The organism is uncultured Dokdonia sp. (assembly GCF_937910895.1).
Lineage (GTDB): Bacteria > Bacteroidota > Bacteroidia > Flavobacteriales > Flavobacteriaceae > Dokdonia.
Genome location: NZ_CALEMI010000091.1, coordinates 1 through 57,671, shown reverse-complemented (window position 1 = coordinate 57,671; position 57,671 = coordinate 1). Strand labels below are relative to the sequence as shown.

Sequence of the window (57,671 nt, the reverse complement as noted above, 5' to 3'; positions counted from 1 at the left end):
CGAATTGAAGGATTGAAGTTTATTTCTAGAGGGGGACCGAAAGATAAAAACATTACCTTTAATACATTATTAAAACAATTTAAAAGGATTGAAAATAAGAAGATTATTGTTAGTGTTAGGGGGGAAGATATTGGAGCACACGCTGTGGTTGTTGATAAAATAGAAGATAATCGTATATTTTTAAGAGATCCTTTGCCTTTAAACCAAGGTTCATCATATAGTATAACCATAGATGAATTTGAAAAAGTCTTTAATAAAAAGTTTTTGATAATAAATCCATAATATAATGACAGAAATAGAAAGAATACAGCAAAATATAAATGGAGAAATACCAGAAGAAGATTATGATATTTTAAAAATTATAGATATTCCTAATCCTGAAAAAGAACTAGAAACTTTTAAACAAACGATAGCTACAATAATTCAGAATATTAATCTTCATGAAGAAGATAGTAAATGGGAAAATCTCTTACCCGAACCTTTGATTAGGTTTACTAATCAACTAGTTGAATATGACTATTATAAGGATGAATTAATAAGTCATATTACTTCTATGGTTTATGATGTGAAAAAAGTCAGAGAATGGGAATGGTATAGTTCTAAACTACATAGTAGTGGTTTTGATGTGATTATGAAAGGTGTTTTTAGAGGTATTTTCACTTCCATAATTCATCACCAAGGTATTCGCCATGAAAGTATTATCATTCGTCGAAAAGATAAAGAATATCCAATAATCCGCTCTGGTATAGATGTTTTAAGATATCGTAACTGGAATCCTGAAACTCTAGTTTTAAGTAAAGGAGAATATGCAGGGAAGTATGGGTTAAGGTAGTATGTTTTTAAATCAAATTTGAAATAATAGATTTTTTCAATTAGTATAAAGATGAAGCCATCGTAATTTACGGTGGTTTTATGTTTGTAGGATGTTACTAGATATTAGCTACAGACAGAGCAGGATTAGATATTAATGAGCTTACAGTTGAAATGAAAATAGAAACAACCTATGAACCGTGTATTGTTTGTAAACGAGAGATTCTATTAAGACAACAGTTATTAGGGAATAATACAACCATAGAAGTTCAAAATCCTATATTACCTAATGGGGAAGGAGTTAAAAATAACAAACAACTAAAAACATTTTTAAATAATTAAATGGAAATAGAATATTTAAACTTGATGCTTCGATATCCTATTTTACAGGATGTAGAAAATGTTCCTGTTAAGGAAGAGGATATTATAAAATTAGAAACTAAAATTGATAAGGTTTTCCCAAAAGTGTATAAAGAATTTTTATCTATTGCTGGTGAAAATGCTAATGTAATTGCTTTTCTAAATCACGGTTTTTATGACTCTGTAAGAGACGATATTTACTACCTTGAAGAACAACAAGAAGTTGTTAAAGAAACTCTTAAAGAAGAAGGGTGTAGTGTTGGAGAAAATTTTTGGGTGATAGCAGATTTAGATGGAGGAGAACAATTTCATTTTTTTTATTTTAATGATCCTGATGCAGAAGATCCACAAAATCCACCTGTATATGGTAGCTATATAGGATATCCTCTTGGTAATAAGCATACGATAACAAAATTAGCAAATACTTTTCAAGAATATATTGAAAAAAAGATTAAAGGATATGCGGACTTAAATCAGGATAATTTTAGCTAATAGTGAGTACATATTTAAGCATATTATCATCAGAATACATTAAAAAAAAGAATCTTATTGAAATTTTAAAGCACTCTACAAAAAAAATTAAAGCTAAGGTTTTTGATCGTCAAACTATGTATGAAGATGGGACTTTAGAAACTAGCCTTGGAAGAAATGATTTAAGTTTTGTAATAACTTTAGATTCTAAAGAATTATATGATACTACAGAAAATGACTACAAAGAGTATAATTTTTACAAGAATCTAGGAACGAAGTATGGTTCTACTATCACAATAATAGTAGGGCAAATAGAAGATAGTATATTACTTAATGACTTTTTAAAATCTCTTTTTGAAGATAACCCTGAATTACTTTTTTTAAATGATGAAGTAGATGGTGACCCTTATGTGTTTTCAGCTTCACAAATTATTACTGCTGTAAATAATGCTTCTAAAATTCCTTTTCATGCTAATGATTGGATGTGGGAACCTCCTGTTGAGGAAGGTATTGTTTGATTTTTTTAGAAAATCCAATGTTACGTGATATGGAAGAAGATGCTGTATTAGCAGCAGATAGAGCAGGACTAGATATTAATGAGCTACCTATTGATATCTGTAAACGAGAGATTCTATTAAGACAACAATTAGTAGGGGGTAATACAACCATAGAAGTTCAAAATCCTATATTACCTAATGGGGAAGGAGTTAAAAATAACAAACAACTAAAAACATTTTTAAATAATTAAATGGAAATAGAATATTTAAACTTGATGCTTCGATATCCTATTTTACAGGATGTAGAAAATGTTCCTGTTAAGGAAGAGGATATTATAAAATTAGAAACTAAAATTGATAAGGTTTTCCCAAAAGTGTATAAAGAATTTTTATCTATTGCTGGTGAAAATGCTAATGTAATTGCTTTTCTAAATCACGGTTTTTATGACCCTGTAAGAGACGATATTTACTATGTCGAAGAACAACAAGAATACACCAAAAATAAGCTTAAAAAATATGGTGTATCTATTGGGGGAGATTTTTGGGTAATTGCAGATTTAGACGGCGGCGGACAGTTTGATTTCTTTTATTTTAATGATGCAGATGCAGAAGATCCAGAAAACCCACCTGTATATGCAAGTTATCCTGATTTGATAGAAGATAATGATCCTGATTTTCCATTAAAAAAGAAACTAGCAAATACATTCCAAGAATATATTGAAGAAAAAATCAAGGGATATGCTAATTTGAAATAATAGATTTTTTCAATTAGTATAAAGATGAAGCCATCGTATTTTACGGTGGTTTTATCTTTGTAGAATGTTACTCGATATTAGCAGCAGATAGAGCAGAATTAAACATCAAAGAACTTACAGTTGAGATGAGAATTGAGACAACGTATGAGCCTTGTATTATCTGTAAACAAGAGATTATGTTAAGGCAACAACTATTAGGTAATAATACGACTATAGAAGTTGAAAACCCTATATTTCCTAATGGGAAAGGGGTAGAAGGCGCTGAAGATTTTATTTTATTTTCAAAACAGTAAGACTAATATTATGATTATAGAATATTTAAGTTTGATTAAAAAGTATCCTAATTTAAGAGATAGAAAAAATGAAGGTGTTCCTGTATCTATCATAGAAAATTATGAAAAAGAGAATAATATTTTTTTTCCAAAGGCATATAAAGAGTTTCTTTTTCTTGCAGGTTCGAGGAGTAATATTTTATCAGGAATTAACGGGGGGGATTTCTAGGTTATAAACACAAACAACAAGAAACAGTTAAAGAAACTCTAAAGGACTATGGAATCAGTGTTGGAGAAAATTTTTGGGTGATTGCAGATTTAGATGGAGGTGGACAGTTTGATTTCTTTTATTTTAATGATCCAGATGCAGAAGATCCAGAAAATCCTCCTGTATATGCAAGTTATCCCGATTATATAGAAGATAATATTGATTATCTACCATTAAAAAAGAAACTGGCTAATACATTTCAAGAGTATAAAGAAGAAAAAATCAAGGCGTATGCTAATTTGAAATAGTATAGTTTTAAATTAAAAATAAATAAGACTATTGCAAAATACGATGCTAACGTATAGTAGATCAATTGATCATATAAAGCATCTAAATCTATCAAATTATAATGGTTTTAGATGCTTTTTGTTTTTCGCGAAAGCGTATTAAGAAACACTATCATCAGATACGAATTACTCCTCAATCTCCTGTAATATTTTTTCAGAATTCCTTAAGACACTTTTGTAACAACGCATCACTACCCACATAAGCAAACCAAAAAAGATAAGCATAAAAGGTACTGCAATTCCTAGTTTCGGATCTAAGGTTTCAAATAAGTCTTTACCATTAAATAATTTGGCAGACAAGGGCACAGTAAGTAACATAAATACAAAGCTCATTCCTATGTTTAATTTTTGAAAATTGACAAAGTTTTTCTTTCCTTTCGCATAGGTCTTCATGGTTTCTTTATAACTCATAGACGTTACATTGACACGCTTCATTGCCTGGATTGTTTTTAAAGATAGGATAGGGAGAATCGCTAGGATGAGCATACATAAAATCCCTGATACTTGTAATGGAATGGTATCTAATTCTCTAAAATTTGCTAGTATGGCGACCAGTGCTACATAGCAGATGACACCACCTATTTTTTCTGCATTAAATATTTTATTCCACTGTGAAGTATATTTTTGTTGTGTCATTTTGAGTATAATTTCGTCGGTTAATTGTTTTTGTTTTTCGAGTTCCTGGCTCATTTGTGACCAGGCAGCTTGCATTTCTTCTAGTTCCATGTGTCTATTATTTTACCAGTTGTGTTCTTAGTTGTTCTTTAATACGAGAGATGCGCGTCGCTACTTTACTTCTAGAAAATCCAGTAATGGCGGCAATCTCTTCATATTTTTTACCTTCTAATAAAAGAAGAATAATCCCCTTATTAACATCAGACAGTTGGCGGATTTGCACATACATTTCCACGAGTCGTTCTTCCAGAATCGGGTCATCAGGTTCGTATGTAAGATGCAGATTGTCTATCGTCACAGACGTACCTTTTCGTTTTTCTTTTCTTAAAAATGTAAAAGCGGTATTGAGTGCTACGCGATACATCCACGTACTTGCTTTAGATTCTCCTCTAAAACTGTCAAACCCTTTCCATAATTGAAAAACGATATCTTGATACAAGTCTTTTTGATCTTCTCCCGTATCACAATACACCCGCGAAATCTTAAAAATGATCCCTTCGTTTTCTTTGATGAGTTGTGTAAAAGCTTCTTCTTTGCGCATTGAAGATGATGATTATAACCTATTAGTAAGATATCTATTTAAAAAGTCGCAAAAAAGTTTACTTTTTTTTCAGAGGGTGGTTTTTGAGTCATTGTATTCTTTCGCTTAAAGCGAAAAAAAAGATCAGCGTTAGGAAAGAAGTTGAGAAGTTGAGAAGGTTAGATAGGTTAAAAAAGGTCAAAAGAAGATATTGAAGAATAAGTAAATAAAAAAGTTGAGTGGTTTTCGCTTTCGCGAAAATGATAAAAAACAATTCCCTTCTAGGTGGTAGCGCTAGGGAAATGAAAGACACTAGTATTTAAAAAATAGAGTATTACTCTAAAATAGCGTGTTACGCTATTTCTTATTAGAAATTCTTATGTAACGAGAATACGTACGATCTCATTTCATAAATAGATACCTATCTTTACACCCTAAATAACTTCTTTTAAAATACATGGATTACTTTCTTATTATTACCATTTTAGTAGGGCTTTCGGCGGCATTTGGATACATCAATGTGCGGTTTTTAAAATTACCCAACACCATTGGATTGATGCTGATTACCATTGTATTTACCCTAGCGGTTTTTGCACTGAGTTATTTTGATGCCACCTTACTAAACGCCGAACGTTACATTATTAAACAGATTGATTTTAGAACCGTACTGCTGGATATTATGCTGAGTTTTCTCTTATTTGCAGGTGCATTACACACCAATTTTGAGCAACTCAAGATACAACGCTGGCCCGTCTTCGTGTTTTCGACCTTTGGGGTGTTGGTGTCGACGTTTTTAGTAGGAACGGTCATGTATTATCTATTGCCTTTGCTGGGATTACAAGTAGCCTATATCTACTGTTTGTTGTTTGGAGCATTGATTTCACCTACAGATCCGATAGCAGTTTTAGGGATTTTAAAACAAGCAGGAGCGCCCAAAAAATTAGAAACCAAAATTGTTGGAGAATCCCTGTTTAATGACGGCGTAGGTGTGGTTGTTTTTCTCACTATTTTTCAGATTGCCTCTTTTGGAACTGACACTATAGAAGTAGTAGATATTTTCAAGTTATTTGGGCAAGAAGTCATCGGAGGGATTGTATTAGGAGGAGTGATTGGTTGGATTGTGTATCGCCTTATGAAATCTATAGATGACTATGATATAGAAGTCATCATCACACTAGCAGGAGTGATGGTAGGAACCGCCGTAGCGCATCAATTTCATGTCTCAGCACCACTCGCTATGGTTACTGCTGGTTTAATTGTAGGAAATGATACCGTACGAGGTTCTTCTATGTCTGAGATCACAGAAAATTACGTAGATAAATTTTGGGAGCTGATTGATATTTTACTCAACACCTTACTCTTTGTGTTGATTGGTATGGAAATGCTCGTACTCGCCATAGAAGGAAAGTATATTATGGCTGGATTATTAGCCATTCCTATTGTTTTGGCTTGTCGTTATGCATCGCTATTAGGGCCTATAGCTTTCTTTAAAAAACGATTAAATTTTGTGCCTAAAACCAACCTTATTATGACATGGGGAGGATTGCGAGGAGGCATTTCTATAGCACTTGCCTTAGGACTTTCTGATGAGATGCATAGAGATTTATTTTTGGTCATTACGTATGTGATTGTGGTCTTTTCGATACTTGTACAAGGACTCACTGTTGGAGGATTGATCAAACGGGTCCAAAAGAAGGGGTTGGAGTAGATCTTCCAAAATAGTATTTTTGCGAAATGGAACCAGACAATTTTACCAACGAGTTTTTTGGCATCGGGATTCAAAATGGGAAAACTCCAGAAAACTTAGGCGTCCTATGGCGTACCGCACAAAATCTAGGGGCTAGTTTTATATTTACCATCGGAAATCGGTATGCAAAACAAGCTAGTGATACGCATCATGCCGTGAAAGCGATGCCGTATTTTCATTACGAAACCTTTACAGATTTTTATACCCATCTTCCAAAAGGAGCACGATTGGTGGGTATTGAGATGCACGAGACTTCTGAGGCTTTAGAAACCTTTGAACACCCACGACGTTGTGTGTATTTATTAGGCGCCGAAGATCACGGACTCTCTAAAGAAGCTATTGAGAAATCCCATTTTCTAGTACAATTTCCTTCCAAAATGAGCTTGAATGTCGCTGTAGCCGGCAGTATTGTACTCTATGATAGGACCCGAGCCAAACAACGGAGTTAGGTTTTGTGCGCTTTCGCGAAAGCGTACTCCGTATTATTGCCATGTAAATAGAATCACAAATCACAAAAAAACAAATCCCAAACATCAAAACTTTTCAATTCTCGTATTTCCAACTTCCAGAACCCACAAATTCTAAAAAAATCTTTCCACTTCCTACTTCCAGCACTCCACATCTAATCTCATACTTTTTCTACTTTCCACCTCGTAATTCGCACCTCCAACTTCGTGCCTTTTCCCACTTTGTACCTCCAAACTCGTGGCTCATATCTTCTCAACATCCTACATTTTCGTTTTTAGAAATCAAAATTTAGAATTTAGAAAGTTTACCTTTGCAAGAAACAATGATCTATGTCTCATAAAGCTGGTTTTGTAAATATTATAGGAAACCCCAATGTCGGAAAGAGTACGCTTATGAATGCGTTTGTAGGAGAGCGATTATCTATCATCACTTCAAAAGCGCAAACCACTCGCCACCGTATCCTCGGTATTGTAAACGGAGAAGATTTTCAGGTGGTCTTAAGTGATACGCCAGGAATCATTAAACCTGCATACCAGTTACAAGCCTCCATGATGGACTTTGTAAAAAGCGCTTTTGAGGATGCAGATGTGTTATTATACTTGGTCGAACTAGGCGAAAAAGAACTCAAAGACGAAGCCTTTTTTAATAAAATTCGCGCCGCAAAAATTCCTGTATTATTATTAATTAATAAGATTGATAAAGGGAATGAAGAACTCTTAGGAGCATCTTTAAAACTATGGTCAGAAAAGGTACCCAATGCAGAGGTGTTTGCAATTTCGGCATTAGAAAATTTTGGAGTAGGAGAAGTGTTTAAACGCATCATAGAGTTATTACCAGAATCTCCAGCTTTTTATCCAAAAGACCAATTGACGGATAAGCCAGAACGTTTTTTTGTAAATGAGATCATTCGTGAGAAAATCTTAATTCACTATAAAAAAGAAATCCCATATTCGGTAGAGATTGATACCGAAGAATTCTTTGAAGAAGAAACCATCATCAGAATGCGTGCTGTGATTATGGTAGAACGTGAGAGTCAGAAAGGAATTATTATTGGTCATAAAGGAACTGCTTTAAAACGTGTAGGTGTAGAGGCTCGTAAGGATTTAGAGAAATTCTTCGGAAAACAAGTACACATCGAACTCTACGTAAAAGTCAATAAAAATTGGCGTAGTAATGAGAAACAACTCCGACGTTTCGGCTATAATCAGAAGTAGGTTTGAAGTACGAAATGAATCGAAAACTTAAAAATAGCGAACTCGACCGAAAGTCTGTTACTGAGTTTAAGGACTCAAAAAAAACGCCCCTTATTATCATTCTAGATAACATTAGAAGTTTGAATAATATAGGGTCTGTTTTTCGTACTGCCGATGCTTTTTTAGTTCAAAAAATTTACTTGTGTGGCATCACTGCACAACCTCCGCATCGGGAGATTCAGAAGACAGCCTTGGGCGCGACTGATGCTGTGGTTTGGGAATATGTAGAGGATACGGTCACGCTTTCGCGAAAGCTAAAAAAAGAGGGTGTTTATTTGTGCGCTATTGAACAAGCAGAAGATGCTGTGATGCTCAACGATTTTATTCCCGAAAAAGGAAAAAAGTATGCGGTAGTTTTTGGCAACGAAGTAAAAGGAGTACAACAAGAAGTTGTTTCTGAAAGTGATACCGTGATTGAAATTCCACAATTTGGCACCAAACATTCCTTAAACATCTCTGTCTCCTGTGGGGTTGTTGTATGGGACTTGTTTACAAAGATGAGTTTGTAAGAAGGGTGAAGTGGTGGTTGTTCTTTTTGTTTTGTAATTTTTTTTACAAAAGAAAAAGAATTTTCCGTTCCAACTTTATAGGACTTATTTTCTAAGATGAGTTTACAAGAAGGGTGAAGTGGTGGTTGTTTAAAATATTTTGTATTTTTTTGATAAAATATTTTAAACTTTCCGTTCTAATTTTTCAAAGACTTGTTTTCAAAGATGAGTTTGTTAAATTTTGTTAGTAGTTCTTCTTTTTGTTTTTATAAAACTGTGAAAAACTGGTGATAACTCGTATAAAATTGCGTTTGTAAAAGTCAATCAAAGATTTACCTTGCAGTATGGCAAAAAGCATAGCAAAAAAGGTGACTCCTTTAATGAAACAATACAATACCATCAAGGTCAAATATCCTGATGCGTTATTGCTTTTTAGAGTAGGAGATTTTTATGAAACCTTTGGAGATGATGCCATAAAAGCAGCAGGTATTTTGCATATTACTTTGACCCATCGTAATAATGGAGGCGATAAAACCGAATTAGCTGGCTTCCCTCATCATTCGCTGAATACCTATTTGCCTAAATTGGTAAAAGCAGGATGTCGTGTAGCAATTTGTGATCAGTTGGAAGATCCCAAAATGACAAAAACGATTGTAAAACGGGGTGTGACTGAGTTGGTGACACCAGGTGTGGCACTTAATGATGAAGTGCTTTCAGCCAAGCGTAATAATTTTTTGGGTGCCGTTCATATTGGAAAACGTACGTTAGGGGTTTCCTTTTTGGACGTTTCGACGGGAGAGTACCTTACCGCACAAGGAGACGAAGCCTATATAGATAAGCTTTTACAAAATTTCGCGCCAAGCGAACTCTTAATTTCAAAAAAACAAAAGACTGCTTTTTCTAATGCATTCGGTTCTGATTTTCATACGTTTTTTATGGAAGATTGGGTGTTTAAAACCGACTATGCATTTGAGTCGCTGAATAAGCATTTTAAGACCAATACGCTTAAAGGTTTTGGCGTAGATCATTTAGAAGAAGGGATCATTGCTTCAGGTGTTATTTTACATTATTTAGGAGAAACACAGCACCATAAACTCGCGCACATCACGCGTATCAATCGGATTGCTGAAGATGAGTACGTGTGGATGGATCGGTTTACGATTCGTAATTTAGAGTTGTATCATTCCGCTTTCGCGAAAGCGATCACCCTCATAGACGTGATTGATAAAACTACCTCTCCTATGGGAGCTCGACTTTTAAAACGATGGCTCGCCTTACCTCTTAAAAATGTAGACAAAATAAAACAGCGTCACGAAGTGGTGTCTTACTTATTAAAAGAAGAGGTGCTTTTTGAAAAGCTACGGCAGTGTATTAAACATATAGGCGATGTAGAGCGACTCATTAGTAAAGTAGCGACAGGGAAGGTGTCTCCCAGAGAAGTCATTCAACTTAAAAACTCACTAGAGGCGATGGTGCCTATAAAAAGTTTGAGTTCTAACGCAACAAATGAAGCGTTAAAAATTATAGGCGATGGAATTCATGAATGTGAATTGTTGCGTTCTAAAATTAAAGAAACCCTTAACGAAGAAGCTCCTGTAGCTATAGGAAAAGGAGGCGCTATTGCGAGAGGTTTTCATGAAGAATTAGATGGTTTACGAGATATTTCTTTTTCAGGGAAAGACTATCTAGATAAGATGGTAGAACGAGAGACGAAGCGTACAGGGATTACGTCACTTAAAATCGCATCTAACAATGTTTTTGGATATTATATAGAAGTGAGAAATACGCATAAGGATAAAGTGCCAGAGGAGTGGATCCGTAAGCAAACATTAGTGAATGCAGAGCGCTACATTACTGAAGAATTAAAAGAATACGAAGCCAAAATACTAGGTGCTGAAGAACGTATTTTAGGGATAGAACAACAACTATTTTCAGAACTCGTCCAATGGATGATGCAGTTTATCCCTCAAGTACAGCATAACGCAAATCTGGTTGCACAGTTAGATGTCTTATGCTCTTTTGCGCAATTGGCAAAGGATAATCACTATGTACGTCCTGTGGTAGATGACTCACAAGCGCTTTCTATAAAAGAAGGACGTCACCCTGTGATTGAAAAGCAGTTACCACTCGGAGAAAGCTATATTGCTAATGATGTCTATCTGGATAGAGAGGCTCAGCAAATGATTATGATTACGGGGCCTAATATGTCAGGTAAGAGTGCAATTTTAAGACAAACAGCGCTTATTGTACTGTTAGCACAAATGGGAAGTTTTGTTCCTGCTGCCGAGGCGCATATTGGAATGGTGGATAAAATCTTTACCCGTGTCGGCGCAAGTGATAATATCTCTATGGGGGAGAGTACTTTTATGGTGGAGATGAATGAGACAGCGAGTATTTTGAATAATATCTCCGATCGTAGTCTGGTATTGCTGGATGAGATAGGACGTGGTACGAGTACGTATGATGGAATTTCTATTGCGTGGGCGATCAGTGAATATTTACACGAGCATCCAGGACGTCCAAAAACCTTGTTTGCGACGCATTATCACGAACTCAATGAAATGAGTGAGACTTTTGAGCGGATAAAGAATTATAATGTTTCTGTAAAAGAATTAAAAGATAATGTACTTTTTTTACGCAAGCTAGTTCCTGGTGGAAGTGCGCATAGTTTTGGGATTCACGTAGCAAAAATGGCAGGAATGCCGCAGCAAGTAGTCAGAAGGGCAACCAAGATGATGGAAAAGCTAGAAAAATCTCACGGAAGCGAAGAACTTACAGGAAAATTAAAGGCAACTACAGAAGATGAGATGCAATTGAGTTTTTTTAATCTAGATGATCCTTTGCTGGAACAGATCAAAGAAGAAATCTTACACACAGATATTGATACACTTACCCCTGTAGAGGCACTTATGAAGCTAAACGAAATCAAGCGGATGATTGTAAAAAAGAAAGAAAGTAAGACTTCGTAATCCACTGAAAAACAAATTTTTGCTATTTATTTTTAAGATAATGCACATTAAGTCGCATATTTTTTTGAAAAAGGTTTTGCTAAATGTAGAAAAGCTGTAAATTTGCATCCGCTGTTTGAAGCAGTAACGTTCATAAAAGAACACATCATGCGAAAGTAGCTCAGGGGTAGAGCATCACCTTGCCAAGGTGGGGGTCGCGGGTTCAAATCCCGTCTTTCGCTCTACTAAATTTGATATACTGAATTAAAATATACCAATGTTTTGCTTCCGCAAGACAGCTGCTCGAGTGGTGGAATTGGTAGACACGTTGGACTTAAAATCCAATGTCCATTAGGACGTACGGGTTCAAGTCCCGTCTCGAGTACTAAACGGGACACCTTCATATTTTTTGATGGTGTCCCGTTTTTATTTCCTCCCATATTCCCCATTATTGTTGGGATTGCGCCAAAAATAGAATTTACTCTAATGGTTCGATAACGGTCATTTTTGTGATCAAATAGGATTCCGTCTGGAAACACCATATTTTGAACTCTCTTTTTTGTTTCCAAATCTCCTGAACTCCATAATACCGCTAGTTGCGAGGAATAATCTACTGCATAATCTACTGCTTTTTCAAGGTTCGATACATCTAAGCTGTTTGCTTGTAAATATTCTTGCTTTTTAATTCGCTCCTTTTCAGATTTTACTTTAAACTTCAAATACTGCTCTCTTGATATTTCATTGTAAACAAACCGCTCTTCTAATAGTTCTATTCTATTATCTAAGTCTCTTACTTGCTTTTCTATCGCTTTTGATTCTTGTAACTGCTCTTTATGGTGTTCTAAGAAGGTGTACTTCATTACCTCTTTTAATGGGGCTATATACTTTTGATCGCTCAATTGATATTGCTTTAGTATCTCTTCAAATTTCAAGTGCATTACTTTTGCACTTCTATTCTCTTTACTCCCACTTCGATTATTCTTGTAATAATACAATCCTTTTCGTTTTACGAGATACCCTGTGTAATACCCTCCACAAGAACTTGCTTTAATAAATTGTTTTAAAGGTAAATTTTCCTCATCCTTATTATACGATTGGCTTTTATCCTTGTTTCTCAAAGAATCATTTATTTTTAAAAATAACTCTTTTGAGACAAGCGCTTCGTGCTTGCCTTGTACAACTTCATTAGGAATATGTGCGCTTACTATTAAACCACAATAGAAAGGATTTCTAAAGTAATCACTTAGCTTCTTGTATTTAATAGTTAACCCTTTTCTTTCAAGTCTTTCTGCAATCTCTCTATAGCTTAAATTTTCACTAGCCCTCCACTTAAAAGCATATCGCAATAGCTTCCCTTGATCGTTTATAACGATATTCTGTTCTTTTCCTTTGCCTGGATTTAGATTTGTATATCCAAAGGGAATAGAGCCTATCCAATAGCCTTTACGAAGTTTCTCTTGCATTCCTGAAACTGACTTATCACGTCTAAGTTCATTGTCAAACTGTGAGAACATATAATAAAGGCTCTGTTGAAATGATCCAGATGCGGTTGTTGCATCTACATCTTGTGTTACAGATAGCACAACTATACCCTCTTTCATTAGCTGTTTGCTTATATAATCGCCACTTGCTCCTGTTCGTGAAAATCGATCGTAAGAATACACAATGATGTAACTAATATCCTTTTTATGTCTTTTAACGTAAGTAAGCATCTTTTGGAAGTGTTTACGCTCATCTGATTTTGCAGATTCATAAGTTCCTCCAAAGTATTCCATAACTTCAATTCCCTTATTTTTCGCATAAACTTCACAATACTTCATTTGAGTTTCTAAGGAAGCATTATTCTCAGCCTGTTCTTTAGTAGATACACGTGTATATATGACAGCTTTGCCTTGCATATTAATTTGCTTGGTTTTTGAGGACTTTGCATACTTTGCAAAAGCTGTGAACTCATTCTTTTTCATAAAATGCTATTTTTCTCTATGTAACTAACACAACAACTAATCTGCTCTAGGCTTTATATAGTCCATTCTATCGCTTTGTTTCTGTGCTTACTTTTAAAGATCACTTTTATTTCTATGTGATATGATACAAACAAAAGTGATCTAGCTACAGCTACTTACTGCTTTTTGAATGTTTTAATAATTACTAAAGCTAATTGCTTTAACGTCTCTATAATCTCCAAGGCTTGTTCGTCTGTAATATCATCGAAGCCATCGAATTTTCGTAATTCTTCAATACTAAGGGCTTTTGAAACCTCTGTATTTGCATTTTCTGTAGGCATAGAATAAGAAGATAAATTGAAGGAACATGATTTTAAACCTGTTCTTCCGTCCATACTTGCAGTGAAAGTTTTTATCCTTTCCTACATTACTTCTATTCCGTATCTAAATAATATTTTATGATCTTTTGAATATCACTATCAAAATCTAAAAGCGAAAGCATTTCTTTAATTAGAATATTTAAGGTTATACTTAAATGATGTCTCGCTATAGAATCCTTAATCATATTTGCATACTCATTTTTAGAAACAAGCCTTCCATCTCCTTGTTCTGAAACAATAAGAAAACAGTTTTGTTTATCAAACAATGTCTCAGCTATCTGTTTTTGAAATATGGATAGTGATACTGTCTTACTGTCTTGATCTTTATTTGACATATCACTATTCACTTTAGCGATAAGCAAATTATCAACACCAAAAGATCGCATTAGGACAATACAACGAATCCATACCACATCAAAGAAGTCAAATTCATTCTTTTTTCCACTAGATGCTAATTCGCGCTCTTCATTTAAAAGCCTTGTAGCTTTCCAATGATGAAGTTGTCTATTCGTGACAAATGGTAAATCAAGCGTTTTAAAGCGTTTTTGCAAACATACTTTGATAATCTGATCTAAGGATAAAGATGTCTTGTCTATCATTCTAAAATAAAGTCATACTAATTATTCAGATACGAATATAATTAAAATAAATTACATTTAAGTAATTTATTGGTAATCCAATGGAAAGTACCTATCCCGTTTTAATACTAAGACCTTCATGAAATAGTGATATGGAATCTTTACTCCAAAACTAGATCCTGTGCGATAATCAACGATAGTTATCAAATTATTGGATTTATGTCTAAGTTGACGAATATGATTTTTAATAGTTTTTACATCTTGTCCTGTCTCTTGAGCTATTTTACGAGCATGAACATAAAGCATTGGCATAGTATCTGAACCAATGTCGATTTTGGAAATGTCATTACAAAAATAAGGGTACTCATAAGTATGCCCAGTAGTTTTTTCATTTAGTAAGTTTTGATAGTTCTCAAAAAGAGTACATAGGGTTAAAAGTTTTCCTTTTCTTATTCTGTTATCAAAATCAGGATGATTTTTATTTTTCTGTTTTACAGCTTGCTTTAATTTTTGGCGATCAAAAATGTATAGCATTTGTTTTTTCTTTTTCTTCATTTTTCATTTTCTTTTTTAACAGTTTATGATTAGCACATTTTTTTAGTTTCTTTAAAAAAGGATGCACTTTCTAACCTTCTTTGTTCATAATTGATAACAAAGTTTGAATAAAGAAGTGGGAAATCCTTGGCGCGACTTTGGTAAAGTGACAAAATCGGTGTTTTCTGAATACCTAAATCATTGATTAAAAATGAATTGAAAAATTAGAGAAGTACCAAACTCCAATAAAGTGTTGTAATCACACCTTATTTTTAAAGAAATAGGCTATGGAAATTTTTGCTACTTTCTTAGGAAATTCCAACGAGAACGCACTTTTAATTGAAAATTGTGTTTCAACAAAACATCTTCTCTATTGAACACAGGTTTTCTTAAAGGTTCTTTAGGGTATCCTTAAGAAACCTGCTCTTGGAAATTTTTGCTACTTTCTTAGGAGATTCCAGAAGGAGCGTATTTTTATTGAAAATTATGTTTCAACAAAAACATCTTCTCTATTGAGTATAGATTTTCTTAGAGAATCCTTAAGAAATTTGCTTTTGGAAGTTTTTGCTACTTTCTTAGAAAATTCCAGAGGAAGCGTGTTTTTCTTGATATTACTGTTTGAAAAAATATAAACGTTGCGCTCTTTAAGAGGTACACCCTGTTTTCCTAGAGAAATAGGCTTTGGAAGTTTTTGCTACTTTCATAGGAAATTCCAGAGGGAGCGTGTTTTTATAGATATTACTATTTGAAAAAGAATAAACGTTACACTCTTTAAGGGGTATACCCTGTTTTCCTAGAGAAATAGGCTTGGAAGTTTTTGCTACTTTCATAGGAAATTGAAGTGGGAGTGTGTTTTTCTTGATATTACTGTTTGAAAAAGAATAAACGTTACATTCTTTAAGAGGTATAGCCTATTTTCCTAGAGAAATAGACTTTGGAAATTTTTGCTACTTTCATAGGAAATTGCAGTGGGAACGTGTTTTTATTGATGATACTGTTTGAAAAGGTATTAACGCTACACTTTTTAAGAGGTACACCCTGTTTTCCTAGAGAAATAGGCTTTGGAAATTTTTGCTGCTTTCTTAGGAAATTACAGTGGGAGAGGGTTTTTATTGATACTACTGTTTGAAAAGGTATCAACGCTACACTTTTTAAGAGGTATACCCTGTTTCCCTAGAGAAATAGGCTTGGAAGTTTTTGCTACTTTCTTAGGAAATTGCAGTGGGAGCGTGTTTTTCTTGATAATACCGTTTAAAAAAGTATAAACGTTGCGCTCTTTGAGAGATACACCCTGTTTTCGTAGAGAAACAGGCTTTGGAAGTTCTTGCTACTTTCTTAGGAAATTACAGAGGGATCATGTTTTTATTGATACTACTGTATGAAAAAGTATAACCGTTACACTCTTTCAGAGTTATATCCTGTTTTCCTAAAGAAATAGGCTTAGAAGTTTTTGCCACTTGCTTAGAAAATTATACACATAGAGGTTTTGTTATCAACTATCCTTTTAACCAATGCAGTTACCTATTAGAATACTTAAAATGGAAATTTTATTGGAAGTTTTTTCTACTTACTTAGATATTGAAATAAAACAGTTCATTGAAAATTTCTATTATTAAGACAATAGTGTTTCTTATTATTTGAATAAATGCTAAGTAATCCTTTGTAACATAGCGAAGCATTATTTGACTTTATAATAACTACTATAGAGTTACGATTTTTAAAACAAACAACGTTACACGTGTAACGTTGTTTGAGAGAAATTGGGATCTAATTTCTAGGGAGAAATTAAATTAAAAGGGAATCAAATATATGGAATTAAACTGTAAATAATGCTCAAAAATCTTTGACCAAAAGAACAAAAGGCAAATATATTGCTCTGCTAAATGTAGAACAAAAGCCTGTAGGGTACGTCACAATAAAGGCAAGTTAAGTGAACTCATAAAGCAAGAGCCTTCAAAAAAATCCATAAACAATATGGATTTACTTACAGCTTCTATAGGTAGTGTTGTTGGAAACACTTTTAATGAACTTACTAATTCTAAAGCAACATTTATTGCACAGAAACGTATAGAAGCTAAACAAGACCTTTTATTGGATAAAGTAGAAAACCTAGAATGGAGTCAGCTTAGTATGTCACTTGCTTTGAATAGCAACAAGAACAATCAAGATAAAGTAGCTCTTTATCCCCCTATCTTTAGACGTATCAAAGCTGAAAGAAACCCACGATTAAAAAGGCTTGTAGAGATAGAACTTAAAGAAGAATGGATTGATCGAAATTTTTATTGGGTAGCCCCTACAGTGATCGTTACTGTATTGTATGTATGCTATAAATTAATTCCCGATAGCAAGCAAAGGAAAGTAGCTTAATTCAAGGTTTTCATACGCTGAACACATACACAAACGTAGTATTTAGCTTATTTACAATAATACATTTCCTATTTAAAATTAGCTTAAAAGCGAAAAACCTCAATAATATTACGTTTTTACCGTAGTATTATTGAGGTTTTATTATTGTTTTAATTTAATCATTAACAGTATATTAGCAACCCTTATCGTTAATAATTATTTTATAACTATAAAGGGCTGTTTCATTTTATCATAAAGGAAAAGATTAAATTATTTCTGTTTAATCTAAATACCTTAAATAAGATGAAAAAAAATGTAATTATCACGCTATTCGCTATTATCGGATTGGTAGCAAGCTGTACTCCTCCAGAGAGAATTTCTGAGGAAACTGAAATTCAATTAGTAGATAAAACTGAAAATGTCAGACCAGGAAATCAAGGGCAACAAGGTGGCTAAAATATTTGCCACATCTTTAATAATCTTGTCAGGGTTAATATTATACCTTGACAAGATTTATGATTATTTCAATATAACTTTAGATAACTTACACGGCTGGTCTAATCAAGCTAATTTTATATGGTCACTAACTCAAACAATTTCCCCCATTTTAATAATGACAGGTTTGTACTTGAGACCTTATGTTGTATCGTTGTTTGTTCCAATTTTTTGTTATGTACTTCAGTTTTATTTCGTAATTAATAGTAACATAGTTTTGGATAATCCAATGACTTGGATATATGTTTCTGGAACTTCAATTTTAATCTTATTTACTATTCGATTTGTTAAAAAACAACTTGATTACCTCTCTTCTATTAACGATTTAAAGATTGAAGTTATGGAAGAGATTATAGATGCTAGTAATGAATTGCTTAAAGGGGAAAAAGATAATGGGGAAAGGGATTGATTATTATAGAAAAATTATTGAATTAAAGTTTAGGATTCAAGAATTGAAAGAACAATATAGACTAAAGCAAATTACTTTGGCTGTTTATAAGCAACAATTAGAAATAATTTTAGAAGAACTAAAAGAAAATGCTAAAAAGGTTGAAAGTGATGAATTTGCTATGTTATTAAATCAAATAATAACCAATCTAAAGATCATTTTGATAGGTCTTTGTTTGTTTTACTAAGTTCTTTAGTAGTCTCGCTTATTGCGTCCTTAGCTTTTAAATCTGCCAATATTAAATAAAGTACATTTTCTAATTCGTCAAGTTTCCCCTTTAATGTATTTTCAACTAATTGTAAAATAGATTTTACAAAGACATCATTTCTAATGTCCTTTGATGAAATATTATTTAAAGCATCTGGACTTACAATCATATTTCCTTCACCCATTATAAACCAAAAGATATTTAAGTCAGGGTATGCTTTTAAGATAGTGCTAGCATTATCCACTCCTAAACTTTTACCTCTATCCAAAAACCCTTGAGAAAGCCCTGTACGCTCATAAAAACTGTTCTTAGAATACCCTTTTTCTTTGAGATAGTGAATTAATTTTTCCTTATGATTCATAAATAATTATGACAATTATCTTTTTTATGTTGATTTTTGTCTATATTTGTAATGATTAGTGATCAAGTCTCTTAAAATAATAGGGACTTTAACACACAAATATAAACAAATCGTATTCAAAAAGTATGAATTGAAATGTTTGTGATAAACACAAGTTCTTTTTTTATAGTTCAACCTAGATTAAACAAATCATAATTGTAAATGAGTACACTTGACGCTCTTTCACTCCAAAGGTTCGGTTGGATTTTTTAGTTTTTTCGGAAAAGGGCTTGTGTTTTATTAAGGATTAAAAATCTATGATTTAAAGTAATCGTTATTGCTTTCAAAAATTCTTCCCTAAAAATTTTTATAGTCAAAAGATAGGTTTATTCCTGTGCCTAAAAGAGTGAATTGTATCCTAAACAATTGTCACTTGCTTAGTGCAAAAGGAGGTATTTGCAAATTTTAAAGGTAGTTCTCTAATTAGATCAGTCAGTTCACTCATTTTCAAAATGTTTCGTGTCTTTTGTATCTATATTTGAACATCCCTAAATTTTTAAACATCCTCTTTAATTTGAATATTAATTTAAAACCATAAATGAAAAATGATTAGAAATGTAGGATTTTGGAGAGCAAGAATATTTCTTGTTCTTACGGCAATGACACTATTTTTATGTTGCCAAAAAGATGATGAACCGTCATCACTTCAAACACAAGAAACACAAGTGTCAAACTCTCTCACATTTAAAAGCAATGTGACTACAGATGAGATTCCAGACGTGATGGATTATCTTTCTACAAAAGGAGATAGTCGAGGACACTTTACTATTAGTAAATCAAATACTAATAATCGATCTAATGAACCTGATCTCGTTATTGGAACACTACAAACAAGAGAGATTATTCAAATAACAGATCAATATGATCGTAAGAATTACACATTTTTGCTCACTTCTATTGAGAGTAATGACTCAACCGTAAAATCGATCTTTAACTTGATTATTAAAGAATCTTCAACAGGTTTTTTCTCCTACATAATGGAGTACCGTCCTGATGCAAATTGGAATCCTGACTATAGAGATCCTGAGTATTTTTTTACCTTCACAGGGGAGTCTATTTATTATAACATTGAAGGTTCTTATTTAGCAAAAGAGTCTTTGTCTGATGGAGAAGTTATAAACGCCGAAATAAAAAGTAATTGCCCAAATCCTGATAGTGACAGTGGAAATGGTGGAGGTGGAGGTGCTGACGGGGGTGACGGAGATGGAGGAGATGGAAGTAGTAATGGAAGTGGAGTAGAAATTTCAACCACCATAAATTGTGATGCACCTTGTACTCACCCAGAACATAACCCACACGCTACTCCTTGTGGACACCCTATATGTGTCTCAGAAACAGTTGTTGTTTTTAAATCAAGTGAAAGTGTCGGAAAGCACGTTCGTAATCCCTGCCTTCCAGAAGATGCTCCAGAATTTTGTCATGAACCTAATGGAGATCCTTGTGAGTGCAATCCAAATGGAGGTTGTGCTGAAGAAATTGACACAAATCCAGTAGTAGGAATAATCTATGATTTAGATCTTATTTTTAGCTTAAATGATTTTTTGGAGCCTGATCTTACTCAAGAACAAATTGATTGGATTTTTGACAATGAAGACAATCTTGAGTTTGCCGAATATGCTCTACAAATTTTAATGGCTAATCCTGATGCAAATCCCCTAATAGGAGCAGATTGCAGAAGTTTTGAATATGCACAACCACCTGGAGCACCACAAAAAGGATGTGCTGTGACAAATTTTAATCATACTTTTTATACTGCTGGGGTAAGACCCAATGGTAGTCCATATTATGGAGAGATTGATATCAATATGAATATTATATATTTTACGATGCCAACATTCTTAACAAATGGGCAGGCAGCTAATTTGACAGCAATAGCAGTAACTGAAGCAATGAAAGAAACGGATTTATATTTCTTTGAAAATCCTGATATCTCTGAATTTTCGTTGGATGATTTTTTTAGGAATAGAATGATGTTTAACTTAGCATTAGCTGGTGGTTCATTTAGTACGAACATTGAACCGTTTCCAATACCTAGCCCAGCTCCATATATAACCAGTATTTTAGGTTTAAGTAATCCTTTTGACTGCTAGAAATGAGAAATATTATCTTACTTTTAATTTTAATGTTGAGTTCGAAAAATAGTTTTATGAAGGAAATGGAGTTTGAAAAATTATTAGGTAAATCTATTTCTTTTGTAGAAAATACTATAGATAGAGACTTTGAAAATAAAATTTTTGGAAATAAAGTATTTTACATTAAAGACAATTCGATTTCTAAGTTTTATTTTGGGATGATCTATAACCATATTAGTTTGGAAACTAACGAAAATGACTTAGTTCATTCAGTAACCATCAACTTTCAAGGAATGTTAGATCGTGATTTTTATGATAACTTTAATGTTGCTTATGGAAAACCACAGCATATACAAATTATTGAAAATAGGCAACTTGAAAATGAAACATTCATAAGAGATGAAAACGGTAATATTACTCAACACTTAAAGAAGAGTACTTTTGATTTAAGAGAAGGTACTTTTGAGGAGCAACCGTTATGGATTATTTGGAGAAAAGAAGGTTTTGAGATTAAAGCATTTTTAAGACATAAAAATAATAGAAGTGAAATAACTTTCAAAAAGCTGTAATATATTTAGAAACAGGTTAGCTAGTTTTAGATAGCCTGTTTTATTATTCTAATAAATGCACAACTAGGTTGTACTATTAGTTAGATTCAAAATTGGACTTTTTCTCAAACGGAGTAATTCTATGTAAATAAATGAAAATATTAATATCATTGCTTTTTAATCAACATTTTTTCTATGATCATTTGTTAAGGAAAAATGTATCACAAAATATTAAATTAAATCTTTTCCAAACAAGTCAAAATAATTATCGGGTTATTCCAGATGTTCAAGTTAAAAGCCAAGATATAAGGAAAAAGAACGTTCTTATTAAAACTGATAATAATGGAGTAATAGAACATATAAGTTTACACTTAAGAGGATATACATTAGATGAGATAATTCAAATATACATTGAAAGATACGGGAGTCCTAATGAATGTTATTCTATGAAAACTGAGGTAGAATCCCTTAATTTAAGGGATAAAAAAAGCAATATTAGTGAAGGTTACATTAATTTGGAACCTTCACATCTTTCGGATAAACCTATTGTTTTAAAATGGATTAACGGAAAATCTGAAATAACTGTTATGAAAAACTTTCTTACAGATAAAATTACAGTAACTTTTTTATCTCTTAAATAATTACAAATATTCAAAATTAATAACCCTTCGACATCTTGTTGAAGGCTAATTCTAAAAACTTTTAATTTATATGTATTGTTAAATTCAATATAGATATATTATATAGTTTTCTTATCAAACTTTTAACACCAAGAAGTAGAACTATTTACCCATTTGATCCATAAATATTGCACCACATTTTCTTAATGGGCTTTTGGGTATAGTTCTATACTTTTTACTAAAATTATGAATACAACCATACAAATCTATGCACAACAATTAGAAGCTATAAATTATAAATCTCTTTGGCTAGGGGCTAATCTTATGGAGAAGATAGATGGTATCTCAAACCATACTGCATTCATACGCCCTATACCAGAGATTTATAGTGTAGCAGAGATTATAGGACATTTAACAGCTTTAAATATAGATGTGATCAATAAGATAAAAGAACACCTCTTAATACAACAAGTCTATCAACCTGATCATTGGCGCTCTAATGAGGAACTTAAAACCATTGGTTGGAAACAACTAAAAGAAGATTATGAAAAAAGTATTTTATCATTAATCATACTTCTCAAAGATAAAGATGATTCTTTTCTTGAAAAAACATACACAGAAGACAATCACAAAAGTAGATACCCATTTGAGTTTGCACTAGAAGGCGTTATTCATCATATTTTATATCACTTAGGGCAAATAGGTATTATCATTAAACTACTTATTAGGAAGGAGCTTCATGTATAATAATGGAGAACAATTAACAGCCCTTAATTGAGCATCAAACTGTAATTAATTAGTGCAGTTATCGAATATCACTACTGGCTACAATCAAACTTATATGTTGTATCAAAAGTTTGATAATTACGATAAAGTCTGTAGGTATTTTTCTACAGGAAGTAACTTTATACTTATTTGTAATTTTCTAATTAAGTAAAGTAATAAAAAAGGCGATGTAAGATTACACCACCTTGAATGTTTTCACAACGGAATAATCCTTATTGTGAATTGCTTTCAGTACGATAAAGATAATAAAATCTTTTTTACTACAATTACGGAAAACCACAATGTCATTTTATATATTTTCCTAATTTTAAGGAAATTATATTAAAATGAAAAGAATATTAGGATTAGATTTGGGGACAAACTCGATTGGGTGGGCTTTTGTACATTCAAATTTTGAAAAAAAGGCGGGAAGTATTGAAGGGATTGGTAGTCGAATAATTCCAATGGATCAAGGCATATTGGGGAAATTTGATGCAGGAATTTCTATATCTCAAACTGCTGAACGGACAAATTATCGAGGAACTAGAAGATTATATCAAAGGGACAATCTTCGTAGAGACAGGTTACATAGAGTCCTAAACATATTGAAATATCTACCTAAACATTATGCATCAAGTATAGATTTTGAAAAACACTTGGGACAGTTTAAAAAAGGAACAGAACCAAAACTTAACTATTTTACAAATAAACTTGACAAACATGAATTCTTGTTTAAAGATAGTTTTGAAGAAATGATTTCGGAGTTTAAAGCTAATGATCAAGGAACAAAAATTCCTTATGATTGGACTATTTATTATTTAAGAAAGAAAGCCCTTTCTAAACCTATTACAAAGGAAGAGTTGGCTTGGATACTTTTAAATTTTAATCAAAAACGTGGATATTATCAACTACGTGGAGAGGAAGAAGATATTTCTAAAGATAAAGTTGAAGAATTTTATGCTCTTAAGGTTTCAGATGTCTTAGCAACAGAAGATATAAATGCGAAAGGTACTTGGTACAATATTATTTTAGAAAATGGATGGATTTATCGTAGACAAAGTAAAGAGTCTCTTTTTGAATGGAAGGGAAAAACTAAAGAATTTATCACTACCATCACTTTAGATAAAGACGGCACAGTAAAAACAGATAAAGAAGGGAATGAGAATAGAAGTTTTAGAGCAGTTGATTCAGAAAAAGATTGGATTGCTATTAAGAAAAAAACTGAGAATGATATTTTAAACTCTCGCAAGACGGTTGGACAATACATTTATGAAAGTCTTTTACAAAACCCTACTCAGAAGATACGTGGCAGACTTGTCAAAACTATTGAACGTAAATTCTACCGTGAAGAACTCAATGCGATTCTTGAAAAACAAATTTCTTTTCACGAAGATTTACAGGACAGGGATTTGTATAAAAAATGTATTGAAGAATTATATCCCCGAAATGAAGCACATCAAAAAAATATTGCTCAACGAGATTTTAAATACCTCTTTATTGAAGATATTACTTTTTACCAACGCCCATTAAAGAGTAAGAAATCTAGTATTGCAGATTGTCCTTATGAAAGTCGCTTTTATAAAAACGAAAACAGTGAGTTTGTAAAACAACCTCTTAAAGCTATTTCAAAATCTAACCCCATTTTTCAAGAATTCAGGCTATGGCAGTTCCTTCATAATTTAAAAATCTATAAACTTGATGAAGTTGAAGATATAGATGTAACCTCCAAGTTTATTTCTAAAGATGATGATTGGATTGCACTTTTTGATTTTCTGAATGATAGACGAGAAATTGATCAAAAAGCTTTTTTAAAAAATTTTAAACTTTCAGAAAAAACTCATCGTTGGAATTACGTAATCGAAAAAAAATATCCTTGTAATGATACAAGAGGACAAATAAAATCGAAACTATCTAAGCTAGAAAATGTAGATATTGACAAGATATTAACCAATGAATTTATTAAATCACTTTGGCATATTATCTATTCAGTTACTGATAAGAATGAGTTTGAAACTGCATTGGGTACTTTTGCTACTAAGAATGATTTGGACAAGCAAAGTTTTGTAGAAAACTTCAAGAAATTCCCTCCCTTTGAAAGTAGTTATGGCGCTTATTCAGAAAAAGCCATAAAAAAAATGCTTACTGTAATGCGAATGGGTAACTATTGGGAAGAGAATTCAGTAGATGAAAAATTGAAATCTCGTATAACTTCTATTTTAGAAAGGCTAGAAACAATTAATTTTGATATTAATAAACTTGATCTTATTCAAGATGATGATATCCCGCAAAGGCTTTTAAAATCTTTCGCGAAAGCAAAAGCAAATCCATTAAGCGGTTTAAATACCTATCAAGCTTGTTACGCTATTTATAACAGACATTCTGAGGTAGGTAGTATTAAACAATGGAAACGACCTAAAGATATTACAACATATCTTGACAATTTTAAGCAACATAGTTTGCGCAACCCTATTGTAGAGCAGGTAATGTTAGAAACCTTGCGAGTAGTTCGTGATATCTGGGAGTATTATGGCACTTATACCGAAATAGATGGTAAAAAAATCTATGATGCTCTTTTTGATGAGATACACTTAGAATTAGGTCGTGAGATGAAAAATGACAAAAAAACTCGTGAGCGTATATCAAAATCCATTAATGAAAAAGAAAACACTAATGAGCGTATCAAATCACTCCTACAAGAAATAAAAAACGATTCAACTGTTAATGATGATGTACGTCCTTTTTCTCCAAGTCATCAAGAAATTTTAAAATTATATGAGGAAGGTGTTTACGATAATCCTAATGTTAATTACAATGAAGTTTCGTTTGACGAAATAGAAAAAATTAGAAGGAATACATCGCCTACTAGGTCTGAACTAACACGCTATAAACTTTGGTTAGAACAAGGCTATATTTCGCCATATACAGGAAAAACTATTCCTCTTAGTAAATTATTTTCTACGGCATATCAAATTGAACATATTATTCCGCAATCACGCTATTTTGACAATTCAATGAGTAATAAGGTAATTTGTGAAAGTGTTGTAAATGAGGAAAAAGGGAATGAAACAGCTTATGCTTTTCTAAAAAAGAGAGGTGGAGAACTTATTGAATTAGGACAAGGTAAAACAGTCACACTTTTATCTTTGGAAAATTTTGAAAACCATTGTAGACATTATTTCAGGAAAAATAAATCCAAACTCACAAAACTTTTGAGTGAGGAAATTCCAGAAGGATTTATTAACAGACAGCTTAATGATAGTCGTTATATAAGTAAACTCATCAAAGGTTTATTAAGTAATATTGTAAGAGAAGATGGCGAAAAAGAAGCCACTTCTAAAAATTTAGTACCTATTAATGGGGCTATCACATCCAAGTTAAAAAAAGACTGGGGTCTGAATGATAAATGGAACGAACTTATTGCCCCGCGTTTTATGAGATTAAACGAATTGAGTCAATCTCAGGATTTTGGATATTGGGACAAAAAAATAAATGCGTTCAGAACGCAAGTGCCTGATGAACTTTCAAAAGGTTTCAGTAAGAAGCGTATAGATCATCGCCATCATGCATTAGATGCTTTAGTCATCGCTTGTACAACCAAAGACCATATTAACTATATAACATCTTTAAATACAGAGCGGAAAAACCACTCTCTTGTTTCAAAATTAAGAACTGTAGAGAAAAAACAAATCAGAGATACTAAAAATGGCAATATAAAAACAATCTCAGTTGCCAAAACCTATCATCAACCTTGGAGTGGTTTTACAACCGACGCCAAAGAAGCCCTAGAAACAACAGTGGTCAGTTTTAAACAGAATCTTCGTATTATTAATAAGACCAACAATAAAACACAACAATGGGTTAAGAAAACCGATAAATTTAAAAAGGAATTCGTTAAACAAACTAAAGGTCAGAATTGGGCGATACGCAAGCCTTTACATAGAGAGACCGTTTCTGGAAAAGTACTCATCAAAAAGGAAAAAGGATTTGTCTCTATAAATTTGGCTATTGATACTTGGGAAATGATTATTGACAAGACTATCAAAGAAATTATTTCAAAAACGGTTAAAGATTTTCAAGAAGATTTAGTAAAAACAAAAAAACACTTTAAATCAAACCCTATTGAACAAGACGGCAAGATAGTATCTAAAATTGCTATTTATGAGAATGTTGAGGCTACAGCTACTCGTGTTCCACTATCCGAGAAGTTTACTCGAAAACAACTAGAAAGCACCACAGATTCTGGAATTCAAAGAATCCTTGAAAATCACTTAAAGAATTATATTGACGAAAAGGGAAAAGAACGTTTTGATCTAGCGTTTAACTCTGATGGAATTGATGAGATGAACAAAAATATCCAACTTCTTAATGAAGGCAAAAAACACCAACCAATAAAAAAAGTTAGAATTTATGAAGTAGGAAATAAGTTTAGTGTAGGAGAAGAAGGGGCAAAAAGCAAAAAGTATGTTGAAGCTGCAAAAGGTACTAATCTCTTTTTTGCAATTTATTGGGATGATAAAAAGCAAAAAAGAAATTATGAGACTATACCTCTTGAAAAAGTAATTGCTTGGCAAAAAGAAGAAGCTTCTTTACCCAAACAACAACGAACTGGTGTGCCAATTAATAATTTGAAAGGACAGTTTTTATTCTCGCTATCGCCTAATGACATGGTATATGTGCCAAATGAGGAAGAAAAAAATAATCCACTTTTAATTGATTTTAAAAACTTAACACCTACTCAAATCAACAATATCTATAAGATGGACAAGGCATCTGGTAAAGAGTGTTATTTCACTCGATTTGATATTGCTTCTTTAATAAGTCCTTATTCGCCTAAATCAAAGTTTGGAGAATTAGGAAGTCAAAATAAGCTTCAAACTACAATGTGCGAAAATAATTTTAAGATTGTTGACAGGTGTATTAAGCTAGAAATTGACAAACTTGGTACTATTAAAAAAGTGATTAAATGATTAAACGCACTTTATTTTTTGGAAATCCAGCTTATCTCAGCACAAAAAATGAGCAATTAGTAGTAAGCTATCCAGATGAAGCAAAAAAACAAAAGACTGTTCCAATTGAAGACTTGGGATATATTGTACTGGAAGATCCTCAAATTACTATTACTAACGGATTAATGATGAAACTTGTCCAAAACAAAACGGCTGTCATTACCTGTGATAAACAACATCTTCCATGTGCGCTACTACAACCTCTTGTAGGGCATACAGAGCAAACGGAACGAATGCGTGATCAACTTAATGCAAGTCTTCCCCTTAAAAAAAATCTTTGGCAACAAACTATAGAGGCGAAGATCGAAAATCAAGCAAATCATTTGCTTTCGCGAAAGCGTAACGCATTAAAACTAAAACGATGGGCTAAGGAGGTGAAAAGTGGTGATACAGGGAATCATGAAGCTATAGCAGCTGCATATTATTTCCAATCTCTTTTTGATGATATTAATGGCTTTAGTAGAAATCAAAAAGGTATTGCTCCTAATAATTTATTAAACTACGGGTATGCGATTTTGAGGGCTATTACAGCTAGAGCATTAGTGAGTAGTGGTATGTTACCTTCTGTAGGTATTTTCCATCGTAATAAATACAATGCATTTTGTCTTGCTGATGACATTATGGAACCTTATCGTATTTATGTTGATGCTATTGTTTATGAAATCACAGAATCTGGTAGTAATATGAGTGAACTCAATACAAATTTAAAATCTCAATTGCTGACACTACCTGCAATGGATGTATTAATAGATGGGAAATGGAGTCCACTTATGGTTGCCATGAGTCGCACTACAAACAGTTTATATGAATGTTTTTCAGGAATATCAAGACGAATATTATATCCTGAGTTTGTAATCTTAAATTAATGATTAACGAAGAACATTTTTCTCGTTTAAATCAATATCGTTCTATGTGGGTTCTCGTATTTTTTGATTTACCAACTGAGACTCGTCTTGAGCGAAAAGCAGCTAGTCGTTTCAGAAAAGATTTATTAGATGATGGATTTGGAATGTTCCAATTCAGTATTTATATGAGATTTTGTGCAAGTCGAGAAAATGCGGCAGTCCATATTAAAAGAACTCAAAATGCACTACCTAAGAAGGGGAAAGTTGGTATAATGCAAATAACCGACAAACAATTTGGAATGATTGAACTTTTCCACGGACAGAAAGAAGTTATACCTGAGCCACCCTCTCAGCAATTAGAACTTTTTTAGAATAAAAAAATCACTCCCTAATATTAAGAGTCTCATATTTATAGCCCTCATTTTTAAATCCTAGAACACCTGTTAAAAAACAGTATACCAGTCAAATAGGGCTGGTATACTGTGAATCATCTATAAAAATAGAGAACTGAAAGCAATTCACAACATTTGCAAACACAGGAAAGGAGAGACCAGAACTGTGAATCATCTATAAAAATAGAGAACTGAAAGCAATTCACAACTACATGGTCAACATATGCCTATGAAGGTGAACTGTGAATCATCTATAAAAATAGAGAACTGAAAGCAATTCACAACACTAAAACAAGTATTACAACGGTTAAATAACTGTGAATCATCTATAAAAATAGAGAACTGAAAGCAATTCACAACGAAATACGTTTGCACGTGGTCTATGGCTTACTGTGAATCATCTATAAAAATAGAGAACTGAAAGCAATTCACAACACAAGGAGCAGAGCGAGAATAAATTATTGCACTGTGAATCATCTATAAAAATAGAGAACTGAAAGCAATTCACAACAAAACGCTCCAAGTCTTTTATCGCGTCCTTACTGTGAATCATCTATAAAAATAGAGAACTGAAAGCAATTCACAACATGATAGTGAAGGTAAACACGAAGGAGGGCACTGTGAATCATCTATAAAAATAGAGAACTGAAAGCAATTCACAACAAATATGAAGTGGGTAATTTTCCATTTTTAACTGTGAATCATCTATAAAAATAGAGAACTGAAAGCAATTCACAACATAAAGTTGGCTAATACTTAGGGCTTTATTACTGTGAATCATCTATAAAAATAGAGAACTGAAAGCAATTCACAACAAACTAGCTTCTAGTACGTCACGCCCTTCGACTGTGAATCATCTATAAAAATAGAGAACTGAAAGCAATTCACAACCGTAAGCATCTCTACAATAGTCAATATGGTACTGTGAATCATCTATAAAAATAGAGAACTGAAAGCAATTCACAACGTAAGGAATAAGAATATCAAGTTTTCGTAACTGTGAATCATCTATAAAAATAGAGAACTGAAAGCAATTCACAACCAAAGTTCTGCTATTGCTTTATTTTGATTTACTGTGAATCATCTATAAAAATAGAGAACTGAAAGCAATTCACAACACAATCTCACGCAAGATAGTTTATCGCCTGACTGTGAATCATCTATAAAAATAGAGAACTGAAAGCAATTCACAACGATGTTGCTATTGAAATGTCAGAAGATGAACTGTGAATCATCTATAAAAATAGAGAACTGAAAGCAATTCACAACCTATCCCGTTATGAACAGTCCTTACCTCTAACTGTGAATCATCTATAAAAATAGAGAACTGAAAGCAATTCACAACTTGCTTCTCCTTTATAATCTTCCATCTTTTACTGTGAATCATCTATAAAAATAGAGAACTGAAAGCAATTCACAACATATTTTTCTTTTATTTGTTTCATTCGTTTACTGTGAATCATCTATAAAAATAGAGAACTGAAAGCAATTCACAACATATAAGCCCTACCGCTTCACTAACAAATCACTGTGAATCATCTATAAAAATAGAGAACTGAAAGCAATTCACAACTATTTCTATTGATTTACCAGTGTGTGTATTACTGTGAATCATCTATAAAAATAGAGAACTGAAAGCAATTCACAACACCCAGGGACAGAGGCAACCTTTTACAAAGACTGTGAATCATCTATAAAAATAGAGAACTGAAAGCAATTCACAACGTAACTCTGTAGCGCCATCGACTTGTATTTACTGTGAATCATCTATAAAAATAGAGAACTGAAAGCAATTCACAACATTTTCTATACGAAGCATCCACTTCTTAAAACTGTGAATCATCTATAAAAATAGAGAACTGAAAGCAATTCACAACTTATGTAGCCCTCCACTAAAACCCCGTGCTACTGTGAATCATCTATAAAAATAGAGAACTGAAAGCAATTCACAACTATAAGTTCTCATGGTAAAATCATCATAAAACTGTGAATCATCTATAAAAATAGAGAACTGAAAGCAATTCACAACAATATTTAAAATCTCGTATACCATGACACAACTGTGAATCATCTATAAAAATAGAGAACTGAAAGCAATTCACAACGAGTATGAGAAAACCTCTTACTATATCCCTACTGTGAATCATCTATAAAAATAGAGAACTGAAAGCAATTCACAACATAGTATTGTTATTTGATTGGGGTTATTGCACTGTGAATCATCTATAAAAATAGAGAACTGAAAGCAATTCACAACCTATTTCATAACCTGTAATTTTTTCTCCAAACTGTGAATCATCTATAAAAATAGAGAACTGAAAGCAATTCACAACTAAATCCTCCTTAACCTCATCAACCAGATCACTGTGAATCATCTATAAAAATAGAGAACTGAAAGCAATTCACAACAATATTTTACTCATATTAAACCGCTCCCATACTGTGAATCATCTATAAAAATAGAGAACTGAAAGCAATTCACAACAACCTCTTTGAGCATCTGTTGCAAACTATGACTGTGAATCATCTATAAAAATAGAGAACTGAAAGCAATTCACAACGTGTTGGGTCTTGGTCATACTGTCCTGCAAACTGTGAATCATCTATAAAAATAGAGAACTGAAAGCAATTCACAACCTTCGCGGGGTTGTTGGCGAAGAGCTTGTCACTGTGAATCATCTATAAAAATAGAGAACTGAAAGCAATTCACAACTAGGTCGCGAAATTGTGCAAAACGTCGCCGACTGTGAATCATCTATAAAAATAGAGAACTGAAAGCAATTCACAACTAAATCAAGGAATGCGACTTTTTTATTACCACTGTGAATCATCTATAAAAATAGAGAACTGAAAGCAATTCACAACAATATGTCACCGCTAGTAAATTTCATGCTAACTGTGAATCATCTATAAAAATAGAGAACTGAAAGCAATTCACAACCATCTTGCACGCAGTATGTCTTGAAGTCCTACTGTGAATCATCTATAAAAATAGAGAACTGAAAGCAATTCACAACTAAGTACGGCGGCCCCTTTGACTATGTCGTACTGTGAATCATCTATAAAAATAGAGAACTGAAAGCAATTCACAACGCCTCACTCTGAGCCCCGTGAGGGTTTATCACTGTGAATCATCTATAAAAATAGAGAACTGAAAGCAATTCACAACGTATCTCCAGCAATGTCGTTCCTCCCTGTTACTGTGAATCATCTATAAAAATAGAGAACTGAAAGCAATTCACAACACGGCGTGCATTCAGGAGTGCGGCTTACTAACTGTGAATCATCTATAAAAATAGAGAACTGAAAGCAATTCACAACGTTTACTCCTGCCGAGTCTTATGGGCGTCACTGTGAATCATCTATAAAAATAGAGAACTGAAAGCAATTCACAACAGTGCCTTAGGTGGTCCCACTTCTCAACCTACTGTGAATCATCTATAAAAATAGAGAACTGAAAGCAATTCACAACGAGATATGCCATCTATCTGGCTCTTACCTACTGTGAATCATCTATAAAAATAGAGAACTGAAAGCAATTCACAACACTACGTTGCTCTATCGAATAGTGCTTCTGACTGTGAATCATCTATAAAAATAGAGAACTGAAAGCAATTCACAACTGGCATTGCTAAAGGATGCCGAGAAGCACGACTGTGAATCATCTATAAAAATAGAGAACTGAAAGCAATTCACAACAAAGCTGCCTCTATTGTTTTTTTATTGGGAACTGTGAATCATCTATAAAAATAGAGAACTGAAAGCAATTCACAACGTACATTGCTTAAGGCTTTTATATGTTTGTACTGTGAATCATCTATAAAAATAGAGAACTGAAAGCAATTCACAACTGGATCTCTTTAATATTATTAATCACAATAACTGTGAATCATCTATAAAAATAGAGAACTGAAAGCAATTCACAACAATAACTCCTAAATCATTAATATCTGATTCACTGTGAATCATCTATAAAAATAGAGAACTGAAAGCAATTCACAACTACTATAGTAGTGTCCTTATAGTTAATTTTACTGTGAATCATCTATAAAAATAGAGAACTGAAAGCAATTCACAACGGTAAGTTTATCTATCATTTTGGCAAGGGAACTGTGAATCATCTATAAAAATAGAGAACTGAAAGCAATTCACAACCCTAAGCCAGGGAGCGCCTTTTTCTTGATACTGTGAATCATCTATAAAAATAGAGAACTGAAAGCAATTCACAACAATCAATTTTTTGAAGCAACAACATAAAACACTGTGAATCATCTATAAAAATAGAGAACTGAAAGCAATTCACAACTTCATCGTGAATAGTCAAAAAGAGATCAATACTGTGAATCATCTATAAAAATAGAGAACTGAAAGCAATTCACAACTACAAATGTCTGATTTCCGTAACCATCTATACTGTGAATCATCTATAAAAATAGAGAACTGAAAGCAATTCACAACTAAGATTTCTAGATCCTCCTTGCTGTAATTACTGTGAATCATCTATAAAAATAGAGAACTGAAAGCAATTCACAACCGGTTCCACCAGTTCCATTGTTTATCTTGGACTGTGAATCATCTATAAAAATAGAGAACTGAAAGCAATTCACAACGAAAACCCACAAGAAGGAGATATTGCAATTACTGTGAATCATCTATAAAAATAGAGAACTGAAAGCAATTCACAACAAAGACTGGTCAACACTTAAGTCGTTACTGACTGTGAATCATCTATAAAAATAGAGAACTGAAAGCAATTCACAACGCAAGCATAAGGATAAGCCAGTAACCAGCGACTGTGAATCATCTATAAAAATAGAGAACTGAAAGCAATTCACAACACGCAGTAGCATCTGCTTTTTTCTGCGCTAACTGTGAATCATCTATAAAAATAGAGAACTGAAAGCAATTCACAACGGTAATTGTTTCTGTTTGCTCAATTAATTACTGTGAATCATCTATAAAAATAGAGAACTGAAAGCAATTCACAACCAGTAAGCTCATCTCTTTGTGCAGCACTTAACTGTGAATCATCTATAAAAATAGAGAACTGAAAGCAATTCACAACAGACCCTTCTCTACAACAATGTCATAAATAACTGTGAATCATCTATAAAAATAGAGAACTGAAAGCAATTCACAACAAGTATGAAAGGTAAGAAGTATACAGAGGACTGTGAATCATCTATAAAAATAGAGAACTGAAAGCAATTCACAACTAGATCCTACAGATATATCATTAAACTGAAACTGTGAATCATCTATAAAAATAGAGAACTGAAAGCAATTCACAACTTAAACAATTTGGGAACACGGGTGAAAACGACTGTGAATCATCTATAAAAATAGAGAACTGAAAGCAATTCACAACCTCGTAGAGGCAATCCCATAAATAGAAGAGACTGTGAATCATCTATAAAAATAGAGAACTGAAAGCAATTCACAACTAGTCTTTCGTCAGATAAGTATTTTTCTTTACTGTGAATCATCTATAAAAATAGAGAACTGAAAGCAATTCACAACTACAAATACCTCACTACTTGCTTTTATATTACTGTGAATCATCTATAAAAATAGAGAACTGAAAGCAATTCACAACACTATTACTTCTGGTTTATAGCTATCTCCTACTGTGAATCATCTATAAAAATAGAGAACTGAAAGCAATTCACAACGTGATGTTGGTTGGGAAGCACCAGAAACATACTGTGAATCATCTATAAAAATAGAGAACTGAAAGCAAATTACAATAATTTCTAAATACTAGTTATAATCAAACTTATATCTTGCAGTAAAAAGTTCGATAATTGACCCGTTTGGGGTACAAAAGGCTTCTTGTTTTACAAGGAGCCTTTTTGCATTTACATCAAGATTGGAATCTCAGATTAATACCATTCTAATACTTTCTTTTTAATTCCGCTTTCGCGAAAGCGTATAAAAAATCTTTACTTATACACAATAGGTAAACTTTATAATTGGGTGTATTTTTCAAGGAAGAATATCACACCTTCTGTAGGTATTTATAGCATTTATTTATTTTGTGATCAAAGATCATAAATGAGAACAACTTTTTCTACACTTCTAACGTATATCTAGAATATCAAAACAAGTCAGATGCACAAAAACAAGGGTTTTTGACTTGAATGCCGTATTAGAATTATGGGAAAGCCGTAAATAAATTACGGATATAATAACTAGCTTTAATACGTGTTAGAACCCCTAAAATTCTTCACTTAAGAACACATTATATTTTCTCACTAAATTGAATTGTTATGGAACATTCTTATGTTATTATTGACAGCAATCCAGACACCGTATATGCTATACAGCTTGCCATGGAAAATTTTAATAATTTTATCTGTATTGGGATTTCTCCTAGTGAACAAGAAGGTCTTGATATTATTTTAGAAAGAAATCCTTCTTTAGTATTTCTTAATATAGAGCTTGAGCATAGTAATTCTGGTATCACAGGATATTATATGTTGGATGCACTTCAAAAATACGTAGACATCTTGCCACAATTTATAGCATTGTCAACTACAGCTAAGTATGCTATAGAGGGAATACGTTATAGTATATTAGATTATATTATGACGCCCATAGATAAAAATGTATTACGCCGTACGCTATTTCGTTTTAGAAAATTAACATTTAACAAGCCAGAAGATATTAATGATACGCTCTGTTTAAAATCCTATGGTGACTATAAGTTTGTAAATACCAATGAGGTGCTTTTTTTAAAAGCAGATAATAATACGACAGATTTTGTAAGAGTCAATGGTTCGACGGTAAGTGCTTTTAAAACATTAAAATTCTTTCAGGATTCACTTCCAGAACATTTTATAAGAATACATAATAGCTACATTGTAAATAGTCATTATATATCAAGAATTCATTTTGGAAAATCACAATGTACCATGGAGCATAGCGATGTTGCTGTTCCTTTTTCAAAATCGTATAGAGAAAATGTAGAGATGATACGTGACAATTTTTATAAGCGAAGCTTAGTCATTGCTTAGGGGAGTTCGTGTTTGTTTAGTTTGAGATATAGTATTAATAAAAACGTATTTAACCAAACTACCTGAAGAATATACGTTTTTAAGCGAGTTGTTTGTAGGAGAATACTCTTTTGGAAGCCTGAACTTAATAAGACCATAAACACCTCATATTTTAAACTGTTCAATGTACGTGTATATGACACCCATCTACATCTATCTGTGGTATAAGCACTATTTAGGTGGTAAATAACAATTTTAACATATGACTTCTTGCTATTTTTACACCGTTATAACAAAGCAATGAGCGTTGCAAATTTTTTACAATATCATTAAGAGTACATATAAATTAGGGGTATGTGATTTTATGATGCTATAGATTGTAATTACTAATGTCCCAAATCCCTATGACATATTAATTTTTAACCATTTAACCATTTAACCAAGTATGCTATTGTGTATACTTGAAAATAAACTACTAAAACACACCCACTAATGAGAACATACATACAAACCATTGTTATATTGCTAATTACCGCTTTATTTTTTTCTTGTGAATCAGATCCAATATTAGAAGATTTTGAGACGGCTAATAACACCCTAAATATAGAAAACATTGAAATAGAAGACGTTGAGTCGACTTCTAATAATAGAACAGAAGAAACAAGTGTGGACGATGAAGATATCCCAGATCCAGATAAAGTAGATGATGAAGATATTCCAGACTTAGATAGAGTAGACGATGAAGATATTCCTGATTTAGATAAAAAAGTAGATGATGAAGATATCCCAGATTTAGGTATAAAAGTAGATGATGAAGATATTCCTGATGGTAATTAATATGGAATCAATATATTTATTAAATTTAAAAAATATTTTTTTAAAAAAAGCCTTATTTTCTTTATGAGAGTAAGGTTTTTCTTTTTTTATTCACTGAATTTTTATTAGTCTAATTTAATTTAATTTTTATTGTTTAAAATAAGTTTATATTTCTGATATTTAGCATAATGAAAAATAGTGTTTCTTTATTACTCCTAATGTGTTTTTTATCATTTTTGTCTTGTGATGATCAATTTTCTGAATCAAGTATAGGTGAAAGTGACATAAATCTTTTTGAGAAGTATCAAAGCCTTGTCGAGAATACGTCCATAGAAAAATCAGGTCGGCTTAAATATGTCGATAGCATGATTGATTACACAAAAGATTTACCAAGAGACACTTTGACGAGAAAGTATTTGTTGGATATAGCTTCTTCATATCGAAGTTTGGGGTTAGAGGATTCTACTTATAGTTTTTATCATAAAGCTCTAAAACTAAGTACGCAAATTAATGACTCTATAGGATTAGCAACATCTAATTATACTTTAGGAGTGTATCATTTAAGAAAAGATGCTTTAGATAGTGCCTATACCTATTTTTATGCTTCTGAAAAACTCTATGACCAAATAAAAGATATTAAGCAAGAGGCGAATTCTGCCTTAACAATGGCTATCACACAAAACAGAGTAAAAGATTATGTAGGTGCTCAAGAGAGTTCCATAAAAGCAATTAGACTTTTTGAAAAAACTGATGAAATTAGATATTTAGCTTCTTCATATAATACGTTAGGAAGTGTTTCAAGATCTTTAGGGGAATATGAAAGTTCTATAGAATATTATAAAAAAGTATATGAATATCGTAAAAGCCTTGAGAAGGAAGAAACCCTTGAAAAAGAAGATGATAGGATTCTAAACAGTAGCACGTTAAATAATTTAGGAATGGTGTATATGGATATGGGAGATTATCCAGAAGCTATCTTAAATTTCAAAAAAGGACTTGCGTATGATAGCCTTGAGATAAAAAAGCCTAAATCATATATCCGTTTAATAGATAATCTTGCCTATGCAGAATATAAAAACGGGAATATGACATCTTTTCCTGATTTATTATTGAAAGCTTTGAATAAAAGTAGGGAAGTAAAAGATAGAATTGTGATGGCTTCTAGCGGGATGCATTTGTCAGAAATATACTTAGCAGAGGGAAATAAGGAATTAGCTAAATATTATGCCAAAAATGCCTATGCTACTGCAAAAGAAACTACTTATAATGAGGGGGTACTAGGGTCCCTAGGGTTATTAATGAAAGTATCAGACCCTAGTGAAGGTATTACCTATGGCCAAGAGTATATACGTATCAGTGATAGTTTACAAATGGAAGAAAGAGCCTTTCAAAACAAGTTTGCTCGTATTCGTTTTGAAACAGATAAGCTGGTAGTAGCAAAAAATAAAGCAACTCAAACCTCCTAACGTTTACTTGTTATATTTACTATTTGTGCAATCTTATTTTTAATAGGCTATATCGTGTTACAACGTAGAAATAATAGAAAAGAATTAGAGTACCAAGAAGGACAACAAAAATCTAATGAAGAGATTTTTAACCTCATGCTTGCTCAACAAGGAAAACTGGAAGAAGGAAAGCATCTGGCAAAACAGCGAATCTCCGAAGAGCTACACGATGGAATTTTAAGTAGGCTTTTTGGGCTGAGATTAAGTTTAGATAGCCTGAATAATAAACATGGTAAAGATGTAGAAAAACTACGTTCTAGTTATATAGACCAACTTAAAGATTTAGGAAAAGAGATACGGAAAATTTCTCATGATCTTAACAATGAAAATTTCACACAAGGATCTTTATATCCAGATGTACTTAGAAAATTATTAAAAGATCAATTAGAACCACAGCAGGTAACCTATGAGTTTTTGTATGACCAAGAGATTAACTGGGATTTAATCTCAAACTCCAAAAAAGTACACGTTTATCGTATTATTCAAGAATGCCTCATGAATATTAATAAACATGCCAATGCAAAACACATTACCGTCACTTTTAAAAGTAAGGATGCTAGTGTACAACTTACTATAGAAGATGATGGTATTGGAATGGATGCTACAAAAGCAAAATCAGGTATTGGTATGAAAAATATAAAGTCTAGAGTAGCGCAAATAGCAGGATCTTACAAAATAATTAGTAAAATTAACTTAGGAACCCAAATCCAAATTCTATTTAATTAAAAAATTTAGTATCTTGTTGTCACTAAATAAATGTTAGCAAAACACTTTCCCTATAAAGTTTAAAATTAGCAACTTACGATATTTAGTATTCTATAAAATAATCGTAAACTATGAAAAAAAAACTTAAAGTCTTAATGGTAGATGATCATCCTATGATCTTAGAGGGATACAAAAATACATTATCAGATTTTTGTGAAGAGAACTACAAACTAGAAATAGAGACAGCATCCGACTGTGATGAAGCCATCTCTCTTATTGATAGAACCCCCAAATCAAAGCCATACGATCTTGCTATGATAGATGTACAATTACCTATCGCAACAAATGATGTAGGCATAACGTCTGGTGAAGGAATTGCCCAATATCTCAGGAAAAAATTCTCAAGAGCAAAAGTAATTATTCTTACCATGCATAATGAGAGTACTAGAATCCATAATATATTAGAAAAGGTAAATCCCCAAGGATTATTAATTAAAACAGATATCTCTTTTTCAGAACTTAATCATGCATTTGAGCAAGTATTAAGTCAGAAAATATATTATAGTAGTACCGTAAATGATCACTTGCGTAAAATGGTAACCAATGATGTCTCTGTAGATCAAATTAACCTTCAGATTTTGTACCACCTCTCTAGGGGGGTACGTACCAAAAATCTGACAAATCATATTAATCTTTCTCTAAGCGCCATCGAAAAGCGTAAAAATCAATTAAAAGAAAAATTACACGTAAAATCAGAAAGTGATGAGCGCTTAATTGAAGAAGCCCGTTTAAGAGGTCTTATTTAGAAAATATCGCATTCATACTCTTTACTCAGTACTTATTTGAGTAATTTCTAAAAAAACACATCCAGTATATTATTTCAAAATAATATACTGGATGTGTTTTTTATATAATATATAAAGACATCTACTTACTTCATAATAAAATCTTTATATATACGCTTTCGCGAAAGCAAAAACAGATGAAATATAATTCTTACAAATGAGCAGAAAAATCACCTAAGATGTCCAAACTAGAAGACGTAATTATCCAAAATGGCTATAAACAGCTTAATTTACGGTAAACCCGTAAAATTTTTGCCAGCATACCCGAAGAAATATTCAGAACTGCTTCTTAAATTAGATAACAGATAAGGAGAAGTATATTATACTTTGCTAAGTACATAAAATACACATTTTTCAATCTACTAGTAATTAGTATACGTTGTATGATTGAAAATTACAATCGTTGGTTTTGAGTGTTCAAGTAGCTTATTTAATGTATTGTAATAGATTAAGAGAGTTTAGGGGCTTGTCGTCTATACAATCATTAAAAAAAACCAATCTTCCCCCAGCTTTAAAATAGCCCTCGACTTGAGGGCTATTTAAAGCTTTTTTCATATCCAAAATATTGAATAAGAATTATTTAGGGATCAAATGCAAAAGTTGTGGGATTTTCCCATAGACTCACTACAAGGCTATTCCAAAATATAAAAATCAGTAATCTATTTTTTATAAATCACACCATTCTTCATGACAAAAGAAACAGCTGTCATAACAGAAATATCTTCAATAGGATTTCCATCTACAGCAATAATATCGGCTAGATATCCTTCTTTTAGTTCTCCTAGCTGTCCTTTCATATCAAGAACTTTTGCATTTGTTATAGTAGCAGATTGAATAGAAAACATTTCAGACCATCCTGTTTCTACCATATAGATAAACTCTTTAGCATTTTCTCCGTGAGGAAACACACCTGCATCAGTTCCAAAAGCAATATTGACACCTTCTTCTGCGACCATTTTCATGGTTTGGCGTATGCCAGCATCTACTTTCATAATTTTAGGAATAATAATAGCAGGATAATATCCAGGAATATCCGCTTGTTGTCTTACATAACGACCCGCAGATAAAGTGGGAACTAGATAGGTGTCGTATTGTTTCATAAGAGCAGCGGTCTCTTTATCCATTAAGGAGCCGTGCTCAATGGTAGTAACACCACCCTTTATAGCACGTTGCATTCCTTCTATTCCGTGGGCGTGAGCAGCAACACTCATCCCATATTCTTTAGCTGTTTTTACAATCTCATTAATCTCTTCTTGAGTAAATTGAGGATTTACTCCATTTTTGCTAACGCTCAAGACACCTCCTGTAGCTGTGATTTTAATTAAATCTGCTCCGTTTTTATAACGCTGGCGAACTGCTTTACGAGCATCTGCGGGGCTATTAATGACCCCATCAGCTGGTCCCGGATCTCCCATGAGGTCTTTTTTGTATCCGTTGGTAGGATCGGCGTGACCTCCTGTTGTACCTATGGCTTTTTCAGCAGTAAAAATACGAGGACCATCAATCGTTCCTTTATTAATAGCATTACGTAAGGAAACGTTTACACCACTCCCTCCTAAGTCACGTACGGTTGTAAATCCAGCCATTAGGGTGCGCTCTGCGATCTCTGAAGAGGTAAAAGCAACATCTGCCTCATTTTTTGTAAAAGGTTCAATATATCGCGTCGGACTTGTTTCTCCTTCAATATGAACATGCATATCTATAAGACCAGGCATGACTGTTTTTGAAGTGAGGTCAACAACTATCTGATTTTTTTTAGGTGATGTATACCCCTTATCAATCGATACAATTTTATTTCCTTGTACAACAATCGTACGTTCCGTAACAACTGTACCCTTTTCTGTATCTATCAATTTACCACAATGTAAAAGAGTAGTTTCTTGTGCAAAAGAAGTGACCCCTACAAAAAGGATACACAGCAGTAAAATGATTTTTTTCATGGGTTGGTTTTTAGGAATGAGACTTTAGTTTAAAAAAGTGTATTGTGGTTACTTATTTACAAAATCAATAATCGTCGTCGTAATAAATTCGATTTGTTCATCATCAAGTTCTGTATGCATAGGAAGTGAGATCACACCTTGTACCAATTGGTTGGTTACTGTAAAATCAGCTTCATGGTAACGGTCGTCCAAATATGCTTTTTGTTTATGTAATGGGATAGGATAATATACACCACAAGGAATTTGTTTCTCTTGTAAGTGCGCTACAAGAGCATCACGATCTGCATCTATTATACGCAACGTATATTGATGAAATACGTGACAATCACAACTGTCACAAATCATAGGAGTAATAATTTTTTCCTGATTTATAAATGCAGCAGTGTATTTGCGAGCGGCTTCCCTACGTGCTGTATTATAATCGTCCAAGTGAGGTAATTTTGCACGCAAAACAGTAGCCTGTATAGAATCCAATCTACTATTTACACCCACAACATCGTGATGATATCGTACATACATCCCGTGATTTACAATTCCTCTTATAGTGTGAGCAAGATCATCATCATTGGTAAAGATAGCACCTCCATCTCCATAACACCCTAAATTCTTAGAAGGAAAAAATGAGGTCGTACCCACGTGACCTATCCCACCTGTTTTTAGTTTTTTGCCATCTCGTCCTGTGTATGTAGATCCAATACCTTGTGCGTTGTCTTCTATCACATATAGATTATGCTCTTTAGCAAGATTCATAATCGCATCCATATTTGCTACCATTCCAAAAAGATGCACAGGAACAATAGCTTTTGTTTTAGGAGTAATTGCCTTTTTAACGGCTTCAATGTCTATGTTAAAATTGGTAGGATGTACATCAACAAGCACAGGAGTAAGACGTAATAAAGCAATCACTTCTACTGTAGCAGCAAATGTAAAATCTGCTGTGATCACTTCATCTCCAGGTTCTAAACCGAGTCCCATCATGGCAATTTGTAACGCATCGGTTCCATTGGCACAAGGAATCACGTGCTTTACGCCTAAATATTCTTCTAGTTCTTTTTGAAATGCGTGTACTTCAGGACCATTTATAAAAGCAGTAGATTCAATAACTTCTTGTACAGACGCGTCAACGCGTTCCTTTATTTTTTGATATTGACCCTTGAGGTCAACCATTTGGATCTTTTTCATAGATGCATAAGAGTTTTTACTCTTTATAGAGATAAGATTGATTGTGTTTTCAATTAAGAAAGTTGTAACGAAAATACAAAAACTCGTCCCTTTCAACAATGTATTTTAGGACAAAGCGCTATTTTAGCATGGTATGCGTCGTCTCTATTCCATTATCATCTCTATTGTACAAGCGATTTTGCCTATTTCTGGACTTTTTAGCTCAAAGATGAAGCTATTTGTAAGCGGTAGGAAAGATGTTTTTTCAATACTCAGAGAACAAATTACAGATCAAGATAGGATCATCTGGTTTCACGCGGCTTCCCTTGGAGAGTATGAGCAGGGCGTTCCTGTGATGGAAGAAATTATAAAACACTATCCAGAATACAAGTTGGTCATTACGTTCTTTTCGCCCTCTGGATATGAGGTTAAGAAAAATAACGCTTTCGCGAAAGCGACCACCTACTTACCCCTAGATACACCAGCAAATGCACGTACATTTATAGACCTTATCCATCCAGAATTAGTGTTTTTTATTAAATACGAATTTTGGCCTAACTATCTTACGGAGCTTAAAAAACGAAACATACGAACCGTTCTCTTGTCTGGAGTTTTTAGAGAAAATCAACCTTTTTTTAAATGGTACGGGAAGTGGATGCTTAAAAGTCTTGACGCTTTTGATCATTTTTTTGTTCAAGACAACGCCTCTCTTATAGCCGCCGAAGCATTGAATTTACAGCCTGTCACCGTGAGTGGTGATACCCGTTTTGACCGTGTCTCTCGTCAAATAGAAATGGATAATACCTTAGAATTTATTTCAGCGTTTAAAGCAGACCAACTGTGTGTGGTTTGTGGCAGTACTTGGCCAGAAGATGAAGAAGTATTTGCCTCTTTTATAAATAGGCATCAAGGGATGGCTAAGTTCATTATTGCTCCACATCAAATAAAACCAGAGAAGATTGTGGCACTCCGGCAAAAATTGAAAGTAAAGACCGTTTTGTTTTCTGAGAAGGAAGGAAAAATGCTTTCTGAGTATGATGTGTTTATAATAAATACCATAGGATTGCTCACAAAAATATATAGCTATGCAGATGTTGCATACATAGGCGGAGCACTAGGAACAACAGGATTACATAACATATTAGAACCCGCTACTTTCGGGATTCCGATTGCTATAGGAAATCATTTTGAAAAATTTCCAGAAGCAAAAAGATTACAGCAATTAGCAGGATTGTATACAATTTCAAATCAAAAGGAACTTGATGAGATCTTACACAAATTATTGTCAGATCAAAAATTTAGAATGCAAACAGGTATGATTGCTGGACATTTTATTAATAGTAATACGGGAGCAACCAAAACCGTTATGAAGTATATAGCGAGTCTTCATGGGTAAACTTTTCTTGAATGTACTATGGATTTTAGTACTTACGATTACCACACAAATAGGAGGTGTTGTATATCTTATTGCCAAGATAATATACAGAAAAAGTATCTTAAAGAAGTGGATCGCATTTGTCGTACTATATCTCCTTAGTACGTACGCTATTGTTCCCTATGTCGCACCTCTTTTTGGAAGAGAAAAAATTAAGACGACAGACACCATCAAGATCCATACGCTTTTTACATCTTTAGCCAACAGGAATTATGTGATTCCAGAAGTCAATAATGTACTAGCTAACGTATCAGAGAAATTTTTAAAAACCTATCCAAACGTAGAAATACATTGTCTCGATTCTAATTTTCCTTTTTTTGATGGCTTTCCGTTGCCACCACACTTAAGTCATAAAGATGGTAAAAAGCTAGATATATCTTTACTCTATGAAGATGCTAAAGGAACTATCCTAAATGATAAACCATCTGTAAGCGGATATGGTATTTTTGCTGGTCCATCAACGGCAGAATATGATCAAATCTCAGTGTGTAAAGAGAAGGACTATTGGCAGTATGATTTCTCTAAGTACCTCACATTTGGAACAATTCATTCAGATCTTAATTTCTCTAAAAAGGGAACAAAAAATATAATACAACTTCTTACCGAAGAACCGACAATTTCTAAAATATTTATAGAGCCACACCTAAGAGATAGAATGAACGTAAGACATCCTAAAATTCGATATCATGGGTGCCACGCCGTGCGTCACGATGACCACATTCATCTTCAAGTGCGTTGATGGTGTATTAAAAATATATGTTTAAGAAGCGTATTATTTCTTTAAATCGGCTACTTCCTCACTTCTAATTTGCGGAGTACTTTCTGATTTTGTGGTATTCCAGCTCTTTTTAAATAATTGCATAAAAGAAAGTGTGAATACCGCCGTAGTAGCAAAGCCTCCAATAGCTACGGTAAATAAGATAATTCCCAAACTGGTAGAACTTCCCCAAGGCCCCATAAAGCTATCTGTAAATTCAGGGTTTATATTCCCTGCATAAATTCCAAAAAATAAGGTGAATAATAAGGTAGCAATAAACCCAGTTACGATTCCTGTGGTAAAACCTTTAGCATACGTGAAAGCCTCTTTTTCCCTTAATTTATATCCCTTAATCACTTCATAAATTCCAAAGCCTGTAATCACGCCATTAAATAAACTAAACAGCGGATTGGTATGCCACCCGAATAGAGAAATGATCAGAAAATAACTAATAAGCAAACCACTGATTACAATTGCATAACGTATAGAGAGTGTAAATTTGGACATCATAATAGTTTTTGTTTTAAAATTTACGTAAAATCAATCAAATATACGTTTAATATGATGTTAAAACTATATGCGCTTTCGCGAAAGCGTACACAGAAATCTCTTATACAATATAGACACAAACAAAAAACGCCAGTAATTTACCAGCGTTTTTATCTATTTATTAAGGAGAAAGTTATTTATTCTCCTTCAGGGATCGGATAGTTAAAAGACTCATTATCCAATATATTATTTTCTAGTTCATCTGCTATTTCTTCATCACTTGCGAGCGTATCTTCTGGACTTCCATCTATAACCGCAGCTCCTCTAAAATAAAGTTTAATACGGTATACAATATAAAACAATAGAGGTACGATAATGAGTGTTAAGAATGTAGCGATAATAAGTCCGTAAATTACGGCCCATGCAAGAGGCCCCCAGAAAATTACGTTATCACCTCCTATATAAATACCAGGATCAAAACTTTGGAATAAACCAAAAAAGTCAATGTTAATACCTACTGCGAGAGGAATCAATCCTAATACGGTAGTAATTGCCGTTAAAATTACAGGACGTAAACGTGCACGTCCAGCTTGTACGATGAGTTTTGCAACTTCTTCTTTAGGAAGTAATGACTTTTTTGGTAGATCTAAGGCAACGAGTTTACGATCTATTAAAAGCTGGGTGTAATCTAGGAGTACCACTCCATTATTTACCACAATCCCTGCGAGCGAAATAATACCCATCATGGTCATCATAATGACAAAAGGAGCTCCCGTAATTAGAATACCACCAAAAACACCTATAAAGCTCAAAAAGATCGCGATCATGATGATCATAGGTTTTGAGATAGAGCTAAATTGGAAAATCAATAAAAAGAAGATGAGTCCTAGTCCTGCAAAAAAGGCTCCCATTAAAAATTCCATTTGCTTATTTTGCTCTTCTATTTGCCCTGTGTAATTTACCTTAATAGTACTAGGAACAAGATCTTCGGCATCAGGATTGTCCATTTCAGCTTGTACCTGACTTACAATAGCGCCTGCATCTGTATAGCCAGGTGCTAAAGCAGAGTATACTGTAACAACACGTCTCGTATCACGATGCTTGATAGCACTAAAGGAGGAGGTGTTTTTTGTTTTAGTAACAGCGGCTACAGGTACTTCTTTTATTTGTCCAGTAGCAGGATCTCTGAATGTAATATTCTGATTAAATAAGGCAGAACGATCATAGCGTTGGTCTTCATTAAAGCGAACATAAATATCGTAATCATCTCCGTCTTTCTTATAAACCCCAGCTTTATCGCCAAAAATAGAACGGCGTAATTGATTTCCAACCATTCCTGTAGGAACACCAAGCTCCCCAGATTTTTGACGATCTACTATTACTTGTGTACCTGGTTTTCCTTTATTTACATCAATCTTAAGCTCGTCAATACCAGCAATATTTTTGGTATTGATGTAATTACGCATCGCTTCGGCAGCGACAATAAGTTCATCATAATCTTTACCCTCTAGTTCAATATTGATAGGATATCCCGCTGGAGGTCCTACGGCATCTTTCTCTACAGAGATCGCAATACCTGGATAGATACCTTTAATCGCTTTTTGTACTTTAGAACGCAACTCTTCACTATCGGCTCCGTTACGAAATTTATATTCTCGCATCGTGGCTGTAATCTTAGATCGATGTGGCATCTCGGCAGCACTTCCTCCATCTGTTTGAGGATTCCCAGCGCCTTCTCCAACTTGAGAAACCGATGTTTCTACCAAGAAATTATAATCTTTTCCTTTCAGATAAGCCTCATCATTAAAGATTTTAAAAACACGACGTTCTATTTCTTTTGTAATCTCATTGGTCTTAGCAATGGCAGTTCCTTCTGGATACTCTATGTAAACGATAATTTGGTTAGGGGTATTATCTGGGAAAAACTCAATACTGGTTCGTTTTGATTCTACAGAGGCACCAAAAGCCATAAAAGTGACAATAAGTAGTAAGAAGATACCTCCTACAAACAACCCAGGTTTCCATCCTTTAATGGACCAACTTAAAAACCCTTGGTACTTACGTTCTAGCCATGTTAAAAACCTACGCTGGAAAACGGCTGTAGCCCCCATTAAGAAGTAACGGTAAACCCACATAAAAATAATCGTTACAAGTACTAAACTTCCTAAACCGCTTACAGGACCTCCTACAAAAAGGATCAGCAATCCGATAGGTAGCATAATAAGAGAGGTTCTAATCAAAAACCGACGAGAAAGTGGCGTCTCGTCAACTTTCATAAACTTAGACACTAACATCGAATTGATAAAAATCGCTACAAATAGGGAAGATCCTAATACGACAGAAAGTGTGATAGGAAAATAAATCATAAATTGTCCCATCACACCAGGCCACATTCCTAAAGGAACAAAAGCGGCAACTGTTGTAAGCGTCGAAATAATGATAGGAAAAGCGATTTCTCCAATTCCCTTTTTGGCCGCTTCAATACGGGACATACCTTCTTCATCCATGAGTCGATAGACGTTTTCTACCACCACAATTCCATTATCTACCAGCATTCCTAATCCCATAATGAGTGCAAAAAGAATCATGGTATTCATCGTATAGCCCATTAAGTTTAGAATCATAAAACTCATAAACATAGACATCGGGATGGCAAATCCTACAAAGAGAGCATTTCTAAAACCTAAGAAAAACATCAAGACGCCTACTACAAGAATAATCCCGAAAATAATATTGTTTACAAGATCATTTACTTGGTTAACCGTTTTTTCACTTTGGTCATTGGCAACAGCAATCTTTAAATCAGGAGGAAAAACATTAGCCTTTGCATTTTTTATAATCTCATCAATTTGCTCTACAGCTTCAATCATGTTTTTTCCAGAACGCTTTTTTACGTCTAACATCACCACACTTTCACTTACCTCTTCGTCTGTCACACGCTCTCCTTCTTCAAGTGTAAGATCTCTGGCGTAGGTAGTTTTGTCTTCTTCACTAAAGGTGACTTCAGCGATATCTTTTAAGTAGACAGCCCCTTTTTCTGACTTTACGACAAAGTCATTAAGGTCTGATGGATTTTCAATTTCTCCCGTAATACGAATGGTACGACGTTGCCCACTAGTAACTAAGTTACCAGCAGAAAGTGTCATATTCTCATTACGTATCGTATTAATGATATCATCAAAACTGATTTTTGCAGCCATCATTTTATAAATATCTACAGCAACTTGCACCTCTTTTTCCTGAGCGCCACGGATATCTGCCGCTTTAATTTCTTTAAGGGCTTCTATTTCATCTTGAAGATATTCTGCATACTCTTTAAGTTGTTCTACTCTATAATCTCCAGAGATATTTACATTAAGAATAGGGGTTTCTTCAGAGATACTTAGGTCAAAAACATTAGGCTCTACTTTAGCACCGTTAAAGGTAGGCCAGTCTTCATTTGAGGTCTCGCTATCTACCTCATCTTTTACTTTTTGCTTTGCTTCGGCGACGGTAAATTTTTCTTCAAACTCAACAGTAATAATCGCATAATCTTCCTGAGCTGTAGAGATAATTTCTACCACACCAGAAATGTTTTGTAATTTATCTTCCAATGGATCTACGATAAGGCGTTCTATATCTTCGGCAGTATTTCCAGGATAGGGTGCAGAGATATAGATTTTGGTCTCATTAATTTCTGGGAAATTCTCACGAGGCATTCCAAAATAGGCAACTAATCCAAGGACTAAGAATAATGCCATCAAGACATAAATAATTGTTGGGTTGTCTATTGCCCAACTGGATAAGACAAACTCCTTATCCACATTTTTGTTTTTCTTGGGATCCATATACTTAGTACGTTTTTATTTTAATTTCTTGATCATTTTTCACACTACGAGCTCCTTCCACAATAACCTGATCTCCATTTTTTAAGCCTTCAATGACTTCTATAAAATCACCTTGTGTTTTACCCGTTTTAATGATTTGACGTTTAGCAACTATTTTCTCTCTGGCGGAGTCCGCTTTCGCGAAAGCGATATACACATATTGATCTCCGTCTGAGTTTTCATTAATGACACTTAACGGAATTAAAATAGCATTCTCAGCTGTATAATCATTGATAGAAAGACGTGCTGTTAGGTTAGGCTTTACGAGACCATCTTTATTGGGGACATCTACTTCAACAGTAAAACTTCGGTTAGAAGGGTTGATGTAGTTTCCCGTCTGACGTATTTGGGATGTGATTGTTTTTCCAATAACAGGAAGTGTGACCAATACTTTTTTTCCAGGAACCACACTGGTTAGATAGCTTTCAGGAATTTCTGAGGTGACAAACATATCGCTTAAGTTAACGATACGAAAAATAGGCTGTCCTGGTGCTACAACAGATCCTTGGTCTGTGATGACCTCATCAATAATTCCAGAAAATGGAGCTCTTACAGCAGTTTTTGCTAACTGACTTTTCATTTGAGCGACCATATTCTCAGAAGACTCAAACTGTGTCTTTGCTTGTAAATATTGAATTTCTGATCCTATTTTTTGATCCCAAAGACGTTTTTGACGCTCATACGTCGTTTTAGATAATGCTGCTTGAGACTCTAATTGTGAGAGTTGGCTACTTAGACCACCATCATCTATACGTGCTAGCGTTTGACCTTTGGTTACACGTTGCCCTTCCTTTACAAAAACCTTTGAAAGCGTTCCTTGAAACTCTGGATAAATCACTAGATTTTGCTTTGTTTCTATATTCCCCTGTACTTCTATAAAATGATTAAAGAGTGTGTCTTTTATGGTTAATGCAGTGACTAATGTTCCTTTGTTTAAAGTGTCATTTTTCTTTAAAAAAGTATTAATTTCTGTTATTTGTGCATTAAGGGTCGTGATTTCATTTTTAAGCTCATCTTTTTTAGTTTTAAGCTCTTCTAAGTTTCCTTTTTCAATGATGCTTTCAACTGATGGAGCGTTTTTGTCGCCTCCACAAGAAGCAATAAGAGTTGCGATGGTTAATATGGATAGTAATTTTTTCATTGGTACTGGCTGTTTATACGTTTATAGGTTTAAGAGTTTATGTGCTTTTGAACTTATATATTCTGATTGATTATTTGGTTTGTGATTTATATAAGCCGTCTAACATCGCTGCTATTTCGGAAATGGATTCTCGCATGGTTGTCAATATGTTCTTCTGATATAAGTTCTAAATCTTGTGATAGTATCAATTGATTTAAAAGTTCTAATAAAGAGCTATATGAGATTTCCGTAAAACGTGCTTTGTCTTTTGAAGAGTGTCTCCCGCTACCTTCTGCAATATTTGATGAGACAGAGACAGCGCATCTTCGCATTTGACTAATTAAGCCAAACCTTTCTTCGTCAGGAAATGACTTGGTTAATGTGTATATGGCAACTGAAAGTTGCCTAGACTTTTGCCAAACATTTAATTTCTCAAATGAAAATGTCCTCATGATATTTTTCTTTTAACCTTTTAAACATATAAATTTTTAACCTCTTTATTCTCCTCAACTATTCTTTCCCCCTATAATCAGGAGTATTTAACACTGTTTCAAGTTCGGCTTTGGAGGTAATCATATCTAATAATGATTGTAATACGGTATTCTGAGCGGTATATAATTGGGTTTGTGCTTGTCTTAGTTCAAAGCTAGAAGCGATTCCTTCTTGAAATTTAATTTGATTTTTCCGTTCAATACGCTCGGCTAGTTTCAAGTTGTTTGTGGATACTTCAAGATTATCTATAGCAAGTTGATGCTGACTTTTTGCTTGCTCATACGCCAGTCTGATTTGTTCTTGGGTATAATCAAAATCAGTTTCGGCTTGCTCTAATGCTATTTTTGCTTTTTGTGTACGGGCGTTTCTTGCGCCAGAACTAAACAAAGGAACGTCTAATGTCAACCCAAAAATTGAAGCAGCAAAATAACGTTCGTCGCTATCAAAAAAGTTAAATTCATTACGTCCAGCAGTTGTACTTACATTAATAAATCCTCGCAAACTAGGGAGGGCTTTACTACGCTCTAATTTTAATTCTAGTGAGCGTTGTTCTGTAAGATTTAAAGCAATCTTATAATCTACATTTTTTTCTATTTCTGGATTTTCTTGGAAAAGTCCTAGTCCTGGTTGAGCAAGAGATGTAAGCGTATCTGTAAGCTGTGTCTCTGTTGCAATATCAACGCCAATCGCTAAGTTGAGCATTTGGATAGCAATATCTTCTAGACGCTCTGCATTTAATTTTTGATTGAGAAGTTGGCTATAGGTAATTTGCAGTTGCTCTACATCTTCCTCTTCGGCAAGTCCGTTTTCAAAAATAATACGAGTTTCGTCTAGATTTTTCTTGACTGTGGCAATGTTGCTTTCAAGAATTGCAATATTTTCTTGAGTGATTAAGACGCTTCCGTAGGCATTAATAACGCCTTTTCTGACCTCAAGTTTTGTTTTTTCATTAGCGTTTTCAGAAAAGTCTAAAAATGCCTTTGCAGCTTGTAATCCAACTAAGTAAGAACCGTCAAAAATCAATTGCGTAAGTGTTGCGGTAGCTGATGCATTTTGTGATGTTCCAAACACAACAGGCGTAAATGTGCCAGGTTCCCCTCCAGAAAATTCAGCAGGAATAAACACAGTAGGTTGTTTTAGTTGATTCTGGTAATCAATAACACCGTTAATTTGGGGAAGCCCTGAAGCGGTCGTTTCCCATTTTTGTTTGATAGCTATTGCAATATCTCTACGTGCATTGATAGCGGTTCTATTATTATCTAATGCAAAGGCAATAGCTTCTTCTAAGGAAAAGCTTTTTTTATCTTGTGCCTGAGCTGCTATGCCAGATACCAATAAAAAGATGATTAGGATTCTCTTCATTACTCTTGGTTTGATTGTATAAGTTGGTTTAATAATTCTCGTCCTTTCTGTGTTACAATACCACGTAAATGATATTCTAAATACATCTCATAGAGAATATGTGGTGGAAATTCTGAGTCAGGAAAAATATCGCCATCTTTTATTCCAGTCATTCCTGTAAAATAAATACGGGCGACAAATTGCACATTGATATTTTCTCTAAAAAGCCCTTGTTCTACTCCGCGACTAATATTTTCTACCATGCAATCTTGCATATAGTCATATTGTTTTTTTCGTAGAGTTCTGTGAATTTTTGGATAATATTTTTGAAGCTGATACATAGGAGAGGTACGCTCTCCTTTTAAATGTTCTAACACAAAGCGCTTGATGTCGTAAAGTTCTTCTATAGGATTTTTTTTATCCTCCGTAATAATATCAATACCGCAGCAGATCATATCAAAAATCCCAGCGGCAGAAGCTTCGACAACAGCTTCTTTATTGCTAAAATGGCTATAAATAGTCTTTTTAGATATCGCCATTTCTCTGGCAATATCATCCATTGTAATGCTTTTAAAGCCTTGGTTTAAGAACAATTCTGTAGCCGTATGTAATATTTTTTCTTTCATAAATTGAGGTGCAAATGTACACAGGAAACTTTAAAAACGTTTAAAGTTTCCAAAGTTTTACGATAATTTAACATTCAGAGTACGCTTTCGCGAAAGCGTAAGTAGATTCATAACCGATGGAAACCGTATTTTTGCGTTTAAATTTTTTTACTAGATGTTATCAGTACTTGAATACTCATCCCTATTTATAGATTATCTTGACAAACGTTCTTTAGATAAAGAGCCTAAAAATCTATATGAACCTATTAATTACATTCTTGATTTAGGTGGAAAACGATTGCGTCCAGTATTGACACTGATGGCAACCGAGTTGTTTAATCAACCGTATCAAAAGGCATTGGACGCAGCACTCGCTATTGAGATTTTCCATAATTTTTCATTAGTTCACGATGATATTATGGACGATGCACCCTTGCGAAGAGGACAGCAAACGGTACACGAAAAGTGGGATATCAATACTGGTATTCTTTCTGGAGATGCGATGCTTATTCTTGCGTATCAATTATTTGAAAATTATGAAGGGTCTATTTTTAAAGAATTGGCAAAGCTGTTTTCTAAAACAGCCATAGAGGTTTGTGAAGGACAACAATATGATGTGGATTTTGAAACCAGAGATGATGTTACGATTCCTGAATATTTAATGATGATTGAGTACAAGACCGCTGTCTTGGTAGGTGCAGCTCTTAAAATGGGAGCGATAGTCGCTGGCGCTTCAAAGGAATGTCAGGACGCGATATATGACTACGGGAGAGATCTAGGGATTGCATTTCAATTACAAGATGATTATTTAGACGCTTTTGGTGATCCAGAGACCTTTGGAAAACAGGTAGGAGGTGATATTATTGAAAACAAAAAAACATTTTTATATCTGACAGCTTTACAAAAATCACAGAAGGATGAAGCGAGACAGTTAGAGCATTTGTTTTCTATAACACCAAATAACCCTGCCGAAAAAATAGAAACTGTAAAACAACAGTTTATAGAAAGTGGAGCAGCAAAAGCGACTCAGGAAGAAATGGAAAAATATACCCAACGTGCTTTTAAATCGTTAGAATCCGTAGCAATTTCTGAAGAGAAAAAGCAATTATTACGCGATTTTGGGAATAATCTTATGAAAAGAACGGTGTAATCTTTTTTTTCGCTTTCGCGAAAGCGTACCATCTATATTTATAATATATTAAAATTACCTCTTCAAATGGAGGTGATTCTCCCGTGCGCATGACCTTATGCGACACGTAGTATTTTCCTTGAATGCTTCCCTACGTCATACAGATGTAAGGAATTAAACCCTGTATTTTATGGTATACGCCTGATTTTTAAGAGTACGGTTTTAAAATTTATATATCGAGTGATGACTTTTTTAAAAGGAATCGATGTATGAGTATAAAACAAATTATAATCATGAAAATCACTCGTCTTTTTTATTTGGCAAGTATCTTAATTCTTTGTGCTTGTAGCACTGATGATGCAGATACAACAACAGGGGTAGATGCAATCGCAAACAGACAATCAAGCTGTGAAAATGTTTTAGGATACACAGGATTATATTGGGATTTTGCCAATGCATTGCCTACAGGTTTAAGTGAAGTGCCTGTCATTCAGAATCCAAGAGATCAATTTATTCACAGTCAACTGCCTCTTTTAGGATTCACACTTCCTCAAAATTTTACAGCCTTTGAGATTACAGATCCTCAAACATTGGCAATAGGAGTCAATGTTTTTAGAAATGATAATGATGTATTGTTTCGTTGGATTCCTAATAGTTTTATCCTACAAAATATACCCTCTCAAGCGGTTATTGCCAACGAGATTAATACCATGTTTTCCTTTTATGGGTTTAATGGAACGCCAGAGGTTTTGTGTACCGCTTTCAGACAGCAGGTTTTAGAAACCATTCCTATGGAATTTAATGCAAGATTACTTCGATTCGGGGATCGAATAGCACAAGTATGGGTGATCACTACGTATGTAGCTCAAGGTACTGCTATTACTATTTCTATTACGACAGCTCCCGAAAATGAATACGACGCACAGGTCATCAATACTTTTTTACCGTTCAATTTTCAATTATATGTGAATGATAGTGGCGGTATAGTAGATAATGATATGGATGGGTTTGACATTTTAAGAGATCCCGATGATAATGATCCTAATGTGCCGTAATGCGCTAGTAGATAAACTAGTAAATATTTTAATTTCTAATTTTTATAGATGTTTTTAAGGCATCTATCATTATAAAAACCATCTTCATCATGAAAAAAAAGATAGTACCTATTCTATTTGTAGGCGTTGGCATACTTCTTATTGCTTCTAGTTTTTTAAAAGCAGGAAGTAGTAAAGGAGAATTAACCCTTGATATAGTCAAAACAGAAACCCTCATGCCTGCTGCGCATAATGTATACAGTAATGAAGAGGCCTTAGATGGTAAATATTACCTCTTCAAAGCCAAATTGACTAATCAAACTAATGCGACCTTAGAGGATGTAGTAATACGCTATCGTATTCCTGGATATATTGATTGGACTGAGGTAGGGGTTATTGGTGAGATGTTTAGTGGTCAAACAGCTTCGGTGCGTGCCTATCCTAAGTTTAACGAAGAAATTGCTAAGAAAATGACAGAATCTGTCGAGAAGGCAGAAATTGAGATCACTTGGGACGGTGCTGAAGAAGATGATATTATAGAAGAAGAATTTAGTTTTAGGATCGCTGATCGTAATGAATTTAAGTTCACAAATGTTCCTAGTGCTGAGATTTTAGGATGGGCAGATGTACATAATAATACGGAGTTGCTGGCTTGTTTTGTAACACCTAATGATCCTATCGTAAAATATTACACTCAAAACATTCAGGAAAAAATGTTGAAAGGAGAATCTGCTGGAGTGACAAAAGACCCTAAGGAAGCCGTACGTTTTTTAACGGGGATCTATGAAGCCACCCGACAGTCTCACATGGTGTATAGTGGCACTAAGATGATTCCTGAAAACTTAACAGATATTTCTAAATTTTCTCAGAGTAATCGTTTACCAAGAGAGGTAATTACGGGAAATACAGGATTGTGTTTAGAATTGAGTTTACTCTATGCGAGTGTGCTTTCAAGTGCGGGGATTGATCCTATTATCTTTTTGGTGCCAGGTCATGCGTATCCTGGTTTTAAAATGAATGGGCAATATTATGCCATAGAAGCAACAGGGATAGGAGGAGAAGGATTAGGAGGGATTCAAAGTGTAGAGAAAGCCTTTGAAACAGGAATGAAATCACTTAATGAGTTTTTTAGTAAACAACAACAGGGTGATTTAAGATATACGATGGTAGATGTGCATATAGCAAATCAACAAGGAGCAACACCTATGGTGTTAAAAGACGATGCGTTCTTACGCAAAAAAGTAGATGAGATGGTCGCAGCTTGGGGAGGTGGAGTTCCAAAGAGTTCCACACAAAAGGGGGCATACACACCTTCTAGAGAGATATCGTCAACTCCAAGAAGGTCTAATTCACTGTCTGTGACAATACCCTCTTCTTGGCAAACTGTTCGAAGACCGTTGGCAAATATTCCTATTCTTACTGCTTCGGCTATTGCTCCAGATCAAACCACCTCTATTTCTGTTTTTGATGTTCCTACCAACGATGTGAATGAGGCGATGAATCTCATTAGAAACTATTTATATAATTATGGGCAAGAGATCGTATACCAGTTTAATGGAAATCAAGTTTCAGGACAGACCTATAGCAGTATGGGAACCTTAAACTGGGTAGGGAAGACCTTGAGACGCAGTAATGGTATTCGGATCGTAACGGTAGGTTCTCCAGATTATCTATATGCTCAAAACTCAAATATGATTAACCAACTGTTTAACAGTATAAAGTAATACCTAATATGAAAACAAAATATATACTCATAGCATTTCTACTATTCTCTGGATGTTTACTTCAAGCACAAGGAATACTTCCGAGACAGGAAGTTAACCTAGACCAAGTAGAAGCACAATATGGACTTACAGGAGAAGATGTGTTGGTTGTCATGATTGATCGAGGAATCGATTACAGACATCCTGATTTTATAGATGAAAACGGGAATACACGATTGCTATATATCTATGATATGATTGATCAAAGTGGTGCTGCAGATAATGAGTTTGGGGTGGGTACTATTTTTACAGAAGAGCAGATCAATATATCCCT

Annotated in this window: 50 protein-coding genes, 2 tRNA genes, 2 pseudogenes and 1 CRISPR repeat array (1 of these 55 running past the window's edge); of the genes and pseudogenes, 39 read left to right on the top strand and 15 right to left on the bottom strand. The window is 33.7% G+C overall.

Annotation, left to right across the window (positions count from 1 at the left end):
- The 10 genes from Q0505_RS11545 to Q0505_RS11500 form a co-directional block, all read left to right on the top strand.
- Positions 1–282, top strand: partial view of a cysteine peptidase family C39 domain-containing protein gene (locus tag Q0505_RS11545; protein ID WP_299212947.1) — the 3' portion only. It extends 2,070 nt beyond the left edge of the window; the window shows 282 of its 2,352 coding nt (coding positions 2,071–2,352); the start codon falls outside the window, past its left edge; its stop codon occupies positions 280–282.
- Between the two features lie 4 nt (positions 283–286).
- Positions 287–832 (top strand): hypothetical protein, encoded by a 546-nt coding sequence (locus Q0505_RS11540; protein WP_299212945.1) that lies wholly within the window; start codon positions 287–289, stop codon positions 830–832.
- A 152-nt stretch (positions 833–984) separates the two neighbouring features.
- Complete coding sequence (locus Q0505_RS11535) at positions 985–1,152, top strand: hypothetical protein (RefSeq protein WP_299212943.1); 168 nt, start codon at positions 985–987, stop codon at positions 1,150–1,152.
- Positions 1,153–1,662 carry an SMI1/KNR4 family protein gene (locus tag Q0505_RS11530; RefSeq protein ID WP_299212941.1) on the top strand — a complete coding sequence of 170 codons (510 nt, stop codon included), beginning with the start codon at positions 1,153–1,155 and terminating at the stop codon, positions 1,660–1,662.
- Positions 1,663–1,664: 2 nt separating this feature from the next.
- Positions 1,665–2,159, top strand: a complete 495-nt coding sequence (locus tag Q0505_RS11525; RefSeq protein WP_299212939.1) for a hypothetical protein — start codon at positions 1,665–1,667, stop codon at positions 2,157–2,159.
- A gap of 17 nt (positions 2,160–2,176) precedes the next feature.
- Positions 2,177–2,389, top strand: a complete 213-nt coding sequence (locus Q0505_RS11520) for a hypothetical protein (RefSeq protein ID WP_299212937.1) — start codon at positions 2,177–2,179, stop codon at positions 2,387–2,389.
- On the top strand, positions 2,390–2,893 hold the full coding sequence (locus tag Q0505_RS11515) for an SMI1/KNR4 family protein (RefSeq protein WP_299212935.1): 504 nt from the start codon (positions 2,390–2,392) through the stop codon (positions 2,891–2,893).
- A gap of 125 nt (positions 2,894–3,018) precedes the next feature.
- The gene (locus Q0505_RS11510; RefSeq protein ID WP_299212933.1) at positions 3,019–3,186 is read left to right on the top strand and encodes a hypothetical protein; all 168 of its coding nucleotides are present in this window, start codon (positions 3,019–3,021) and stop codon (positions 3,184–3,186) included.
- A 10-nt stretch (positions 3,187–3,196) separates the two neighbouring features.
- Positions 3,197–3,394: a hypothetical protein gene (locus tag Q0505_RS11505; protein WP_299212931.1), complete on the top strand. Its 198-nt coding sequence runs from the start codon at positions 3,197–3,199 to the stop codon at positions 3,392–3,394.
- Positions 3,395–3,471: 77 nt separating this feature from the next.
- A complete protein-coding gene (locus Q0505_RS11500) occupies positions 3,472–3,681 on the top strand; it encodes a hypothetical protein (protein WP_299212929.1) in 210 nt (69 codons plus the stop codon).
- A 165-nt stretch (positions 3,682–3,846) separates the two neighbouring features.
- On the opposite strand, the gene Q0505_RS11495 is transcribed toward Q0505_RS11500, so the two are convergent.
- Together Q0505_RS11495 and Q0505_RS11490 are read right to left on the bottom strand one after the other, a co-directional pair.
- Complete coding sequence (locus tag Q0505_RS11495) at positions 3,847–4,446, bottom strand: hypothetical protein (protein WP_299212927.1); 600 nt, start codon at positions 4,444–4,446, stop codon at positions 3,847–3,849.
- Between the two features lie 7 nt (positions 4,447–4,453).
- A complete protein-coding gene (locus tag Q0505_RS11490) occupies positions 4,454–4,936 on the bottom strand; it encodes a sigma-70 family RNA polymerase sigma factor (protein ID WP_299212924.1) in 483 nt (160 codons plus the stop codon).
- Between the two features lie 436 nt (positions 4,937–5,372).
- Here Q0505_RS11490 and Q0505_RS11485 point away from each other — a divergent pair, with 436 nt between their 5' ends.
- From Q0505_RS11485 to Q0505_RS11455, 7 genes are all read left to right on the top strand, one after another.
- Positions 5,373–6,623, top strand: a complete 1,251-nt coding sequence (locus Q0505_RS11485) for a sodium:proton antiporter (RefSeq protein WP_299212922.1) — start codon at positions 5,373–5,375, stop codon at positions 6,621–6,623.
- A 26-nt stretch (positions 6,624–6,649) separates the two neighbouring features.
- Positions 6,650–7,111 (top strand): RNA methyltransferase, encoded by a 462-nt coding sequence (locus tag Q0505_RS11480; protein ID WP_299212920.1) that lies wholly within the window; start codon positions 6,650–6,652, stop codon positions 7,109–7,111.
- Positions 7,112–7,459: 348 nt separating this feature from the next.
- Positions 7,460–8,344, top strand: a complete 885-nt coding sequence (gene era / locus Q0505_RS11475; protein ID WP_299212918.1) for a GTPase Era — start codon at positions 7,460–7,462, stop codon at positions 8,342–8,344.
- Positions 8,345–8,358: 14 nt separating this feature from the next.
- The gene (locus Q0505_RS11470) at positions 8,359–8,892 is read left to right on the top strand and encodes an RNA methyltransferase (RefSeq protein ID WP_299212916.1); all 534 of its coding nucleotides are present in this window, start codon (positions 8,359–8,361) and stop codon (positions 8,890–8,892) included.
- Positions 8,893–9,215: 323 nt separating this feature from the next.
- Positions 9,216–11,840 carry a DNA mismatch repair protein MutS gene (gene mutS / locus Q0505_RS11465; protein WP_299212914.1) on the top strand — a complete coding sequence of 875 codons (2,625 nt, stop codon included), beginning with the start codon at positions 9,216–9,218 and terminating at the stop codon, positions 11,838–11,840.
- A gap of 149 nt (positions 11,841–11,989) precedes the next feature.
- Positions 11,990–12,061, top strand: a tRNA-Gly gene (locus Q0505_RS11460).
- A gap of 59 nt (positions 12,062–12,120) precedes the next feature.
- Positions 12,121–12,204, top strand: a tRNA-Leu gene (locus Q0505_RS11455).
- 736 nt (positions 12,205–12,940) lie between these two features.
- Here the strand turns inward: Q0505_RS11455 and Q0505_RS21435 are convergent.
- The 4 genes and pseudogenes from Q0505_RS21435 to Q0505_RS11440 form a co-directional block, all read right to left on the bottom strand.
- A pseudogene (locus tag Q0505_RS21435) lies at positions 12,941–13,717 on the bottom strand (recombinase family protein); the annotation flags it as partial.
- A 221-nt stretch (positions 13,718–13,938) separates the two neighbouring features.
- On the bottom strand, positions 13,939–14,157 hold the full coding sequence (locus Q0505_RS11450) for a hypothetical protein (protein ID WP_299212912.1): 219 nt from the start codon (positions 14,155–14,157) through the stop codon (positions 13,939–13,941).
- A gap of 38 nt (positions 14,158–14,195) precedes the next feature.
- Positions 14,196–14,741 carry a hypothetical protein gene (locus tag Q0505_RS11445; protein ID WP_299212910.1) on the bottom strand — a complete coding sequence of 182 codons (546 nt, stop codon included), beginning with the start codon at positions 14,739–14,741 and terminating at the stop codon, positions 14,196–14,198.
- 66 nt (positions 14,742–14,807) lie between these two features.
- Complete coding sequence (locus Q0505_RS11440; RefSeq protein ID WP_299212908.1) at positions 14,808–15,275, bottom strand: hypothetical protein; 468 nt, start codon at positions 15,273–15,275, stop codon at positions 14,808–14,810.
- Between the two features lie 1,953 nt (positions 15,276–17,228).
- Here Q0505_RS11440 and Q0505_RS11435 point away from each other — a divergent pair.
- From Q0505_RS11435 to Q0505_RS11420, 4 genes are all read left to right on the top strand, one after another.
- Positions 17,229–17,621 carry a hypothetical protein gene (locus Q0505_RS11435; RefSeq protein ID WP_299212906.1) on the top strand — a complete coding sequence of 131 codons (393 nt, stop codon included), beginning with the start codon at positions 17,229–17,231 and terminating at the stop codon, positions 17,619–17,621.
- Between the two features lie 282 nt (positions 17,622–17,903).
- Entirely contained in the window at positions 17,904–18,056 is a 153-nt protein-coding gene (locus tag Q0505_RS11430) for a hypothetical protein (RefSeq protein WP_299212904.1), read from the top strand.
- Entirely contained in the window at positions 18,019–18,504 is a 486-nt protein-coding gene (locus Q0505_RS11425; RefSeq protein WP_299212902.1) for a hypothetical protein, read from the top strand. The genes Q0505_RS11430 and Q0505_RS11425 overlap by 38 nt, the downstream gene beginning before the upstream one ends.
- Positions 18,488–18,730 (top strand): hypothetical protein, encoded by a 243-nt coding sequence (locus Q0505_RS11420; protein WP_299212900.1) that lies wholly within the window; start codon positions 18,488–18,490, stop codon positions 18,728–18,730. The genes Q0505_RS11425 and Q0505_RS11420 overlap by 17 nt, the downstream gene beginning before the upstream one ends.
- Here the strand turns inward: Q0505_RS11420 and Q0505_RS11415 are convergent.
- Complete coding sequence (locus Q0505_RS11415; protein ID WP_299212899.1) at positions 18,699–19,112, bottom strand: hypothetical protein; 414 nt, start codon at positions 19,110–19,112, stop codon at positions 18,699–18,701. The genes Q0505_RS11420 and Q0505_RS11415 overlap by 32 nt on opposite strands.
- Positions 19,113–19,696: 584 nt before the next feature.
- Here Q0505_RS11415 and Q0505_RS11410 point away from each other — a divergent pair.
- The 12 genes from Q0505_RS11410 to Q0505_RS11355 all read left to right on the top strand — a co-directional run bounded on the left by Q0505_RS11410 (position 19,697) and on the right by Q0505_RS11355 (position 40,226).
- Positions 19,697–21,241, top strand: coding sequence for a hypothetical protein (locus Q0505_RS11410; RefSeq protein ID WP_299212896.1), 1,545 nt, complete (start codon positions 19,697–19,699; stop codon positions 21,239–21,241).
- A gap of 56 nt (positions 21,242–21,297) precedes the next feature.
- Positions 21,298–21,792, top strand: a complete 495-nt coding sequence (locus Q0505_RS11405; protein ID WP_299212894.1) for a hypothetical protein — start codon at positions 21,298–21,300, stop codon at positions 21,790–21,792.
- 131 nt (positions 21,793–21,923) lie between these two features.
- Positions 21,924–22,412, top strand: coding sequence for a hypothetical protein (locus Q0505_RS11400; protein ID WP_299212892.1), 489 nt, complete (start codon positions 21,924–21,926; stop codon positions 22,410–22,412).
- A gap of 225 nt (positions 22,413–22,637) precedes the next feature.
- Positions 22,638–23,138: a DinB family protein gene (locus tag Q0505_RS11395; RefSeq protein WP_299212890.1), complete on the top strand. Its 501-nt coding sequence runs from the start codon at positions 22,638–22,640 to the stop codon at positions 23,136–23,138.
- A gap of 365 nt (positions 23,139–23,503) precedes the next feature.
- Positions 23,504–28,123 (top strand): type II CRISPR RNA-guided endonuclease Cas9, encoded by a 4,620-nt coding sequence (gene cas9, locus Q0505_RS11390; RefSeq protein WP_299212888.1) that lies wholly within the window; start codon positions 23,504–23,506, stop codon positions 28,121–28,123.
- Entirely contained in the window at positions 28,120–29,028 is a 909-nt protein-coding gene (gene cas1 / locus Q0505_RS11385) for a type II CRISPR-associated endonuclease Cas1 (protein ID WP_299212885.1), read from the top strand. Before cas9 ends, cas1 begins: the two co-directional genes overlap by 4 nt.
- A complete protein-coding gene (gene cas2, locus Q0505_RS11380) occupies positions 29,028–29,378 on the top strand; it encodes a CRISPR-associated endonuclease Cas2 (RefSeq protein WP_299212883.1) in 351 nt (116 codons plus the stop codon). Before cas1 ends, cas2 begins: the two co-directional genes overlap by 1 nt.
- Before the next feature lie 108 nt (positions 29,379–29,486).
- A CRISPR array of direct repeats spans positions 29,487–35,146; the repeat unit is 46 nt; unit sequence ACTGTGAATCATCTATAAAAATAGAGAACTGAAAGCAATTCACAAC.
- Positions 35,147–35,668: 522 nt separating this feature from the next.
- A complete protein-coding gene (locus Q0505_RS11375; RefSeq protein WP_299212881.1) occupies positions 35,669–36,415 on the top strand; it encodes a LytTR family transcriptional regulator DNA-binding domain-containing protein in 747 nt (248 codons plus the stop codon).
- A 471-nt stretch (positions 36,416–36,886) separates the two neighbouring features.
- Positions 36,887–37,231 (top strand): hypothetical protein, encoded by a 345-nt coding sequence (locus Q0505_RS11370; protein ID WP_299212879.1) that lies wholly within the window; start codon positions 36,887–36,889, stop codon positions 37,229–37,231.
- Positions 37,232–37,398: 167 nt separating this feature from the next.
- A complete protein-coding gene (locus Q0505_RS11365; RefSeq protein WP_299212877.1) occupies positions 37,399–38,676 on the top strand; it encodes a tetratricopeptide repeat protein in 1,278 nt (425 codons plus the stop codon).
- Positions 38,677–38,730: 54 nt separating this feature from the next.
- The gene (locus Q0505_RS11360; protein WP_299212875.1) at positions 38,731–39,441 is read left to right on the top strand and encodes an ATP-binding protein; all 711 of its coding nucleotides are present in this window, start codon (positions 38,731–38,733) and stop codon (positions 39,439–39,441) included.
- Between the two features lie 110 nt (positions 39,442–39,551).
- Positions 39,552–40,226: a response regulator gene (locus tag Q0505_RS11355; RefSeq protein WP_299212873.1), complete on the top strand. Its 675-nt coding sequence runs from the start codon at positions 39,552–39,554 to the stop codon at positions 40,224–40,226.
- A 698-nt stretch (positions 40,227–40,924) separates the two neighbouring features.
- Here Q0505_RS11355 and Q0505_RS11350 read toward each other — a convergent pair.
- Both Q0505_RS11350 and Q0505_RS11345 read right to left on the bottom strand, forming a co-directional pair.
- Entirely contained in the window at positions 40,925–42,205 is a 1,281-nt protein-coding gene (locus Q0505_RS11350) for an amidohydrolase family protein (RefSeq protein WP_299212870.1), read from the bottom strand.
- Between the two features lie 48 nt (positions 42,206–42,253).
- The gene (locus tag Q0505_RS11345; RefSeq protein ID WP_299212868.1) at positions 42,254–43,387 is read right to left on the bottom strand and encodes a DegT/DnrJ/EryC1/StrS family aminotransferase; all 1,134 of its coding nucleotides are present in this window, start codon (positions 43,385–43,387) and stop codon (positions 42,254–42,256) included.
- Between the two features lie 133 nt (positions 43,388–43,520).
- Between Q0505_RS11345 and Q0505_RS11340 the strand changes: the two genes are divergently transcribed.
- Positions 43,521–44,762, top strand: coding sequence for a glycosyltransferase N-terminal domain-containing protein (locus Q0505_RS11340; protein ID WP_299212866.1), 1,242 nt, complete (start codon positions 43,521–43,523; stop codon positions 44,760–44,762).
- Entirely contained in the window at positions 44,755–45,540 is a 786-nt protein-coding gene (locus Q0505_RS11335) for a hypothetical protein (RefSeq protein WP_299212864.1), read from the top strand. The genes Q0505_RS11340 and Q0505_RS11335 overlap by 8 nt, the downstream gene beginning before the upstream one ends.
- A 33-nt stretch (positions 45,541–45,573) precedes the next feature.
- Here the strand turns inward: Q0505_RS11335 and Q0505_RS11330 are convergent, their stop codons facing one another.
- The 6 genes from Q0505_RS11330 to Q0505_RS11305 all read right to left on the bottom strand — a co-directional run bounded on the left by Q0505_RS11330 (position 45,574) and on the right by Q0505_RS11305 (position 53,492).
- Positions 45,574–46,065 (bottom strand): DUF4199 domain-containing protein, encoded by a 492-nt coding sequence (locus Q0505_RS11330; protein WP_299212862.1) that lies wholly within the window; start codon positions 46,063–46,065, stop codon positions 45,574–45,576.
- 179 nt (positions 46,066–46,244) lie between these two features.
- Positions 46,245–49,874 carry an efflux RND transporter permease subunit gene (locus Q0505_RS11325; protein WP_299212860.1) on the bottom strand — a complete coding sequence of 1,210 codons (3,630 nt, stop codon included), beginning with the start codon at positions 49,872–49,874 and terminating at the stop codon, positions 46,245–46,247.
- Between the two features lie 4 nt (positions 49,875–49,878).
- Positions 49,879–51,054, bottom strand: coding sequence for an efflux RND transporter periplasmic adaptor subunit (locus tag Q0505_RS11320; RefSeq protein WP_299212858.1), 1,176 nt, complete (start codon positions 51,052–51,054; stop codon positions 49,879–49,881).
- Positions 51,055–51,140: 86 nt separating this feature from the next.
- Positions 51,141–51,485 carry a four helix bundle protein gene (locus Q0505_RS11315; protein WP_299212856.1) on the bottom strand — a complete coding sequence of 115 codons (345 nt, stop codon included), beginning with the start codon at positions 51,483–51,485 and terminating at the stop codon, positions 51,141–51,143.
- Between the two features lie 58 nt (positions 51,486–51,543).
- Positions 51,544–52,887, bottom strand: coding sequence for a TolC family protein (locus Q0505_RS11310; RefSeq protein WP_299212854.1), 1,344 nt, complete (start codon positions 52,885–52,887; stop codon positions 51,544–51,546).
- A complete protein-coding gene (locus tag Q0505_RS11305; RefSeq protein WP_299212852.1) occupies positions 52,887–53,492 on the bottom strand; it encodes a TetR/AcrR family transcriptional regulator in 606 nt (201 codons plus the stop codon). Before Q0505_RS11305 ends, Q0505_RS11310 begins: the two co-directional genes overlap by 1 nt.
- A gap of 154 nt (positions 53,493–53,646) precedes the next feature.
- On the opposite strand from Q0505_RS11305, the gene Q0505_RS11300 reads away from it, so the two are divergent.
- From Q0505_RS11300 to Q0505_RS11285, 4 genes and pseudogenes are all read left to right on the top strand, one after another.
- Complete coding sequence (locus tag Q0505_RS11300; RefSeq protein ID WP_299212850.1) at positions 53,647–54,621, top strand: polyprenyl synthetase family protein; 975 nt, start codon at positions 53,647–53,649, stop codon at positions 54,619–54,621.
- A 248-nt stretch (positions 54,622–54,869) separates the two neighbouring features.
- On the top strand, positions 54,870–55,655 hold the full coding sequence (locus Q0505_RS11295) for a hypothetical protein (protein ID WP_299212848.1): 786 nt from the start codon (positions 54,870–54,872) through the stop codon (positions 55,653–55,655).
- Positions 55,656–55,744: 89 nt separating this feature from the next.
- Entirely contained in the window at positions 55,745–57,358 is a 1,614-nt protein-coding gene (locus tag Q0505_RS11290) for a hypothetical protein (RefSeq protein ID WP_299212847.1), read from the top strand.
- Between the two features lie 8 nt (positions 57,359–57,366).
- A pseudogene (locus Q0505_RS11285) lies at positions 57,367–57,671 on the top strand (hypothetical protein); the annotation flags it as partial.

Coding starts and splice junctions, on each gene's coding strand:
- Q0505_RS11320 (WP_299212858.1), bottom strand. CDS start 51,054: ATGAAAAAATTACTATCCATATTAACCATCGCAACTCTTATTGCTTCT.
- Q0505_RS11520 (WP_299212937.1), top strand. CDS start 2,177: ATGTTACGTGATATGGAAGAAGATGCTGTATTAGCAGCAGATAGAGCA.
- Q0505_RS11410 (WP_299212896.1), top strand. CDS start 19,697: ATGATTAGAAATGTAGGATTTTGGAGAGCAAGAATATTTCTTGTTCTT.
- Q0505_RS11540 (WP_299212945.1), top strand. CDS start 287: ATGACAGAAATAGAAAGAATACAGCAAAATATAAATGGAGAAATACCA.
- cas1 (WP_299212885.1), top strand. CDS start 28,120: ATGATTAAACGCACTTTATTTTTTGGAAATCCAGCTTATCTCAGCACA.
- Q0505_RS11480 (WP_299212920.1), top strand. CDS start 6,650: ATGGAACCAGACAATTTTACCAACGAGTTTTTTGGCATCGGGATTCAA.
- Q0505_RS11300 (WP_299212850.1), top strand. CDS start 53,647: ATGTTATCAGTACTTGAATACTCATCCCTATTTATAGATTATCTTGAC.
- mutS (WP_299212914.1), top strand. CDS start 9,216: ATGGCAAAAAGCATAGCAAAAAAGGTGACTCCTTTAATGAAACAATAC.
- Q0505_RS11425 (WP_299212902.1), top strand. CDS start 18,019: ATGTCAGACCAGGAAATCAAGGGCAACAAGGTGGCTAAAATATTTGCC.
- Q0505_RS11400 (WP_299212892.1), top strand. CDS start 21,924: ATGAAAATATTAATATCATTGCTTTTTAATCAACATTTTTTCTATGAT.
- Q0505_RS11315 (WP_299212856.1), bottom strand. CDS start 51,485: ATGAGGACATTTTCATTTGAGAAATTAAATGTTTGGCAAAAGTCTAGG.
- Q0505_RS11290 (WP_299212847.1), top strand. CDS start 55,745: ATGAAAAAAAAGATAGTACCTATTCTATTTGTAGGCGTTGGCATACTT.
- Q0505_RS11350 (WP_299212870.1), bottom strand. CDS start 42,205: ATGAAAAAAATCATTTTACTGCTGTGTATCCTTTTTGTAGGGGTCACT.
- Q0505_RS11430 (WP_299212904.1), top strand. CDS start 17,904: ATGAAAAAAAATGTAATTATCACGCTATTCGCTATTATCGGATTGGTA.
- Q0505_RS11530 (WP_299212941.1), top strand. CDS start 1,153: ATGGAAATAGAATATTTAAACTTGATGCTTCGATATCCTATTTTACAG.
- Q0505_RS11345 (WP_299212868.1), bottom strand. CDS start 43,387: ATGAAAAAGATCCAAATGGTTGACCTCAAGGGTCAATATCAAAAAATA.
- cas9 (WP_299212888.1), top strand. CDS start 23,504: ATGAAAAGAATATTAGGATTAGATTTGGGGACAAACTCGATTGGGTGG.
- Q0505_RS11370 (WP_299212879.1), top strand. CDS start 36,887: ATGAGAACATACATACAAACCATTGTTATATTGCTAATTACCGCTTTA.
- Q0505_RS11295 (WP_299212848.1), top strand. CDS start 54,870: ATGAGTATAAAACAAATTATAATCATGAAAATCACTCGTCTTTTTTAT.
- Q0505_RS11375 (WP_299212881.1), top strand. CDS start 35,669: ATGGAACATTCTTATGTTATTATTGACAGCAATCCAGACACCGTATAT.
- Q0505_RS11325 (WP_299212860.1), bottom strand. CDS start 49,874: ATGGATCCCAAGAAAAACAAAAATGTGGATAAGGAGTTTGTCTTATCC.
- Q0505_RS11495 (WP_299212927.1), bottom strand. CDS start 4,446: ATGGAACTAGAAGAAATGCAAGCTGCCTGGTCACAAATGAGCCAGGAA.
- Q0505_RS11505 (WP_299212931.1), top strand. CDS start 3,197: ATGATTATAGAATATTTAAGTTTGATTAAAAAGTATCCTAATTTAAGA.
- Q0505_RS11395 (WP_299212890.1), top strand. CDS start 22,638: ATGAATACAACCATACAAATCTATGCACAACAATTAGAAGCTATAAAT.
- Q0505_RS11485 (WP_299212922.1), top strand. CDS start 5,373: ATGGATTACTTTCTTATTATTACCATTTTAGTAGGGCTTTCGGCGGCA.
- Q0505_RS11435 (WP_299212906.1), top strand. CDS start 17,229: ATGGATTTACTTACAGCTTCTATAGGTAGTGTTGTTGGAAACACTTTT.
- Q0505_RS11310 (WP_299212854.1), bottom strand. CDS start 52,887: ATGAAGAGAATCCTAATCATCTTTTTATTGGTATCTGGCATAGCAGCT.
- Q0505_RS11535 (WP_299212943.1), top strand. CDS start 985: ATGAAAATAGAAACAACCTATGAACCGTGTATTGTTTGTAAACGAGAG.
- Q0505_RS11305 (WP_299212852.1), bottom strand. CDS start 53,492: ATGAAAGAAAAAATATTACATACGGCTACAGAATTGTTCTTAAACCAA.
- Q0505_RS11415 (WP_299212899.1), bottom strand. CDS start 19,112: ATGAATCATAAGGAAAAATTAATTCACTATCTCAAAGAAAAAGGGTAT.
- Q0505_RS11470 (WP_299212916.1), top strand. CDS start 8,359: ATGAATCGAAAACTTAAAAATAGCGAACTCGACCGAAAGTCTGTTACT.
- Q0505_RS11355 (WP_299212873.1), top strand. CDS start 39,552: ATGAAAAAAAAACTTAAAGTCTTAATGGTAGATGATCATCCTATGATC.
- cas2 (WP_299212883.1), top strand. CDS start 29,028: ATGATTAACGAAGAACATTTTTCTCGTTTAAATCAATATCGTTCTATG.
- Q0505_RS11515 (WP_299212935.1), top strand. CDS start 2,390: ATGGAAATAGAATATTTAAACTTGATGCTTCGATATCCTATTTTACAG.
- Q0505_RS11405 (WP_299212894.1), top strand. CDS start 21,298: ATGAAGGAAATGGAGTTTGAAAAATTATTAGGTAAATCTATTTCTTTT.
- era (WP_299212918.1), top strand. CDS start 7,460: ATGTCTCATAAAGCTGGTTTTGTAAATATTATAGGAAACCCCAATGTC.
- Q0505_RS11490 (WP_299212924.1), bottom strand. CDS start 4,936: ATGCGCAAAGAAGAAGCTTTTACACAACTCATCAAAGAAAACGAAGGG.
- Q0505_RS11450 (WP_299212912.1), bottom strand. CDS start 14,157: ATGGACGGAAGAACAGGTTTAAAATCATGTTCCTTCAATTTATCTTCT.
- Q0505_RS11445 (WP_299212910.1), bottom strand. CDS start 14,741: ATGATAGACAAGACATCTTTATCCTTAGATCAGATTATCAAAGTATGT.
- Q0505_RS11340 (WP_299212866.1), top strand. CDS start 43,521: ATGCGTCGTCTCTATTCCATTATCATCTCTATTGTACAAGCGATTTTG.
- Q0505_RS11420 (WP_299212900.1), top strand. CDS start 18,488: ATGGGGAAAGGGATTGATTATTATAGAAAAATTATTGAATTAAAGTTT.
- Q0505_RS11510 (WP_299212933.1), top strand. CDS start 3,019: ATGAGAATTGAGACAACGTATGAGCCTTGTATTATCTGTAAACAAGAG.
- Q0505_RS11440 (WP_299212908.1), bottom strand. CDS start 15,275: ATGAAGAAAAAGAAAAAACAAATGCTATACATTTTTGATCGCCAAAAA.
- Q0505_RS11365 (WP_299212877.1), top strand. CDS start 37,399: ATGAAAAATAGTGTTTCTTTATTACTCCTAATGTGTTTTTTATCATTT.
- Q0505_RS11330 (WP_299212862.1), bottom strand. CDS start 46,065: ATGTCCAAATTTACACTCTCTATACGTTATGCAATTGTAATCAGTGGT.
- Q0505_RS11335 (WP_299212864.1), top strand. CDS start 44,755: ATGGGTAAACTTTTCTTGAATGTACTATGGATTTTAGTACTTACGATT.